The 56,282-nt window shown below is 68.1% G+C and carries 54 protein-coding genes (1 of these 54 running past the window's edge); 33 read left to right on the top strand and 21 right to left on the bottom strand.

The window, feature by feature from the left end; all coding sequences use genetic code 11:
- Window positions 1-25: 25 nt before the first annotated feature.
- A complete protein-coding gene (locus ACHAA4_RS10040; RefSeq protein WP_435774041.1) occupies window positions 26-1,489 on the top strand; it encodes an amidase in 1,464 nt (487 codons plus the stop codon).
- On the opposite strand, the gene ACHAA4_RS10045 is transcribed toward ACHAA4_RS10040, so the two are convergent.
- Window positions 1,422-2,453, bottom strand: a complete 1,032-nt coding sequence (locus tag ACHAA4_RS10045) for a DMT family transporter (protein ID WP_435774042.1) — start codon at window positions 2,451-2,453, stop codon at window positions 1,422-1,424. The genes ACHAA4_RS10040 and ACHAA4_RS10045 overlap by 68 nt on opposite strands.
- Window positions 2,454-2,840: 387 nt before the next feature.
- Between ACHAA4_RS10045 and rpmB the strand changes: the two genes are divergently transcribed.
- From rpmB to ACHAA4_RS10105, 12 genes are all read left to right on the top strand, one after another.
- Window positions 2,841-3,077, top strand: coding sequence for a 50S ribosomal protein L28 (gene rpmB / locus ACHAA4_RS10050; protein WP_036474464.1), 237 nt, complete (start codon window positions 2,841-2,843; stop codon window positions 3,075-3,077).
- Window positions 3,077-3,244 carry a 50S ribosomal protein L33 gene (rpmG, locus tag ACHAA4_RS10055; protein ID WP_022872124.1) on the top strand — a complete coding sequence of 56 codons (168 nt, stop codon included), beginning with the start codon at window positions 3,077-3,079 and terminating at the stop codon, window positions 3,242-3,244. Before rpmB ends, rpmG begins: the two co-directional genes overlap by 1 nt.
- Window positions 3,245-3,246: 2 nt before the next feature.
- Entirely contained in the window at window positions 3,247-3,552 is a 306-nt protein-coding gene (gene rpsN / locus ACHAA4_RS10060; protein WP_036474463.1) for a 30S ribosomal protein S14, read from the top strand.
- A gap of 479 nt (window positions 3,553-4,031) precedes the next feature.
- Window positions 4,032-4,316, top strand: coding sequence for an HU family DNA-binding protein (locus ACHAA4_RS10065; RefSeq protein ID WP_036474622.1), 285 nt, complete (start codon window positions 4,032-4,034; stop codon window positions 4,314-4,316).
- A 289-nt stretch (window positions 4,317-4,605) separates the two neighbouring features.
- Complete coding sequence (locus tag ACHAA4_RS10070) at window positions 4,606-4,851, top strand: hypothetical protein (protein WP_435774043.1); 246 nt, start codon at window positions 4,606-4,608, stop codon at window positions 4,849-4,851.
- Entirely contained in the window at window positions 4,848-6,971 is a 2,124-nt protein-coding gene (locus ACHAA4_RS10075) for a bifunctional copper resistance protein CopD/cytochrome c oxidase assembly protein (RefSeq protein WP_435774044.1), read from the top strand. Before ACHAA4_RS10070 ends, ACHAA4_RS10075 begins: the two co-directional genes overlap by 4 nt.
- Window positions 6,968-7,867 carry a hypothetical protein gene (locus tag ACHAA4_RS10080; RefSeq protein WP_435774045.1) on the top strand — a complete coding sequence of 300 codons (900 nt, stop codon included), beginning with the start codon at window positions 6,968-6,970 and terminating at the stop codon, window positions 7,865-7,867. Before ACHAA4_RS10075 ends, ACHAA4_RS10080 begins: the two co-directional genes overlap by 4 nt.
- A gap of 27 nt (window positions 7,868-7,894) precedes the next feature.
- On the top strand, window positions 7,895-9,943 hold the full coding sequence (locus ACHAA4_RS10085; RefSeq protein ID WP_435774046.1) for an NHL domain-containing thioredoxin family protein: 2,049 nt from the start codon (window positions 7,895-7,897) through the stop codon (window positions 9,941-9,943).
- A gap of 126 nt (window positions 9,944-10,069) precedes the next feature.
- Complete coding sequence (locus tag ACHAA4_RS10090; protein WP_435774047.1) at window positions 10,070-10,546, top strand: flavodoxin domain-containing protein; 477 nt, start codon at window positions 10,070-10,072, stop codon at window positions 10,544-10,546.
- 21 nt (window positions 10,547-10,567) lie between these two features.
- Window positions 10,568-11,371, top strand: a complete 804-nt coding sequence (locus ACHAA4_RS10095; RefSeq protein WP_435774048.1) for a methionine ABC transporter ATP-binding protein — start codon at window positions 10,568-10,570, stop codon at window positions 11,369-11,371.
- Complete coding sequence (locus ACHAA4_RS10100) at window positions 11,368-12,045, top strand: methionine ABC transporter permease (protein ID WP_435774049.1); 678 nt, start codon at window positions 11,368-11,370, stop codon at window positions 12,043-12,045. Before ACHAA4_RS10095 ends, ACHAA4_RS10100 begins: the two co-directional genes overlap by 4 nt.
- A 91-nt stretch (window positions 12,046-12,136) precedes the next feature.
- Window positions 12,137-12,976, top strand: a complete 840-nt coding sequence (locus ACHAA4_RS10105) for a MetQ/NlpA family ABC transporter substrate-binding protein (protein WP_435774050.1) — start codon at window positions 12,137-12,139, stop codon at window positions 12,974-12,976.
- Window positions 12,977-13,048: 72 nt separating this feature from the next.
- On the opposite strand, the gene ACHAA4_RS10110 is transcribed toward ACHAA4_RS10105, so the two are convergent.
- Window positions 13,049-13,513, bottom strand: coding sequence for a pyrimidine dimer DNA glycosylase/endonuclease V (locus ACHAA4_RS10110; RefSeq protein ID WP_435774051.1), 465 nt, complete (start codon window positions 13,511-13,513; stop codon window positions 13,049-13,051).
- 145 nt (window positions 13,514-13,658) lie between these two features.
- Between ACHAA4_RS10110 and ACHAA4_RS10115 the strand changes: the two genes are divergently transcribed.
- From ACHAA4_RS10115 to ACHAA4_RS10135, 5 genes are all read left to right on the top strand, one after another.
- Window positions 13,659-14,486: an amino acid ABC transporter substrate-binding protein gene (locus ACHAA4_RS10115; RefSeq protein WP_435774052.1), complete on the top strand. Its 828-nt coding sequence runs from the start codon at window positions 13,659-13,661 to the stop codon at window positions 14,484-14,486.
- Between the two features lie 82 nt (window positions 14,487-14,568).
- Entirely contained in the window at window positions 14,569-15,243 is a 675-nt protein-coding gene (locus ACHAA4_RS10120; RefSeq protein ID WP_435774053.1) for an amino acid ABC transporter permease, read from the top strand.
- The gene (locus tag ACHAA4_RS10125; RefSeq protein ID WP_435774054.1) at window positions 15,230-16,024 is read left to right on the top strand and encodes an amino acid ABC transporter ATP-binding protein; all 795 of its coding nucleotides are present in this window, start codon (window positions 15,230-15,232) and stop codon (window positions 16,022-16,024) included. The genes ACHAA4_RS10120 and ACHAA4_RS10125 overlap by 14 nt, the downstream gene beginning before the upstream one ends.
- A 63-nt stretch (window positions 16,025-16,087) precedes the next feature.
- Window positions 16,088-16,441, top strand: a complete 354-nt coding sequence (locus ACHAA4_RS10130; RefSeq protein ID WP_435774055.1) for a VOC family protein — start codon at window positions 16,088-16,090, stop codon at window positions 16,439-16,441.
- Between the two features lie 70 nt (window positions 16,442-16,511).
- On the top strand, window positions 16,512-17,465 hold the full coding sequence (locus tag ACHAA4_RS10135; RefSeq protein WP_435774056.1) for an L-lactate dehydrogenase: 954 nt from the start codon (window positions 16,512-16,514) through the stop codon (window positions 17,463-17,465).
- Between the two features lie 118 nt (window positions 17,466-17,583).
- Here ACHAA4_RS10135 and purL read toward each other — a convergent pair whose 3' ends face one another.
- Genes purL through purS form a run of 3 tightly spaced genes read right to left on the bottom strand, consistent with a single transcriptional unit; the run spans window position 17,584 to window position 20,992 of the window.
- Window positions 17,584-19,944, bottom strand: a complete 2,361-nt coding sequence (purL, locus tag ACHAA4_RS10140; RefSeq protein ID WP_435774057.1) for a phosphoribosylformylglycinamidine synthase subunit PurL — start codon at window positions 19,942-19,944, stop codon at window positions 17,584-17,586.
- 11 nt (window positions 19,945-19,955) lie between these two features.
- Window positions 19,956-20,735 (bottom strand): phosphoribosylformylglycinamidine synthase subunit PurQ, encoded by a 780-nt coding sequence (gene purQ, locus ACHAA4_RS10145; protein ID WP_435774058.1) that lies wholly within the window; start codon window positions 20,733-20,735, stop codon window positions 19,956-19,958.
- Complete coding sequence (purS, locus tag ACHAA4_RS10150; RefSeq protein WP_435774059.1) at window positions 20,732-20,992, bottom strand: phosphoribosylformylglycinamidine synthase subunit PurS; 261 nt, start codon at window positions 20,990-20,992, stop codon at window positions 20,732-20,734. The genes purQ and purS overlap by 4 nt, the downstream gene beginning before the upstream one ends.
- 374 nt (window positions 20,993-21,366) lie before the next feature.
- Between purS and ACHAA4_RS10155 the strand changes: the two genes are divergently transcribed.
- Both ACHAA4_RS10155 and ACHAA4_RS10160 read left to right on the top strand, forming a co-directional pair.
- Window positions 21,367-21,864: a YchJ family protein gene (locus tag ACHAA4_RS10155; RefSeq protein WP_435774060.1), complete on the top strand. Its 498-nt coding sequence runs from the start codon at window positions 21,367-21,369 to the stop codon at window positions 21,862-21,864.
- Window positions 21,865-22,028: 164 nt separating this feature from the next.
- Window positions 22,029-22,685, top strand: a complete 657-nt coding sequence (locus ACHAA4_RS10160) for an NADPH-dependent F420 reductase (RefSeq protein WP_435774061.1) — start codon at window positions 22,029-22,031, stop codon at window positions 22,683-22,685.
- Window positions 22,686-22,751: 66 nt separating this feature from the next.
- Here ACHAA4_RS10160 and ACHAA4_RS10165 read toward each other — a convergent pair whose 3' ends face one another.
- The 10 genes from ACHAA4_RS10165 to ACHAA4_RS10210 form a co-directional block, all read right to left on the bottom strand.
- Window positions 22,752-23,621 (bottom strand): 3-methyladenine DNA glycosylase, encoded by an 870-nt coding sequence (locus tag ACHAA4_RS10165; protein ID WP_435774062.1) that lies wholly within the window; start codon window positions 23,619-23,621, stop codon window positions 22,752-22,754.
- Between the two features lie 122 nt (window positions 23,622-23,743).
- A complete protein-coding gene (locus ACHAA4_RS10170) occupies window positions 23,744-24,340 on the bottom strand; it encodes a GNAT family N-acetyltransferase (protein ID WP_435774063.1) in 597 nt (198 codons plus the stop codon).
- A gap of 8 nt (window positions 24,341-24,348) precedes the next feature.
- Window positions 24,349-25,632, bottom strand: coding sequence for an aspartate kinase (locus tag ACHAA4_RS10175; RefSeq protein WP_435774064.1), 1,284 nt, complete (start codon window positions 25,630-25,632; stop codon window positions 24,349-24,351).
- Window positions 25,633-25,691: 59 nt separating this feature from the next.
- A complete protein-coding gene (gene ehuA / locus ACHAA4_RS10180; RefSeq protein ID WP_435774065.1) occupies window positions 25,692-26,486 on the bottom strand; it encodes an ectoine/hydroxyectoine ABC transporter ATP-binding protein EhuA in 795 nt (264 codons plus the stop codon).
- On the bottom strand, window positions 26,470-27,171 hold the full coding sequence (ehuD, locus tag ACHAA4_RS10185) for an ectoine/hydroxyectoine ABC transporter permease subunit EhuD (protein WP_435774066.1): 702 nt from the start codon (window positions 27,169-27,171) through the stop codon (window positions 26,470-26,472). Before ehuD ends, ehuA begins: the two co-directional genes overlap by 17 nt.
- A complete protein-coding gene (locus ACHAA4_RS10190; RefSeq protein ID WP_435774067.1) occupies window positions 27,168-27,962 on the bottom strand; it encodes an amino acid ABC transporter permease in 795 nt (264 codons plus the stop codon). The genes ehuD and ACHAA4_RS10190 overlap by 4 nt, the downstream gene beginning before the upstream one ends.
- Window positions 27,963-28,074: 112 nt before the next feature.
- Window positions 28,075-28,980 carry a transporter substrate-binding domain-containing protein gene (locus ACHAA4_RS10195; RefSeq protein WP_435774068.1) on the bottom strand — a complete coding sequence of 302 codons (906 nt, stop codon included), beginning with the start codon at window positions 28,978-28,980 and terminating at the stop codon, window positions 28,075-28,077.
- A 328-nt stretch (window positions 28,981-29,308) separates the two neighbouring features.
- Entirely contained in the window at window positions 29,309-29,905 is a 597-nt protein-coding gene (gene recR / locus ACHAA4_RS10200; RefSeq protein WP_435774069.1) for a recombination mediator RecR, read from the bottom strand.
- A 48-nt stretch (window positions 29,906-29,953) separates the two neighbouring features.
- The gene (locus ACHAA4_RS10205) at window positions 29,954-32,794 is read right to left on the bottom strand and encodes a DNA polymerase III subunit gamma and tau (RefSeq protein WP_435774070.1); all 2,841 of its coding nucleotides are present in this window, start codon (window positions 32,792-32,794) and stop codon (window positions 29,954-29,956) included.
- A 22-nt stretch (window positions 32,795-32,816) separates the two neighbouring features.
- On the bottom strand, window positions 32,817-33,815 hold the full coding sequence (locus ACHAA4_RS10210) for an acyltransferase family protein (RefSeq protein WP_435774071.1): 999 nt from the start codon (window positions 33,813-33,815) through the stop codon (window positions 32,817-32,819).
- 271 nt (window positions 33,816-34,086) lie between these two features.
- Here ACHAA4_RS10210 and ACHAA4_RS10215 point away from each other — a divergent pair, with 271 nt between their 5' ends.
- From ACHAA4_RS10215 to ACHAA4_RS10230, 4 genes are all read left to right on the top strand, one after another.
- Window positions 34,087-35,451 (top strand): MFS transporter, encoded by a 1,365-nt coding sequence (locus ACHAA4_RS10215; RefSeq protein WP_435774072.1) that lies wholly within the window; start codon window positions 34,087-34,089, stop codon window positions 35,449-35,451.
- Between the two features lie 187 nt (window positions 35,452-35,638).
- Window positions 35,639-36,712: an ABC transporter substrate-binding protein gene (locus tag ACHAA4_RS10220; protein WP_435774073.1), complete on the top strand. Its 1,074-nt coding sequence runs from the start codon at window positions 35,639-35,641 to the stop codon at window positions 36,710-36,712.
- A 200-nt stretch (window positions 36,713-36,912) separates the two neighbouring features.
- Window positions 36,913-37,863, top strand: a complete 951-nt coding sequence (locus tag ACHAA4_RS10225) for an ABC transporter permease (protein ID WP_435774074.1) — start codon at window positions 36,913-36,915, stop codon at window positions 37,861-37,863.
- A gap of 1 nt (window position 37,864) precedes the next feature.
- Complete coding sequence (locus ACHAA4_RS10230) at window positions 37,865-38,656, top strand: ABC transporter ATP-binding protein (RefSeq protein WP_435774075.1); 792 nt, start codon at window positions 37,865-37,867, stop codon at window positions 38,654-38,656.
- Between the two features lie 72 nt (window positions 38,657-38,728).
- Here ACHAA4_RS10230 and ACHAA4_RS10235 read toward each other — a convergent pair whose 3' ends face one another.
- Complete coding sequence (locus ACHAA4_RS10235; RefSeq protein ID WP_435774076.1) at window positions 38,729-39,367, bottom strand: HD domain-containing protein; 639 nt, start codon at window positions 39,365-39,367, stop codon at window positions 38,729-38,731.
- Window positions 39,368-39,478: 111 nt separating this feature from the next.
- On the opposite strand from ACHAA4_RS10235, the gene ACHAA4_RS10240 reads away from it, so the two are divergent.
- From ACHAA4_RS10240 to ACHAA4_RS10250, 3 genes are all read left to right on the top strand, one after another.
- On the top strand, window positions 39,479-40,684 hold the full coding sequence (locus tag ACHAA4_RS10240) for a thiolase family protein (RefSeq protein WP_435774077.1): 1,206 nt from the start codon (window positions 39,479-39,481) through the stop codon (window positions 40,682-40,684).
- A 4-nt stretch (window positions 40,685-40,688) separates the two neighbouring features.
- Window positions 40,689-41,516, top strand: a complete 828-nt coding sequence (locus ACHAA4_RS10245; protein ID WP_435774078.1) for an enoyl-CoA hydratase/isomerase family protein — start codon at window positions 40,689-40,691, stop codon at window positions 41,514-41,516.
- 101 nt (window positions 41,517-41,617) lie between these two features.
- Window positions 41,618-42,433: a 3-hydroxyacyl-CoA dehydrogenase family protein gene (locus ACHAA4_RS10250; protein ID WP_435774214.1), complete on the top strand. Its 816-nt coding sequence runs from the start codon at window positions 41,618-41,620 to the stop codon at window positions 42,431-42,433.
- A 40-nt stretch (window positions 42,434-42,473) separates the two neighbouring features.
- Here ACHAA4_RS10250 and ACHAA4_RS10255 read toward each other — a convergent pair whose 3' ends face one another.
- The gene (locus tag ACHAA4_RS10255; RefSeq protein WP_435774215.1) at window positions 42,474-43,391 is read right to left on the bottom strand and encodes a sugar-binding transcriptional regulator; all 918 of its coding nucleotides are present in this window, start codon (window positions 43,389-43,391) and stop codon (window positions 42,474-42,476) included.
- A 229-nt stretch (window positions 43,392-43,620) separates the two neighbouring features.
- Here ACHAA4_RS10255 and ACHAA4_RS10260 point away from each other — a divergent pair, with 229 nt between their 5' ends.
- From ACHAA4_RS10260 to glpK, 3 genes are all read left to right on the top strand, one after another.
- Window positions 43,621-45,369 carry a glycerol-3-phosphate dehydrogenase/oxidase gene (locus tag ACHAA4_RS10260; RefSeq protein ID WP_435774079.1) on the top strand — a complete coding sequence of 583 codons (1,749 nt, stop codon included), beginning with the start codon at window positions 43,621-43,623 and terminating at the stop codon, window positions 45,367-45,369.
- A 63-nt stretch (window positions 45,370-45,432) separates the two neighbouring features.
- Window positions 45,433-46,176 carry an MIP/aquaporin family protein gene (locus ACHAA4_RS10265; protein WP_435774080.1) on the top strand — a complete coding sequence of 248 codons (744 nt, stop codon included), beginning with the start codon at window positions 45,433-45,435 and terminating at the stop codon, window positions 46,174-46,176.
- Window positions 46,177-46,258: 82 nt separating this feature from the next.
- Complete coding sequence (gene glpK / locus ACHAA4_RS10270) at window positions 46,259-47,773, top strand: glycerol kinase GlpK (protein WP_435774081.1); 1,515 nt, start codon at window positions 46,259-46,261, stop codon at window positions 47,771-47,773.
- A gap of 65 nt (window positions 47,774-47,838) precedes the next feature.
- Here the strand turns inward: glpK and ACHAA4_RS10275 are convergent, their stop codons facing one another.
- The 4 genes from ACHAA4_RS10275 to pdhA form a co-directional block, all read right to left on the bottom strand.
- A complete protein-coding gene (locus ACHAA4_RS10275; RefSeq protein ID WP_435774082.1) occupies window positions 47,839-48,789 on the bottom strand; it encodes an urea carboxylase-associated family protein in 951 nt (316 codons plus the stop codon).
- Between the two features lie 172 nt (window positions 48,790-48,961).
- Window positions 48,962-50,551: a dihydrolipoamide acetyltransferase family protein gene (locus tag ACHAA4_RS10280; protein WP_435774083.1), complete on the bottom strand. Its 1,590-nt coding sequence runs from the start codon at window positions 50,549-50,551 to the stop codon at window positions 48,962-48,964.
- Between the two features lies 1 nt (window position 50,552).
- Window positions 50,553-51,638: an alpha-ketoacid dehydrogenase subunit beta gene (locus ACHAA4_RS10285; protein WP_435774084.1), complete on the bottom strand. Its 1,086-nt coding sequence runs from the start codon at window positions 51,636-51,638 to the stop codon at window positions 50,553-50,555.
- Between the two features lie 3 nt (window positions 51,639-51,641).
- The gene (gene pdhA, locus ACHAA4_RS10290) at window positions 51,642-52,826 is read right to left on the bottom strand and encodes a pyruvate dehydrogenase (acetyl-transferring) E1 component subunit alpha (protein ID WP_435774085.1); all 1,185 of its coding nucleotides are present in this window, start codon (window positions 52,824-52,826) and stop codon (window positions 51,642-51,644) included.
- A 184-nt stretch (window positions 52,827-53,010) separates the two neighbouring features.
- Between pdhA and ACHAA4_RS10295 the strand changes: the two genes are divergently transcribed.
- The 3 genes from ACHAA4_RS10295 to paaZ form a co-directional block, all read left to right on the top strand.
- A complete protein-coding gene (locus tag ACHAA4_RS10295; RefSeq protein WP_106122370.1) occupies window positions 53,011-53,508 on the top strand; it encodes an Lrp/AsnC family transcriptional regulator in 498 nt (165 codons plus the stop codon).
- Window positions 53,505-54,521: an MDR family oxidoreductase gene (locus ACHAA4_RS10300; protein ID WP_435774086.1), complete on the top strand. Its 1,017-nt coding sequence runs from the start codon at window positions 53,505-53,507 to the stop codon at window positions 54,519-54,521. The genes ACHAA4_RS10295 and ACHAA4_RS10300 overlap by 4 nt, the downstream gene beginning before the upstream one ends.
- Before the next feature lie 165 nt (window positions 54,522-54,686).
- Window positions 54,687-56,282, top strand: the 5' portion of a protein-coding gene (gene paaZ / locus ACHAA4_RS10305; protein WP_435774087.1) for a phenylacetic acid degradation bifunctional protein PaaZ. 513 nt of this gene lie beyond the right edge of the window; only the first 1,596 of its 2,109 coding nucleotides appear in the window; it begins with the start codon at window positions 54,687-54,689; its stop codon lies off the right edge, out of view.

Here is a 56,282-nt window from a genome sequence, read left to right on the forward strand (position 1 = left end):
GACTCCAGAGCTTGAGGAGGGGCGCATGTCGCACCTTGCTGAACTGACCGCCGTCGAGCTTCTCGCCGGATACCGCGCAGGCGAGTTCACCCCGGTGGACGCCACGGAGGCCGCCCTGGAACGGATCGAGCAGCACGACGGCGCGCTGAACGCCTTCGTGCTGGTGGACCGAGAGTCCGCCCTGGAATCCGCTCGGGGCTCGGCGCAGCGCTGGGCCTCCGGGGAGACGCTCGGGCCCGGCGACGGGGTGCCGACCTCGATCAAGGACATCTTCCCGACCGTGGGCTGGCCGACCCTGCGCGGCAGCAAGCTGATCGACGCAGCCGGGCCCTGGGACTTCGACGCCCCCTGTGTGGCGCGGTTGCGCGAGACCGGCGCGGTGCTGCTGGGCAAGACCACCACGCCTGAGTTCGCCTGGAAGGGCACCACCGACTCGGGACGCTTCGGTGCCACCACCAACCCCTGGGACCCAGCACTTCACGCCGGCGGCTCCTCCGGCGGAGCGGCCGCAGCGGTCGGGGCCGGGATGGGCCCCTGGGCGGTGGGCACCGACGGCGGCGGCTCGGTCAGGATCCCGGCGGCGTTCACCGGAACGGTGGCCATCAAGGCCACCTACGGCACCGTGCCGATGTATCCGGCGAGCCCCTTCGGGACCCTCGCCCACGCCGGACCGATGGCGCGCACCGTGACCGACACCGCGCTGCTGCTCGATGTGATCGCCGGCTTCGACGCCCGCGACTGGTCCGCGCTGCCCTCACAGGCCCGCCCGTTCTCCGCAGACCTCGCCGAGCTCGAGGTCGACGGCGGCTCGCTGGCCGGGGTGCGGATCGGGTACTCGCCCACGCTGGGCTTCGGGAGCAACGACCCGGAGGTCGAGGCGCGGGTGAACGAGGCGGTCGAGGTGCTGGCCTCGCTCGGCGCCCAGGTGGAGCGGGCGGACCCCGATATCGCAGATCCGGTGGAGGCCTTCCATGTGCTCTGGTTCACCGGTGCTGCCAAGGTGCTGGAGGCCTATGGCCCCGGCGCGCTGGAACAGGTGGATCCGGGGCTGCGCGCGGGGATCGAGCGGTACGCCGACGCCTCGGCGTTGGACTATCTCAGCGCCACCGGCGTCCGGATGGACATGGGCGTCCGGATGGGCGCCTTCCACGAGAAGTACGACCTGCTGGTCACCCCGACCATGCCGATCCCGGCCTTCGATGCGAGCCGGCAGGCGCCGGAGGGCTGGCCCTCGGACCTGTGGACCAGCTGGACCCCGTATACGATTCCGTTCAACATGACCCAGCAGCCCGCGGTCTCGGTGCCCTGCGGGCTCACCGGTGCAGGCCTGCCGGTGGGGCTGCAGATCGTCGCCGCCCGGACCCGTGACCGCTCGGTGCTGCGCGCCGCCCGGGCCTACGAGCTCGCCAGCGGAGAGAAGTTCAGCGCGCCGATCTCGCCCGTGGCGCAGGCCGGGCGGACCGTGCGGGCCGGCGAAGCTGTGCGATAGCAACTCCGGTCAAGGTCACGGCGCCGCCGATGATTCCCAGCAGCGGCGGAATCTCCCCGAGGGTGAGCCAGGACATGACCACGACGACGGCGGGCACCGCCAGCGTGCTGGCGGCCACCTTGCCGGTGGGGAAGTGGTTCATCGCGTAGCCCCAGAACCAGAAGCCCAGCGCGGTGGGCCCGATCCCCATGTAGACGGCGCCGATGATCACCGGCGTGGAGGTGGTCTGCAGCTCCTCCCAGGTGGCGCCGAGGAACGGCAGCAGCGCGATCGTGCCTGCCGCGCAGGCCAGCCAGGTCGCGGTCAGCGGGTCGGTGTGCCTGAGCGCCAGCTTCTGGATCAGCATGCCCCCGGCGTAGAGGAACGCCGCGACCAGCGCGATGCCCAGTCCGGCCAGGGCGAGCTGGCCGGTGGAGCCGGCCACGGTGATCAGTCCGATCCCGCACAGCGAGACCACCATGCCCACGAAGAGCCTTGTCGAGAAGGACTCCTTGAAGAAGACCACTGCGCCGACTCCCACCATCAGCGGCGCGAGGTTGACCACCATCGCGATGGTCCCGGCGTCGATGTAGTGCCCTGCCAGGTTGAAGACCACGGTATAGAGGGCGAACCAGATGACGCCGTAGAGCGCCGTGAGCACGAGCGCGGGCCGGGTGGGCAGCTGCGGCTTCCCACGGCGCACCCAGAGCAGCAGCGCGCTCAGCGTCACTGCTCCGGCCAGGAGCCGCAGCAGGGCCAGCGGTCCGGGGGAGAGCTCACCGGCGGACCATCGGATGAGGACGAATGAGGACGCCCACATCAGCACGGTGGCGATGATCGCAGCCACCGGCAGTGCCGTGCGGGTGCGAGGCGCGTCCTGGGTCACGCCTCTGTCCTGGGTCGGGTGGTCCTGGGTCAGGTGGTCCTGGGTCACGCCTCTGTCCTGGGTCAGGTGGTCCTGGGTCATGCCGTCGTTCTGAGTCACGGCATGACTGTACCGCCGCATCTGCGGAAGTCTTCAGCCCCTGCCCTTCCGGACCCCACGCGCCGGCTTTGCCGAATGGGCGCGCCCGGGCTACCATGGACAGTCGCAAGCCGTGCTGCGCTGTGCACATGCGTGTCCTCTTGGAGCGGGGGCATTCCTGGGTATCAGCGCCGGAAAGCAGCGCGGTCCATTGTGAAGCCTGGATTCCAGAGCACCACATCAAGCACCACCGTCCGTCCGGCCTCTGGCTGGACGAATGAGAAGACACTTCGGTTGGATCTCACCCAGCCTGGTCCGTCCTCGCAAGTAACGGTGTCATAGCTGGTGGCGGGACCCAGAATCGGGACCGCCCGTATACATTCACGTACTTACGCAAGAGGAGTGATCATGGCAGCACGTTGCCAGGTGACCGGAGTGGGGCCGCAGTTCGGCAACTCAATCTCCCACTCGCATCGGCGCACCAAGCGCCGGTTCGACCCGAACATCCAGAAGAAGCGCTACTGGGTTCCTTCATTGGGACGCAATGTCACGCTGACCTTGTCCGTCAAGGGCATCAAGACCATCGACGTCCGCGGCATCGACGTTGTCGTTGCCGAGCTGATCGAGAAGGGTGAGAAGCTCTAATGGCCAAGGACAAGGACGTACGTCCCATCATCAAGCTGAAGTCGACGGCAGGCACCGGGTTCACCTACGTGACCCGTAAGAACCGCCGCAACAACCCCGACCGCATCGTGCTCAAGAAGTACGATCCGGTCGTTCGCAAGCATGTCGACTTCCGAGAGGAGCGCTGATCATGGCTAAGAAATCCAAGATCGCAAAGAACGAACAGCGCAAGGTCATCGTTGAGCGCTACGCCGAGAAGCGTCTGCAGCTCAAGAAGACCCTCGTTGATCCCAACGCCTCGGACGAGGACCGCGAGGCAGCTCGCGTTGGTCTGCAGAAGCTTCCCCGCGATGCTTCCCCGATCCGCGTGCGCAACCGCGACTCCATCGATGGTCGCCCCCGCGGCACCTTCCAGAAGTTCGGCATCTCGCGCATCCGCTTCCGCGACATGGCTCACAAGGGTGAGCTCCCCGGCATCACCAAGTCTTCCTGGTGATCAGCCGCCGCTGACGCAAGACCATCTCTGAAGGGGTGGGTCGCCTCCGGGTGGCCCACCCCTTCAGTGGTTGTGCCCAGAATGGTTGTCGGATGCACATTCTGCTGTAGATTGGACGCAGGACCCGTTCTCACGACGAACGAGCTCCTCAAAGACCGCCACCCGCGCGGAGGCCGCTGTTCCTCACCCCCTGGAGGAACAGCATCAGCCCTCCCGCGGGTGGTTTTTTTGTGTGCAATTTTTTGTTCATATCACCTTCCGTGGGCCTGTTCTGGAGTGTTCGCGGAGCGGGAAATGCTTCGTTCTGGCCCAGGATCACGCGGTTCCATGCTGGTTCGTCCGGGCCTGCGTGGTAAGTTGCCGTTCTGAAAGCCCCACGCGGCATGACCCGCCCGCCAACGCGGAAAACCGCGTCAGCGGCCCGCATTGCGCAGGTCGTGTCGGGGACTGCCACCGAATACGTCCAGGAGGACAAACACATGGCACTGAACCGCAGCGAGCTCGTCGCAGCAGTCGCAGAGAAGTCCGGAAACTCCCAGGCCGCCGTCAACGGCGTTCTGGACTCAGTCTTCGAGGTCTTCACCGAGCAGGTTTCCAAGGGCGAGAAGGTCACCATTCCCGGTTGGCTGGCAGTGGAGCGCACCAAGCGCGCCGCTCGCACCGGACGCAACCCGCAGACCGGTGAGACCATCCAGATCCCGGAGGGCTACTCCGTGAAGCTCTCCGCAGGTTCCAAGCTGAAGGCCGCTGCCACCGGCAAATGAGCCTCATGAGCCGCGGCGCCCCAGAGACGGGGTCACCGCGGCACAGCTGATGACGTCGGCCCCTCGCCCTGAGAACGGGTGAGGGGCCGACGTCGTCTGCGCAGAAGCCCCGGGGCCGCGGCACCGAATTCTCCACCCGTGACTTCTCCGCCCCGTGACCCCTGCATTCCGGGGCTTCTCCACACCGCGACTTCTCAACTCCGGGGACTTCTACGCGGCGTAGAATCGTATGACGCTCAACCCCTGCCGACCGACGCAGGACGACTCCGCAGGAAGGTGCAGCACCGCCATGACAGCTCCCCTCGCCATCACCGCCGCAGCGCCTGCCGCGCCTCAGATGCCCGAATGGGCTCCGCTGGTCTTCGGATTCGCCAGCCTGCTCGTGCTGGTCCTGGTGATCGTGCTCGCCCGGCGCAAGATGAACGAGTCTGCGCAATGGCGGCAGCGCTCCCAGGAGGGCGTCGACGGCGATGATTCCCCGCAGGGTCCCCGGAACGGTCCGCAGGAGAACCCACCGAGGAACGACGACGCGTGAGTGCCCCCGTGACCCCGGCGAGCCGCGAGGCTCCCACCCGGCTCTGGACCGCGCCGCTTCCGCTGACCGCCGCGGCGCTGTGCGCTGGGCTGGTGGCGCTGATCATCACCGGTCTGCTCAGCGGCATCGATGACCCCAGCGAGCTCTCGGATCCGGGCGCGCTGACCCGGTGGGGGCTGCCGGTCGCCCGCTTCGTCCATCACCTCGCCATGGCCACCGCGATCGCCGCGGTGATCCTGGCAGCCGTGGCCGTGCCTCCCCAGGCCGGCCCGCGTCAGCGCAAGAAGCTCCGCAGCGGCGGCCCCGCCGCCGAGCACCCGCTCTTCACCCGGACCATGCAGATCGCCGGCCTCGCCGGGGTGGTCTGGACCGTGGCTGCGGTGGCCGTGCTGGTGCTGACCTTCTCCTCGCTCTCCGGGCTGGAGCTCTCTGCCTCAGACTCCTTCGCCTCCGGATTCTTCGGCTACGTCCAGTCGATCCCCACCGGCCAGGCCTGGGCCGCCGTCGTGCTGATCGCTGCGGTCTTCGCCACCCTGGTCACCGCCGTCCGCGCCCCAGCCGCACTGTTCTTCATCGCCGTGCTGGGCCTCACCGCGATCGTCCCGATGGCGCTGGTCGGCCACTCCGCCTCAGGCGATGACCACTACGCCGCGGTGAACTCGCTGGGACTGCACCTGCTCGGCGTCGTGATCTGGGTCGGCGGACTGGTGGTCCTGGCGCTGCTGGGCCCCGCGCTGAGCCGCGATGCCGCCGAGACCCGCAAGCGCCCCGAGACGAGCTCCGTCACGGCGTCGGCGCCCGGGATGACCGAGACGCTGCTGCGGCGCTACTCGACCCTGGCCGGGCTGGCGCTGCTCACCGTGGCGGCCTCCGGAATCATCAATGCCAGCCTGCGCATCGAGACGCTCGGGCAGCTCACCACCACCAGCTACGGCCTGATGCTCTCGGCGAAGCTGCTCGCCACCCTGGCCCTGGCCGTCATCGGCGCGATGCACCGGTCCTGGATCATCCCGCGGCTGGGCACCGGTGCCCGCCCGGCCGGCCTGCTCTTCCAGCTGATCCTCGTCGAGGTCGCGATCATGGCCGCGGTGATCGGGGTCAGCACGATCCTGGGGCGGACCGCCCCTCCGGTGCCCGAGGACCTGCCGCCGGACGCCACCCCGGCCCGGACGCTCACCGGCTACGACCTGCCCCCCGAGCCCAGCGGAAGCCTCTGGCTGACCCTGTGGCGCCCGGACTGGCTGTGGGTCGCGATCGTCGTCTTCCTCGCCGCCTGGTACGTCCTGGCGATGGTGCGAATGCGTCGGCGCGGGGACTCCTGGCCGCTGCTGCGCGCCGCCAGCTGGCTCTTCGGCCTGCTGGTGCTGCTCTGGGTCACCTCCGGCGGCCCCGCGGTCTACGGGATGGTGCTGTTCTCCGGACACATGATCCAGCACATGACGCTGACCATGGTCGCCCCGATCTTCATGGTCATGGGCTCCCCGGTGACCCTCGCGCTGCGCGCGCTGCCGGTGCGCAGCGACGGCACCCGCGGCCCGCGCGAATGGATCCTCTGGCTGGTCCACTCGCGCTTCTCCAGGGTCGTCACCCACCCGATCGTCGCCGCGGTGAACTTCGCCGGCTCCTTGCTGATCTTCTACTACACCCCGATCTTCGGGCTGGTGCTGGAATACCACGTGGGGCACGAGCTGATGATCTTCCACTTCCTGGCCACCGGCTACATCTTCGCGCTGGTGCTGATCGGACAGGACCCGCTCCCCAAGCGCCCCGCTCACCCGATGCGGCTGATCATCCTCTTGGCCACCATGGTCTTCCACGCCTTCCTGGCCGTGGCGATGACCAGCTCGGATCAGCTCATCCAGGCGGCCTGGTTCGGCAACATGGGCTCCGACTGGGGCTTCACCGCGCTGGAGGATCAGCGCAGGGGAGGCGAGCTCATGTGGGCGCTGGGGGAGATCCCGGCGATCCTGATGTCCTTCGTGGCCGGGATCATCTGGTCCCGCGACGACAAGCGGGAGACCAAGCGGCTCGACCGGGAGGCCGACCGCACCGGGGACGCCGAGCTCAACGACTACAACGACATGTTCGCGGAGATGGCCGAACGGGACGGACAACGATGAAGCCGAGATCGATTCCGGCATCCGCCGCCACGCTAGCCGGACTGCTGCTGCTCAGCGCCTGCGGGACGGACCAGGACGGGGCGGCCCCCGATGACGCCGACCACGCCGGGGTGGATCAGGGCGACGCCGCGACCGGGGGAGATGCTGTGACTGGGGGAGAGGACGACACTCCGGGTGCGGAGGATCAGACCCCTGGTGACGGCGTGAGCGACGACGGCGGCGCGGAGGCCGCGGGACTGAGCGCCCCCGAGCGGCTGATCATCGCCGCCCAGGAGGGAGCAGGCCGTGCGGCCAGCTTCGGCTTCGACGAGATGGGATTCGTCTCCGACGAGGTCGCCGCCTCCTACCGCGAGCTGCTCGAGGAGAACTCCCTCGCCGGGGAGGATCCCCAGGCGCAGGTGAGCCCTGAGGCGTGCGCGCAGCCGCTGGCCGCCGTCGACTTCTCTCCGCTGCTGCTCGGCGAGGAGGCTGTGCGGGCCGATTACTTCGCCGAGAGCTTCTCCGGTGCCGGGTCCATCGAGCTGGCCACCGTGGACAGCGAGGCGGACCAGCAGCGGGTCAGCGAGCACCTGGAGAACGTCGCGGAGCTGCTGGACTCCTGCCAGGACACCGAGTTCACACTTGACGGGATCGACTACGAGCTGCGCATCGAGGAGCCCACGCTGCAGGACCAGGACGAGGTCTCGACCGAACAGGCCGAGAACACCGCGGCCTATTCCTGGGAGCGCGCCGGCGCGGATGGAACAACTTACGCCCAGATCCTGTTCACGCAGGTGGATGATGACATCATCATGGTCTCCTTCACCGGTGGTGAGGCGGCAGGCTCGGCGGAGTTCACCTCCATCGCCGAGGCCATCGCCGCCGAAGCGACCGCCGCGCTGGAGACCGCAGACTGAGCAGGCACGATCTAAGGGAGACCCAGCATGACTGAGACGATTCGCCGCGCCGAGCGGGTGCGCGCATCCGAGCTTCTCGGACGAGGGTGGCTGAACACCGGCGGCAAGGACGTCTCCCTGCAGGACCTGCGCGGGAAGATCGTCATCCTGGACTTCTGGACCTTCTGCTGCATCAACTGCCTGCACGTGCTCGACGAGCTTCGCCCGCTGGAGCAGCGCTTCAGCGACGTCCTGGTCACCGTGGGCGTGCACTCCCCGAAGTTCGAGCACGAGGCCGACCCGGACGCGCTCGCCGCCGCCGTCGAACGCTACGAGATCGCCCACCCGGTCCTGGATGACCCGAACCTGATCACCTGGCAGGCCTACGCGGCCCGCGCCTGGCCGACCCTGGTGGTCGTCGATCCGGAGGGCTACATCGCCGCGAACCTCGCCGGCGAAGGCCATGTGGCCGGACTGACCTCGCTGGTCGAGGAGCTGGTCACCGAGCACGAGGCCAAGGGCACGCTGCACCGCGGAGACGGACCCTACGTCCCGCCCGAGCCGGTCTCGCGCACCCTGCGCTTCCCCGGCAAGGCCGTTCCCGTCACCCGTGCGCTCGGTGGATCCGACGCCTCGCACGGACATTTCCTGGTCTCTGACACCGGCCACCACCGGATCGTGGAGCTCGACTCCGATCTGCAGACGGTGGTCCGTTCCTGGGGCGGTGGAGAGGACCAGCAGAAGGGCCATCACGACGGCGACCCCGACTCCGCTCGGTTCAACGAGCCCCAGGGCCTGACCGTGCTTCCCGTAGAGCTGGCGCAGCGGGTCGGCTACGACGTCGTCGTCGCCGATACGGTCAACCATCGGCTTCGCGGGATCAACGCCGAGACCGGTGTGGTCACCACCCTGGCCGGCAACGGCGTGCAGCGCCTGCTCGACGCCGAGCGCGCCCGCACCGGCGCGGTGGAGTCCGGCAGCCTGGGCTCCGATCCGCTCAACGTCTCGCTGTCCTCCCCCTGGGATGTGCTCTGGTCCCAGACCTTGGGCCTGGTGGTCGTCGCGATGGCCGGCACCCACCAGATCTTCACCTTCGACCCCGTCACCGGCGAGCTCTCGATCTTCGCGGGCACCGGACTGGAGGGGCTGCTCGACGGCTCCGCCGAGACGGCCTGGTTCGCGCAGACCTCCGGACTCACCGAGGACGCCGCAGGAGCCATCTGGATCGCCGACTCCGAGACCTCCTCGCTGCGCGTGATCCGCACCGGGACTGCCGGAGCCGGATCCCAGGGTGCCGAAACGCAGGGCGCCGAAACGCAGGGCGCTCAGACCGACGGCGCCGAGACCGACGACGCCGCAGCGGCCCCCGCCGTGGAGACCCTGATCGGTGAGGGACTCTTCGACTTCGGCTTCCGCGACGGCGCCCCCGAGCAGGCCCGGCTGCAGCACCCGCTGGGTGTGACCGCGCTCCCCGACGGCTCCGTGCTCATGGCCGACACCTACAACGGCGCCATCCGCCGCTACCGCGGTGAGCACCTCGCCGCCGACGGCACCACCGTGGCGGCCAGCGTCTCCACCGTGGCGCGCGGACTCAAGGAGCCCTCCGACGTGCTCCTCGACGCCGACGGCACGAACCTGCTGGTGGTGGAGACCAACGCCCATGAGCTGGTGCGCATCGCGGTGCCCAAGGAGTACCTCACCGTGGACGAGGGCGCCACGCAGAGCCAGCGCCCGGCCACCGCCGTGGCTCCGGGAGAGTTCTCACTGGCCATCGGCTTCGCCGCACCCACGGGACAGAAGCTCGATGACCGCTGGGGCGATCCGACCCAGCTGAAGGTCTCCTCCTCCCCGGAGAACCTGCTGATCGAAGGCGCCGGAAACTCGGAGGGGCTTACTCGGACGCTGCAGCTGAACCCGGAGGTCACCGAGGGGCTCCTGCACATCACCGCCCGTGCCGCGGCCTGCGACGGCGCGCCCGGGGAAGAGATCCCGATGCATGCGGCCTGCCACCTCTACCAGCAGGACTGGGGAATCCCGATCACCCTCGAGGCCGGGGCGCAGAGCGAACTCACCCTGGACCTGCGCGGAGTCCGGTGATCCGACAGTCTTGTGCTCACCAAGTGCGCTGATCCCGCAGTCCGGTGACAGGGGCGCTCCCGCGGCGCGACCTGCGTTGATAGGCTCAGGGAAGAATCACAGTTTCTGCGAGAGGGCGGATGAACCATGACCACGATGGTCGTTGTTGCGAGCAAGCACGGGTCCACCGCGGAGATCGGTGAGCATATCGCCGCCACGCTGAAGAGCCGCGGCGTCTCCGCACATGTCAAAGAGGTCTCCGAGGCCAGCAAATGGCTCTACGAGACCGACAACGTGGTGCTCGGCATCCCGGTCTACCGACAGAAGCTGTGGGGGCCGGCGATGATGTTCCTCGACGCCAACCGCACCGAGCTCGGCGGCAAGCCGCTGTTCCTCTTCGCCTCCGGCGGGGGACCCAGCCTCGCCCCTGAGCTGGCAGAGACGCTGCGCAGCTACCCGCACCGCGAGGCCACCTACTTCCGCGGCGCCATCGACGCCGAGAAGCTCAGCTTCTTCGAGAAGCTCCAGCTCAAGGTGGCCAAGGCGCCGGAGAACGCCGACTACCGGGACTGGCCCGGCATCGAGGACTGGTCGCAGTCGCTCATCGCCTACGGCCTGAGCTGAGCCATTGTTCCAGCGTCACCGATGATCGAATTCGATCGGGTCACCAAGAGCTATCCCCAGCGCGGCGCCGCTCGCACCCAATCAGTGGACGCCCTGCAGGAGGTCAGCCTCAGCATCGGGGAGTCTGAGGTCTTCGGTGTGGTGGGGGAGTCCGGCTCGGGCAAGTCCACCCTGCTGCGCATGGTCAACGCCCTGGAGATGCCCAGCTCCGGCGCCGTCACCGTCAGCGGAGTCAACCTGGCCTCGCTGCGCCCGGCCGCGCGGCGGGCCCAGCGACGCCGCATCGGGATGGTCTTCCAGCAGTTCAACCTGCTCGCGAACAAGACAGTCGTGGCGAACGTCGGACTTCCGCTGAGCCTGCACCAGCGCCGGGGCGGCTTCCGCACGCGAGCCGAGGGTTCAGCGGCGCCGGCCTCGGGCACCGAGGACCGGGCCCGCGAGATGCTCGACTTCGTGAACATGGGCGGCCACGCCTCCAAGCACCCCGCCCAGCTCAGCGGCGGAGAGAAGCAGCGGGTGGCGATCGCCCGGGCCCTGGTCAACGAGCCCGACATCCTGCTCTGCGACGAGCCCACCTCCTCGCTGGACAGCCAGCACACCGACGAGGTGATCGCCACCCTGCTGCGCGTGCGCGAAGAGATGGGGACCTCCATCCTGCTGGTCAGCCACGAGCTCGAGGTCATCCGCGGCGCCTGCGACCGCGCCGCGATCCTGGAGTCCGGCCGACTCACCGGGATCGCGGAGATCGCTCAGCTCGAGGCGCGGGAGAAGTTCAACAGCTACTCCGAGCGCGCCCGCAAGTACCTCGAGGGGGATCAGGAGTGAACGAGCTGGTCCAGCGCCTGGGGGAGTACCGCGGGGAGATCATCACCTCGATCGTGGAGACCGGAGCGATGCTCGGCTGGTCCCTGCTCGCAGCATTGCTGATCGGGCTGCCCATGGGCACCGGGATGTATCTGGCCCGCCGCGGCGGCCCCAAGGAGCGCGGCTGGGTCTACGCCGGGCTCAACGGCTTCGTCAACGTGGTCCGCTCGGTGCCGTTCCTGCTCTTCGTGGTGGCACTGATCCCGTTCACCCGCTGGGCGGTGGGCACCTCCTTCGGGACCACCGCGGCGGCGGTGCCGCTGTCCTTCGTCGCCGTCGCGCTCTACGCCCGCTGGGTGGAGCAGACCCTGGTCGACATCCCCCGGGACACCGTGGAGCTCGCCGACTCCCTGGGCGCCAACACGCTCCAGCTGGTCACCCGGTTCCTGTATCCCGAGGCCCGCTCCGGGCTCGTGCTGTCCATGACCACGGTGACGATCTCGATGATCTCCTACTCCACCATCATGGGGGTCGTGGGCGGCGGTGGAGTCGGTGACTTCGCCATCCGCTACGGCTACCAGCGCTATGAGTACGACATCATGTACGTGACAATCGCGGTGATCGTGGTGCTGGTGATGCTGATCCAGACCTTCGGCACCCGTCTCTCGATGGCGATCGACCACCGATCACGCTGACGGGTCACGCTCAGCCGGCATAACCTGCGCGCCGACGTCGTTGATATATACGGGCCCCAGCCGGGTCCGTCCACCCCGAACGAGGAGCATCTTGACTGCCGAACTGCAGAAACGTCCCGTCCGCGCGATCAGCGGGGCCGCCGTCGTCCTCGCCCTCTTCGCCACCGCCGCCTGCTCCTCGGAGCAGGGCGGAGCCGAAGGTGACGACACGCTGATCCAGGTCGCTTCGCACACCACGCCGATGACCGATGTGGTCGAAGCCGCCGCCGAGGTCGCCGAGGAGGATGGCTACACCATCGAGCTCGTCGAGGTCAGCGACAACGTCCAGTACAACCGCCTGCTCGCCGACGAGGAGGTGGACGCGAACTTCGCCCAGCACGAGCCCTATATGCAGGCCTACAACGCTGAGAACGACGCCGAGCTCGCCGTCGTCCACCCGATCTACAACGCCCGCGTCGGCTTCTACTCCCGGGACTACGACTCGATGGAGGAGATCCCCGACGGCGCTCAGATCGCGCTGCCCAACGACGAGTCCAATGAGGGCCGCGCCCTGGCGATCCTGGCTGATCAGGGTCTGATCACCCTCACCGAGGGGGTCGGCTTCGAAGGCACCCTCGATGATGTCGAGGAGAACCCCAAGGACCTGGAATGGGTCCAGGTCGATCTGCTGAACCTGACCTCGGCCTACGACGAGGACGGCATCGCGGCGGTCTTCAACTACCCCACCTACATCTCCAGCCTGGGGCTCACCCCCGAGGACGCGATCGCGGTGGAGGAGAACATCGATGAGCGCTTCGCGATCTCGCTGGTGGCTCGCGAGGGCGACCTCGACTCCGAGAAGATCGAGGCCCTCGAGCGCGCGATGACCAGCGACGAGGTCCGCGAGTTCCTCGTCGAGGAGCACGACGAGACGCTGATGCCGGCTTTCTGAGCGCGAATCCCTGGATCGCAGGGCCGCTGAACCTGTGAACCTGTGAACCGCTGAACCGGTCCAGCTCCGGGCTCAGGCTCTGGGCTGGACCGGTCCCGCGCGCTCCCAGGGTTCGATCTCGCCCGGCACCACCCGCATCATCGGGTGTGCTGCGGGGATCGCGCCGGGCTCCCGCAGGGCCTGCTGGTTCCGCTGCGCCTTCTCCGGGGAGCGAAGGACCAGCTTGGCGGCCAGGTGCTCCCATTCCATGAGCAGCTGACCTGTCGTCACCGGCATCAGCTCCAGCTCTCCGGTGCGGGAGATCTTGCTCGCATCGAAGCGGTAGCCGCGCGCGGTCGCCTCGGTCAGCACGCCCTGCAGATACGTGCCGATGGCGACCACCGGGTCCTCCTGGGCGCGGAAGCGCACCAGCTGCGGATGGTTGGTGTATCCCTTGGTCCGTCCCAGGAGCACCGCCTGGGCCAGAAGGGTCTCGCGCCAACAGGCGACGAGCCCTTGCCGGTCCAGATAGACAGGGTTCACGCTCCAGATACGCATCTCTCCAGGCTAACCGGGCTTCGCGACGTCTGGCGTAACAGAGCACCCTGACCCGGGCAGGGCGAATGATACCGTTCTGTGCCTGTCCATGACTTGACCATTACGCGCCGGCACATCCCGGCGCTCCACCCTAGGGGCATCACCTATGACCGCTCGCCTACTCTCCACCCTCGCCATCTCCACCGTCGCGGCCCTGACGCTGGCCTCCTGCGGCGGAGGCGACGAGACACAGGAGGACGGCGCCCCCGCCGAGGAGTCAGCCTCGGGTCTGACTCTGGAAGAGGTCCAGGAGGCCGGGGTGCTCACCATCGGTACCGAAGGCACCTACCGTCCGTTCAGCTTCCACGAGGGCGGCGCCGGCGAGCTGACCGGCTACGACGTGGAGATCGTCACCGCGGTGGCCGAGGAGCTCGGGGTGGAGGCGGAGTTCGAGGAGACCCAGTGGGACGCGATGTTCGCCGGCCTTGACTCGGCGCGCTTCGACGTGATCGCCAACCAGGTCTCCATCACCGATGAGCGCGAGGAGAGCTACCTCTTCTCCGCGCCCTACACGGTGTCCAACGGCGTGATCGTGACGCTGACGGAGAACGAGGAGATCACAAGCTTCGAGGACCTCGACGGCGCCACGACCGCACAGTCGCTGACCTCGAACTGGAACGAGCTGGCCCAGGAGTCCGGTGCCGACGTCGAAGCCGTCGAGGGCTGGGCGCAGTCAGTCACCCTGCTCGAGCAGGGTCGAGTGGACGCGACCATCAACGACAAGCTCACCTACCTGGACTACCAGGAGACCGAGGGCAACGAGAACATTACGATCGCTGCCGAGACCGAGGACCAGTCGCAGTCGGCGCTGACCTTCCGTCAGGGCAGTGAGTCCCTGGTCGAGGCGGTCGACGAGGCGCTGGCCACCCTCGCCGAGGACGGCACGCTCACCGAGATCTCCGAGAAGTACTTCGGCACCGACGTCACCGAATGATCAGCGACGCCACGACGCCTGACGTGATGACGCCTGACCTGAGGATGTCTGACCCGGTGAGTGCGGGAGCGGGGCGGTTCTGATGGAGATGCCGGACATCGACTGGCAGCTCGCCATCGACTCGTTCTGGCCGCTGCTCCGCGGCGGACTGACCGGCACCATCCCGCTGACCCTGGCGAGCTTCACGCTCGGTCTCGCGCTCGCCCTGGTGCTGGCCCTGATGCGGATCGGCGGCAGCCGGGTGCTCTCCGGCATCGCGCGGGCGTACATCTCGGTGATCCGCGGCACTCCGCTGCTGGTGCAGCTGTTCGTGATCTTCTACGGCCTCCCCTCGGTCGGACTCACCATCGACCCCTGGCCCAGCGCGGCGATCGCGTTCTCGATGAACGTCGGCGGCTATGCCGCGGAGGTCATCCGGGCGGCGATCCTCTCGGTGCCCAAGGGTCAGTGGGAGGCCGGCTACACGATCGGGATGTCCCGCAACCAGGCTCTGCGCCGGCTGATCCTGCCGCAGGCGGCCCGAGTCTCGGTGCCCCCGCTGTCGAACACCTTCATCTCCCTGGTCAAGGACACCTCGCTGGCCTCGCTGATCCTGGTCACCGAGATGTTCCGGGTCGCGCAGGAGATCGCCGCCTTCAGCCAGGAGTTCATGCTGATCTACGTGGAGGCCGCCATGATCTACTGGGTCTTCTGCCTCGTGCTCTCCACCGTGCAGGACCGTCTGGAACGCAGATTGGATCGCTATGTCGCCCACTGACTCTGCACGCACCGACCCCGCCCGGAGGGACCCGCTGCTGCGCGTCTCGGGACTGAACAAGTCCTTCGGAGACAACGAAGTGCTGCGCTCCATCGACCTGGCCGTGCAGCCCGGTCAGGTGCTCGCGCTCGTGGGACCCTCCGGCTCCGGCAAGACCACCGTGCTGCGGTGCCTCAACGGACTGGAACAGCCCGACGCCGGCACCGTGGAGTTCTCCTCGGGCCCCGCCGTGACGTTCTCCGAGAAGACCACGCGCCGGGAGAAGGAGTCGCTGCGCACCCGCTCGGCGATGGTCTTCCAGGGCTACAACCTCTTCCCGCACAAGACCGTGCTGCAGAACGTCACCGAGGGCCCGATCCAGGTCCAGAAGCGCCCGAAGGCCGAGGCCGTCGCCGAGGCCGAACGGCTGCTCGAGCGGGTCGGTCTCGCCGAGAAGCGCGACGACTACCCGCACCAGCTCTCCGGAGGCCAGCAGCAGCGGGTGGGCATCGTCCGTGCGCTGGCGCAGCAGCCCTCGCTGCTGCTCTTCGACGAGCCCACCTCCGCGCTGGATCCCGAGCTGGTCGGCGATGTGCTCGCCGTGATCAAGGAGCTCGCCGAGGAAGGATGGACCATGGTCCTGGTGACCCACGAGCTCGCCTTCGCCCGGGAAGTGGCCGACACGGTCGCCTTCATGGACGGGGGAGTGGTCGTGGAGCAGGGTCCCGCGCAGGAGGTGCTGCGCGCGCCGAGGCAGGCGCGCACCCGGGAGTTCGTCCACCGGCTGCTCAACCCGTTCTGATCGGCCCGGACCGGCCATGAAACGCCCTTGACCAGGCACCTGGCCCGGCGCAGACTTGGGCGCATGAAGATCACCGCGCAGACCGTCGTCTTCGACGCCGCAGACATCGAGGCTGAGAGCAGCTTCTGGGCCAAGATGCTGGGCGGGAGGGTGAGCGCCCGGGAGGACTGGCACACCGTCGTCGTCGACGGCGCCGCCCCGATCGCGGTGCAGCTGGCCCCCGGGCATCAGCCCCCGCAGTGGCCCGAGGGCCGGCCGCAGCAGATCCACCTCGACATTGACGTCGAGGACATCGCGGCCGCGCACACCGAGGTTGTGGAGCTGGGCGCCGAGGTGCTGCAGATGGCCACCGGGGAGCAGCGGTTCAACGTCTACGCCGACCCCGCAGGACACCCGTTCTGCCTGTGCTGGGAGTGACCCGCGGGACTCGCCGCGGTTCTTCGACATACCCCTGTTCGAGCGCCGGGAGCTGTGACAGGCTGAACCCATGAGCGTCATCGAGAACTCCACCCTGGCCATCGTCGGAGCCGGCAGCGTCGGCACAGCCACCGCCTATGCGGCCATGATCCGGGGCTCCGCCCGGCATGTCCGGCTCTACGACATCGACGCCGCCCGGGTGGAGGCCGAGGTCCTCGACCTCGCCCACGGCAGCCAGTTCACCGGGGCCTCTGACATCGACGGCGGTGCGGACCTGAAACACGTGGAGGGCGCCGACGTCGTCGTCATCACTGCCGGCGCGAAGCAGCACCCCGGGCAGACCCGGCTCGATCTGGCCGGCACCAACGTGGACATCCTGCGCAGCATGCTTCCGAAGCTGCTCGAGCGCGCCCCGGATGCGGTCTTTCTGCTGGTGACCAATCCCTGCGACGTACTGACCGTGGCCGCCCAGCAGATCACCGGGCTGCCCAGCAGCCGGGTGTTCTCCTCCGGCACGGTGCTCGACACCGCGCGGCTGCGCTGGAAGCTGGCACAGCGCGCCGGGGTGGCACAGTCCAGCGTGCACGCCCACATCGTCGGCGAGCATGGCGACACCGAGTTCCCGCTCTGGTCCGCCGCCAGCATCGGGGTGACTCCGCTGCTGGAATGGGAGCGCGAGGGCCTGCGCGTCTTCGACGCCGAGGAGCTCGAGACCCTCTCCGATGAGGTGCGCAATGCGGCGTACAAGGTCATCGCCGGCAAGGGTGCGACGAACTACGCGATCGGGCTCTCCGCGGCACGGATCGTGGAGGCGGTGCTGAGCGATGAGCACGCAATCCTCCCGGTGAGCAGCGTGCTCGACGGGTTCCTCGACATCAGCGGGGTGGCGCTGTCCATCCCGACGGTCGTCTCCGCCAGCGGCGTGCAGCCGGTGACGACCACTCCGTTCGCCGAGAACGAGGCCCAGGCGCTGCGCGAATCGGCGCGGGCGCTGGCGAAGGTGCAGTCCTCGCTGGGGATCTGAGCCGGCGCAAGGCGGGACGCCGCAGAGACGCCGCAGAGACGAACAGACCACCCCCGGTACATGCCCGGGGGTGGTCTGTTCGTGTCAGTCGTGACGGCGCTGCCGCCGTGACTCGGAGCTACTTCTCCTGCCGGACCGCTTCGGTGGCCTCGCCGAGGGGCGCGAAGCGCGAGGGGATGACCGCGCTCCAGGCCTCGCGCAGCTCATCCAGGCCCAGGGTGAAGCTGCCACCCTCGTAGGGGCCGGCGACCTCGAGATCGCCGGAGCTGGCATCGACGACACCGATGCGCAGCGCCGCGAAGCCCCGTGCCGAGGTCATATCGGTGAAGCGCAGCTCCTCCGACCGCGGCAGTGCGACCAGGGCGCGGGCCTGGGACTCGCTGAAGAGCGCCGTGAAGGGGTCCACGCCGTCACGCTCGCAGATCGCGCCCACGGCGACCCGGGCGCCCACGCCGAAGCGCAGTCCCATCTCGGCCAGACCGGCGGCGAGCCCGCCCTCGGAGAGGTCGTGCGCGGCGTCGATCATGCCGTCGCGGGAGGCGTTGATCAGGATCTCGCCGAGCATCTTCTCAGCAGTCAGATCCACCTTCGGCGGCAGTCCGCCCAGGTGGTCGCGGCCGCGGGCGAACTCGGAGCCGTCGAGCTCATCGGCGGTGGTGCCCAGCAGGTAGATCGCCTGGCCGTCGGCCCAGCGCTCGAAGCCCGAGGGGGTGCGGCGTCCGACGTCGTCGAACTTGCCGAGCACGCCGACCACCGGGGTGGGGTGGATGGCCCGGCCCGCGGTCTGGTTGTACAGCGAGACGTTGCCGCCGGTGACCGGGACGCCGAGCTCCTGGCAGCCGTCGGCGAGACCGCGGACGGCCTCGGCGAACTGCCACATGACCTCCGGGTCCTCCGGGGAGCCGAAGTTCAGGCAGTCCGAGACCGCCATCGGGATCGCGCCGGAGGTGGCAACGTTGCGGTAGGACTCGGCCAGCGCCAGCTGCGCCCCGGTGTAGGGGTCCAGGTAGGCGTAGCGGGCGTTGGCGTCGGTGGAGAGCGCGACGCCGAGCCCGGTCTCCTCATCGACGCGGATCACGCCGGCGTCGTCGGGCTGGGACAGCGCGGTGTTGCCGCCGACGAAGCGGTCGAACTGGTCGGTGATCCAGGAGACGTCGGCCATGTTCGGGCTGGTCATCAGGTCCACCACGGCGCCGCCGAGCTCTTCGGCGGTCTGCGGCAGGTTCTGCCCCGCGCTCGAGGAGCGGAAGGTGTCGGCCTGCAGCGCGTCCTGCCAGTCCGGGCGGTGGTAGGGGCGTTCGTAGACCGGGCCGTCGTGGGCGACGGTGCGCGGGTCGACGTCGACGATGGTCTCGCCGTCCCATTCGATGATCAGCCGACCGGTGTCGGTGACCTCGCCGAGCCAGGAGTATTCGACCTCCCACTTGGCCATGACGCGCTCGAACTCCGCGGCGTTGGCGGGGGTGACCACGGCCATCATGCGTTCCTGGGACTCCGACATCAGGATCTCGCCCGGGGTCAGTGAAGGATCACGCAGCAGCACGTTGGTGAGCTCCACGTGCATCCCGCCCTCGCCGTTCGAGGCCAGCTCGGAGGTGGCACAGGAGATGCCGGCGGCACCGAGGTCCTGGATGCCCTCGACCAGCTCGGCGTGGAAGAGCTCGAGGCAGCATTCGATGAGGACCTTCTCGGCGAAGGGGTCACCGACCTGCACAGCGGGGCGCTTGGAGGGCTTGGAGTCGTCGAAGGACTCCGAGGCCAGCACCGAGGCGCCGCCGATCCCGTCGCCGCCGGTGCGCGCACCGAAGAGGACCACCTTGTTGCCCACGCCCGAGGCGTTGGCCAGCCGGATGTCCTCGTGGCGCATCACGCCGACTGCCAGGGCGTTGACCAGTGGGTTGTCCTGGTAGACGGAGTCGAACACGACCTCGCCGCCGATGTTCGGCAGGCCCAGGGAGTTGCCATAGCCGCCGATCCCGGAGACCACTCCGGGCAGCACGCGCTTAGTGTCAGGATGGTCGATGTCGCCGAAGCGCAGCGGGTCCATCACGGCGACCGGGCGGGCGCCCATGGAGATGATGTCGCGCACGATCCCGCCGACGCCGGTGGCCGCGCCCTGGTAGGGCTCCACGAAGCTGGGATGGTTGTGCGACTCGATCTTGAAGGTGACGGCCCAGCCGTCGCCGAGGTTGGTGACGCCGGCGTTCTCGCCGATGCCGACCATCAGGTCCTTCTTCATCTCCTCGGTGACCTTCTCGCCGAACTGGCGCAGGTGGACCTTGGAGGACTTGTACGAGCAGTGCTCGGACCACATCACGGAGTACATGGCCAGCTCGGCCGCGGTGGGCCGCCTACCCAGGATCGTGACGATCCGGTCATACTCATCGGACTTCAGGCCGAGCGCCGCCCAGGGGAGGTCGGTGTCCGGGGTGGTGGAGGCGTGCTCCACGGTGTCGATGTTGAATTCTTTGTCAGTCACAGTCTGCTCGCTCACTGGGCACCTCCGGCAAGAGATGCGATCACGGAGGTGAAGATGGTCAGTCCGTCGGTGCCGCTGCGCATCCCGGTGGCGTCATCGGGACCGTAGCCGGCTTCCACGGCGTGCTCGGGGTGCGGCATCAGACCCACCACGTTGCCCGTCTCGTTGGTCACGCCGGCGATGCCGTTGCGTGAGCCGTTCGGATTCTCGCCCACGTAGCGGAACACCACGCGGCCCTCGGTCTCCAGCGCCTCGAGGGTGGCGGGGTCAGCCAGGTACTGGCCGTCCTGGTTCTTCAGCGGGACGGCGATGAGCTCGTCGTCGGTGAACTGGGAGGTCCATGCGGTGGAGGTGTTCTCCACGCGCAGCACCTGGTCACGGCAGAGGAACTTCAGGTGATCGTTCTTCACCATCGAACCGGGCAGCAGCTGGGATTCGGTGAGCATCTGGAACCCGTTGCAGATGCCCAGCACCGGTAGCCGGGTGCCTGAGCTGGCGGTGGCGGCGTCGATGATCTTGTTCATCATCGGTGCGAAGCGGGCGATCGCTCCGGCGCGCAGGTAGTCCCCGTAGGAGAAGCCGCCGGGAAGCACGATGGCATCGACGTTCTGCAGCGACTCGTCGGCGTGCCAGAGCGGCACGGCGGTGCCGCCGCCGAGGCGGACGGCGCGGGCGGCGTCGCGATCATCGAGGGTGCCGGGGAAGGTGACGACGCCGATGCGGGCGCCGCCGAGCGGGTTCGCGGCGGGAGCGGCGCGGAAGTCCCCGATCAGGGGAGTCTCAGTGCTCATGCAGTGCCCTCGTTCTCGACGCGCACGCTGATCACGTCTTCGATCACCGGGTTGGAGAGCATCTCTGCCGCCGCGGTGCGGGCGCTGACCAGGACCTGCTCGGTGACCTCACCGTCGACGGTGAGCTCGAAGCGCTTGCCCTGGCGGACTGCGGAGAAGTCGGTGAAGCCCAGGTGGGGCAGCGCGGAGGCGATGGCCTTGCCCTGGGGGTCGAGAATCTCTGGCTTGGGCATGACCTCGACGATGATGCGCGGCATAGGGTCTCCTGTGCGATGGTGCGGGTGGATGAGCCCGCGGGACCGCTACGAGGTGCCGTCTCACGCACCGCGCGGGTCCAGATCAGCACGGCTGAGAACGACGGCGGCACGCTCCGCGAGCTTGCCGGACCAGTCTACCGGGTGCCCGCGGGCACGGTGCGCGCGGGGTGATGTGCTCGGGGCGATCCGCTCGTACGCCCGCATCATCAGCGGGGCCGGCCCCATCGATGGGCGCTTGGTGGCGGAATGACCGGTCCCAATGGGCGCCATAGCGACGCAAAGCGCCCAATCGATGTGAGTCGGGTCGAGGTGAGCTGCCTCGAGGCGAGCTGCGGAGCCGTGGATGGCGGTGAGCCTGATGAGATGCTGGTGCGATGACGCAGAACCCACGATCCCAGCCCGACGCCGCGCAGCCCGCCCCCGAACAGCGCTGCCCCTGCGGATCAGGTGACACCTACGCCGCCTGCTGTGCCCGCTTCCACCTCGGCGCGTCCGCCCCCACCGCGGAGGCGCTGATGCGATCCCGTTACAGCGCGAACGCCCTGCTCAGTCGGGATCCGGGGTTCTTCGCGGGCTACCTCCACCGCACCTGGGCCGCCGAGACCCGTCCCGCGCTGAGCGATCTCGCCGCACCGGGCCCGCATTGGAAGCGCCTGAACATCCTGGGCACGACGGCGGGCGGCCCGTTCCACGACACCGGGACCGTCGAGTTCGTGGCCGCCTATCAGGACGCGCCGACCGGCAGGCCGGAGGCCACTCCCGAGGGTTACGCTCAGGAGGACCGACCCAGCACAAGGGGCAGGCTGCATGAGCTCAGTCGTTTCCGCCGGGAGTCCGGCCAGTGGCTCTACGTCGACGGAGATATCAGCTGAACTCCTGGCGATCGCGCGCTGGACGGCGCCGTCGTCGTCGGCTCCCCTGTGATGGAGCAGGCACCTGGGAGGTGGAACAAATTCCTGTGCCCTCACGTTATGCCAGGCGAAATCTTTCAGTTTTTGAGGAATCGGCCGATCGCTGGCTGAGGGACGGGATCACTATGACGCAGACGCCACTGACCATCGGAGTGCTCGGTGCTGGCCGGGTCGGCACCGCCGTCGCCCGTCAGGCTGTGCGGGCCGGTCATACCGTGAAGATCGCGACCGCCAAGCCGGCCGCGGACATCGCCCTGCTCACCGAGGTGATCGTCCCCGGCGCCACCGCGGTGGACCGCGAGCAGCTGCGCGGCGCCGACCTCATCGTGCTGGCCGTGCCGCTGCACAAGTACCGCAGCGTCGACACCGAGGTGCTGCGCGATCAGGTCGTCGTGGACACCATGAACTACTGGGCGCCGGTGGACGGACTCATGGACGAGTTCGAGGCCGGGACCAGCACCAGCGAGGTCATCGCGGAGTTCCTCGGTGCCGCCCGCGTCGTGAAGACCCTGAACCACATCGGCTACGGGGATCTGGAGATCGATTCCTACCCCGCCGGAGATCCGCAGCGCCGGGCGCTCGCGGTCGCCGGAGATGATGCCGCCGCGAAGACCTTGGTCCAGGACTTCGTGGACTCCCTCGGCTACGACGCCGTGGACGCCGGACCGCTCGCGGCCGGACGTGCGTTCGAGAACGGCACCGAGATCTTCAACGGCCGGCACGACGCCACACGCATGCAGGAGCTGCTCAGCGAATGCACCCGGGTGCTCGCCAAGGTCTGAGATGCCCCGTGCGCCGTCCTGATCAGGTGCGATTGCATCCACCTGATCAGAGGGCGGTGGTCACGGTCAGGCCGGGGACTCGAGCCGGTCGAGCACCGCGAGCAGCTTCCCCCGAAGCACCTGGGACTCCTCGGCGAAGCCCTTCTGCGCCCGGGCGTAGGCGGCCCGGCCTGAAGGGGTCTCGATCGGCACCGGTTCGTAGCCCCAGGCGCTCAAGTCATACGGGGAGGCGCGCATATCGAGCCGGCGGATCCGTGAGGCGAGGTCGAAACACTCGAGCAGCAGGTCGCTGCTGACCGCGGGGATGAGCTTATAGGCCCACTTATAGAGGTCCATATTGGCGTGCAGGCAGCCCGGCTGCTCCATCTGGGTCTGCGCCTCGCGGGTCGGCTCCAGCGCATTGAGCGGCCGGGCCGAGGGCGTGTAGAAGCGGTAGGCGTCGAAATGGGTACAGCGGATGTTCGCCGCCTCCACCACCTCATCGGTGCCCGCGGCGCCCAGGCGCAGCGGCACCTGGTCGTGGCGCTGACCGTGCTCCACCGACTTGTACACCATGGCCCACTCGTGCAGGCCGAAGCAGCCCAGCTGGGCCGGAGCCGCCGCCGTCGTGCCCAAGAGTCGCCGGGCGAATCCGATCATGGAGGCCCGGTCCTCGCGGAAGCCCTCGACGTCGAGGGTCACCCCCGAGCCCGTGCTGCGGTAGTGCTTCCACTCGGCTCGATCGGTGTCCTGTGCTCCCTCCATCAGGAAGCCCGCCCCGGGGTGCCAGCGCGAGAGCTTGCCGGGGGAGTGGGAGTAGTAGGTGAAGAGGAAGTCCTCCACCGGGTGTTTTGCGCCGGCATGGCGGCGCGCCAGGAAGTCCTGGGTGAGGAGATCCACTGCTGACTGATGCGCGGCGGCCCGCTCGCGGTGCTCCTGTTCAGGAATCAGCGTCAAGCCGTGTGTTGCCTCAAGAGGAGCTGGTGTCTGGGTTACCATCGGGTATATCACTCGTACCAAGTGCGCAGGCGGTAGGGAACCCGTAAAGGGTACACCTGCCGCCTGTGTGCTTGAGCGGTCTATTCCGCGCGAGCGCCCGGCTCCTGAGGCTCTTTCAGCTCCCGGCGCATGATCCAGCGCGGCCGGTGTCCGCTGTGCGCGGTGGTGGGCCCGGCGACCTCGAACCCGTGGGCCGCGAAGAGCTCTGTGGTGCCGACGTAGCCGCTGATCACGTCGACCCGATGACCCTCTTCGAGCTCCATCGGATATCCCTCGAGGACCGACGCGCCGTGCGCCGCCGCGTGCGCCACGGCACCTTCGAGCAGATCATGCATGAGCCCGCGCCGTCGGAATCCTGCACGGACCACGAAGCAGACCACCGACCAGGGGTCTTGGTCGTCGAGGAACGGGATCGTCCGGGAGTTCATCAGCCGCCGGTAGGTGCTGCGTGGGGCCACCGAGCACCATCCGGCCGGGGTGTCATCGACGAAGGCGAGCACACCCGGGCCAGGCTCGGTGAGGCAGAGCTCCTCCATGAAGGCCGGCCTATCCGGACCCGCGACCCGGGAATCGCGATAGGACATGCACCAGCACCCCAGGCCGCCGGGCTTCTTCACCCCGACGACCTCGTAGAAGTCATCGAAGCGCCCGACGGCGGGGCGGATGGCGGTGCCCATGGTGGGTTCTAGCGGCCGGTGCCGGCGTAGACCGTGGCCTCTTCGTCGGAGTCCAGGCCGAAGGCGGTGTGGATCGCGGCGACCGCGCGGTCCAGCAGTTCGACGTCGGTGATCACCGAGACGCGGATCTCGGAGGTGGAGATCAGACCGATGTTGATGCCGGCGTCGCGCAGGGCGGTGAAGAACCGGGCCGAGACGCCGGGGTGGTTGCGCATCCCGCCGCCGATGAGTGAGACCTTGCCGACCTGAGGCACGAAGTCCAAGGATTCGAAGCCGATGGTGTCCCTGTGTGCGTTGAGCATCTCCTGGGCGCGTTCACCGTCCTCGCCGGGAAGCGTGAAGGAGATGTTGGTGGTCTTGGTCGCCATCGAGACGTCCTGGACGATCATGTCGATGTTGATCGCGCCCTCGGCGATGAGGTTGAAGATCTCCGCCGCCTTGCCGGGGACGTCCGGGACGCCGGTGATGGTGAGTTTTCCTTCGGATGCGTCGTGGGAGACGCCGGAGATGATCGGCTGTTCCAAGGGTTCGCCTTCCTGAATCTTGACGGTGTCTTTGGGGTCGGGGATGACCCAGGTGCCTTCGAGCTGGCTGAACGAGGAGCGGACGTGGAGCTTCACGCCGAATCGGCGGGCGTACTCCACCGAGCGCAGGTGCAGCACCTTGGTGCCGGCGGCCGCCATCTCGAGCATCTCGTCGCTGGAGATCTCGTCGATCTTGCGGGCGGTCTTGACCACGCGCGGGTCGGCGGTGAAGACGCCGTCGACGTCGGTGTAGATCTCACAGGCGTCGGCGTGCAGCGCGGCGGCCAGGGCGACGGCGGTGGTGTCGGAGCCGCCGCGGCCCATGGTGGTGATGTCGCGGGATTCCCGGCTCATGCCCTGGAACCCTGCGACGATGCCGACGTGGCCGGCGTCGAGGGATTCCTGCACGCGCAGCGGGGAGACCTCGATGATGCGGGCCTTGCCGTGGATGGCGTCGGTGATCATGCCGGCCTGGGAGCCGGTGAAGGACTGGGCGGACTCGCCCAGCTCATGGATCGCCATCGCCAGCAGCGCCATGGACATGCGCTCCCCGGAGGAGAGCAGGATGTCCATCTCGCGGGACGGTGGTGCGGAGGTGATCTGGCCTGCGAGGTCGAGCAGGTCATCGGTGGTGTCACCCATTGCGGATACGACCACCACGACCTGGTGACCGGCATGCTTGGTCTCGACGATCCGCTTCGCCACTCGTTTGATGCTCTCGGCGTCTGCAACGGATGATCCGCCGTACTTCTGAACGATCAGGCTCATGACAGGTTGTCTCACTCCTGGGGTTTGGATCGGGGAACTCAGGTCAAGTCTAAAGCGGGTCAGGCGTCGCGCAGCACGGCGCTGAGGAACTGCTTGGTGCGGGCGTGGCTGGGGTCCGAGAAGATCTTCTCCGGGGCGCCCTCCTCGACCACGCGGCCGCCGTCGAACATCATCACCTTGTGTGAGACGTCGCGGGCGAAGCTCATCTCATGGGTGACGATCAGCATGGTCACGTTGGTGGTGTCTGCGACCTTGCGCAGGATGTTGAGCACGTCCCCGACGACCTCGGGGTCCAGCGCCGAGGTGACCTCGTCGAGCAGCAGGATCTCCGGGTCCATGGCCAGCGCGCGGGCGATCGCCACGCGTTGCTGCTGACCTCCGGAGAGGCTCAGCGGGTGCTGGTCGGCCTTGTCCGGCAGACCCACCTGTTCCAGCAGCGAATGCGCATTCGCGGTGGCCTCAGCCTTGGACTGGCCGAGCACGTGGATTGGCGCCTCGATGATGTTCTCCAGCACGGTCATGTTCGGAAAGAGATTGAACTGTTGGAAGACCATGCCGATCCGGGTGCGCAGACTCTTCTGCTCCTTGGAGGAGACCGGGACGCGCTTGCCGTCCTTCTCGCGGTGGGTCAGCGGTTCGCCGTCGACGAAGATGTACCCGCCGGTGAGCTCCTCCAGCGTCATCACCAGGCGCAGGATGGTGGTCTTGCCGGAGCCGGAGGGACCGATCAGGGTCACCCGCTCCCCACGGCGCACCGAGAAGTTCAGGTCCTTGAGGACGATGTTGTCCCCGAAGCGCTTCTCGACATCGACGAACTCGATGACCGGAGTCCCGGGATCAGTTGGCGTAGGCAAGGCGCTTCTCCAGACGGTTGATCAACAGTGCGGTGGGGTAGCTGGCGGCCAGGAAGATCAGGCCGGCGATGGTGATCGCTTCGGTGTAGCGGAAGGTCAGACCCCCAAGGTCCTGGGCCACACTGACCATCTCCGCCACCGAGATGACGAAGAGGAACGGGGTGTCCTTGAACATCGAGATCGCGTAGTTGCCCAGCGAGGGGATCGTGGAGCGCAGGGCCTGGGGGATGATCACACGGCGCCAGGTGCGGCCGGCACTCATGGAGAGTGCCTTGGTGGCCTCCCACTGACCCTTGGGCACGGAGTCGATCCCGGCGCGGTAGACCTCGGACATGTACGTGGCGTAGTGGACGCCGAAGACGATGAACCCGATCAGCAGCGGATCCATCCAGGTGAAGCCGTAGTAGAGGACCAGCAGCTGGACGACTATGGGGGTCATCCGGACGAAGTTGGCCGCCCATCGGACGATGAAGGCCAATGGGGCCGGCAGCACGCGGATCAGAATGGCGATGACAAGGCCCAGGACCGCCGCGATGGCCGTGCCGACCACGGTCACCAGCAGGGTGACCTGGATGAAGGCGGTCAGGATCTCCGGGAAGATCTCGACGGCGAAGTCCCAGTCCCAGATGTTGCCGGTGCTCTCACCTGGAGGTGGTGCGGTGGCGAGTGGGGTCAATGCGTTCATCCCTGCCCCCCTGGAGTTTTTCCGCTCGACAGACTCGGAGCAGAGCCCGGATGTGCTGAGGCGATGGGCATCTTCGGTGCTGGTGACAGCACCTCCCGCAAGGTGGGCCCCTGGCCGAGCCGATGCTTGGCGCGTATCTCGAGAAGCCGCATCCCCAGGGTGAGGATCAGTGCGAACAGGAAATAGGCGATGAGGCCGATGAAGGCGTAGGAGAACCAGGCGTCGGTGACTCGGCGCAGCTGGTCAAGCTCCCACTGGAAGTCATTGAGCCCGACGATGTAGACGATGGCCGATCCCTTCATCAGGTGCACCAGCAGGTTCGCCAGGGAGGGGATCATCAGCGCCCAGGCCTGCGGGAAGATCACCCGGCGGATCTTATGCGGCCAGGACATGGACAGCGCCACGGTGGCCTCCCATTGTCCGCTCGCTACGGAGGTCAGCGAGGCACGGACGGCCTCTGCGCCGTAGGCGCCGTAGTTCACGCCCAGCGCGATCACACCGACGGTGAAGGCGCTCTCCAGGGTCAGCCCGAAGAGCGGAAGCACGTAGTACACCCAGAACAGCTGCACCAGCAGCGAGGTGCCGCGGAAGAACTCGATGATGACTCGGGCCGGGCCTCTGAGCCAGAGGTTCGGGCTGCCCGCCATCAGGCCCAGGATCACGGCGATGACGAACGCGAGTGCGGCGCCGACCAGAGTGAGCTGCACGGTGAGCAGGAACCCGTCCCAGAGTCGGGGTCCAAAGTTCTGCAGCGTCTCGAAGTACTGCTGCTGTTGATCTAACCAGTCCACGGTAGGAGGTCTTTCCTCTCTGCTGGACGTCGTGTCACCGACGTGGTGTCACCGAAGCGGTGGCCGGCCCCTTGTCGGGACCGACCACCGTGAGTCTCCTGAGATTCTCAGGTCAGTCTTCGATGTCCTGGAGTGATTCCAGGTCACCCTCGCAGAGTGCCTCTGCGGTCAGATCAGCAGGCGGGATCTCGGCCTCGGTGAAGCCGTACTCACCGATGATCTCCAACAGTTCGCCGCTCTCCTTGAGCTCTGCGAGGTGCTCGTTGTACTCATCGAGCAGCTCGGTGTCACCCTGCGGGAAGACGGTGGAGCCGGCGCCGTACTGCAGGGTGCCGTCCATGTCGTGGACGAAGCCCTCGGTGACCTCCACGCCTTCGGCGTCTTCGGCCATGGCGCTGAGTGAGATGGCAGTCAGCGCGAACACGTCGGCGCGGCCGCCGGTGACCATGTCCATGCCATCGTCTGCGGAGCCCACGCCCTCGGCGTCGATGCCCAGTTCCTCCACGTAGGTGGCTTCGATGCCCGAGGAGAGTGTGGCCAGGGTGAGGTCCTCGCCGGACTCCATCGCCTCGGCGACATCGTTGAGGTTCTCCACGCCGTAGGGGTTGCCCTCTTCGACCAGCAGCGCGGTGGTGTACATGATCTCGGGCTCCGCGAAGGACGCCTCGGCGCAACGTTCAGGCGTGATGGACATGCCAGCTGACACTGCGTCATAGCGCTCGGCCCCGAGACCCGGGATGAGGCTGTCCCAGTCGGGGACCAGCTCGGCCTCCACCTCGTACCCCATCTCGCCGAAGATCTCCTCGGCGAGTGCGATGGTGGCACCCTCCTGCTCGCCCTCCTCTGTGATGTAGGAGTACGGCTCCTCGCCGTTGATGGCGACGGTGATCGTCTCCTCGCCGGAATCGGCTGCCGCGTCATCGCTCTCGGCGTCGTCGCCGCCGCAGGCGGTCAGGGCCAACAGTGCGGCGGCGCTCACGGCGCCTGCGCGGACTGCCATGGAAGTCTTCTTCATCATCAGTGCTTACCTCATCCTCTGGTGTGCGTCTGGTGCGAGTCAGCAGGGCTGCGCGGAAACGGCACAGGACTGCTTGATCGACAACGCTAGACCGATGAAAAGGATTTGGAAACTGGTTTCTCGTCGAAGGACAAGGTTCGGCGACATCCGAGAGATCCCGGAATGGGAGAAAGAATTCGCGCCGTGAACTGCTGTCCGCCCGCGCTTCCCAGGCGTGACTAGTGCAACAGGGCCGACGAAAACGAACGGAAATACAACGGCGGAGAAACCTGAGTATTACCTGATCACACTTGCATAACTATCTGGGAGCGGCGTGCCGCGGGCCAGGTCAGGACATCACGGTGCGGCCTTCGAAGGCCCGCCCGAGGGTGACGTCATCGGCGTACTCGAGGTCTCCGCCCACGGGAAGTCCGGAGGCCAGTCGGGTGAGCTTGATGCCGATGGAGCCGAGCATCCGGTAGAGGTAGGTGGCCGTTGCCTCACCCTCGAGGTTCGGGTCCGTCGCCACGATGACCTCGGTGATCGTGTCATCGGAGAGTCGGCTGAGCAGCTCTCGGATGTGCAGCTGGTCTGGGCCGATCCCCGCGATCGGATTGATCGAGCCGCCGAGCACGTGGTACCTCCCGCGGAAGGAGCGGGTGCGTTCGATCGCCATGACGTCCTTGGACTCTTCGACCACGCAGAGCAGGCTGGGATCGCGCCGGCTGTCCTGGCAGATCCTGCAGGTGTTCTCCTCGGAGACGTTGAAGCAGATCGCGCAGAACTTGACCTTCTCCTTGACCGTGGTGATCGCGTCGGCCAGGCGCTTCATGTCCTCACCGTCGGCTTCGAGGATGTGGAAGGCCACGCGCTGTGCCGACTTGGGACCGATGCCCGGGAGTCGCCCGAGCTCATCGATCAGGTCTTGGACTGCGCCTTCATACACGGTGTGGACGAGCCTTCCTTCAGGGGTGGAGATTCAGTCTAACCGGGCTCACTCGTTGAGCCGACGTTCCTCCAGCAGGGTGGCTCCGAGGTGCTTCTCGAAGGCCTTGCGGCCGAACACGCCGGAATGCTCCAGCGGGACATCATCCTCGCTGGCCACATCCTCGGGCTCACTCTGGGCCCATGCCGGCGGCGCGCTCTGGTCGTAGTCGCTCGGCGGTCCGGAGTCCCAGGCCGGGTCCGGCGGGGGCGCCGGATGCGAGGGGTGGTCTGCGGGTGGCTCCGCGGGGGGAGCCGCGGAGGATCCGGATCCGTTGCGCTGGGCAAGACGACGGCGAATCTCTGCCGCGCGACTCGGGGCTCCGCCTCCGGGAGGGCCTGCCGGGGCGCCGCTGCCCCCGGCGGTGGTCTCTGGTCCGCCCCCGTTCGACGCGCCGCCCTGCGCTGCGGCGGGGAATTCCCCACCGGGTGCCTGGGCATCGCTGGGGCTGCTCCACCGTGGGGCGGTGCCGGCGCGACGGGCGAAGGCCGGCACCGGGGACTTCTCGGCCAGCGGCTTGTACGCGTCTTGGGTGTCAGCGCCACCACCGGTGTGAGTGCCGGTGCCACTGCCAGTGCTGGTGTTCGTGTCGGGGTTCAGTGCCGGTGCGTCGGGGCGCAGGTGCGCGGCCGCCTCGGGAGAGACCGCGGAGGGTGCCGCGGCTCGGTCGTCCGCCGCGGCAGACTCCTCCGGGTCGGTGGAATCGGGGTCGGCAGGATCGAGATCGGTCGCATCCGGGTCGCTGGAGTCTGCCGTGGTGTCCAGGTCCGCCGTCGGGCTGGTCTCAGCGGGATGCTCGGAGGGCTGATCCGCGGGGTGCTCCGGCGGTGCCTCGGTGAATCCTGGATCGTAGGGCTCGGGCGGCTCTTGAAGGACCCAGGCAGGGGTGTCATCCCCGGACTGAGCCTCTGCTGGAGCTGCCGCCGGGCTCAGCCGGCGGTCAGCTTTTGGGCCGCCACCACCGCCTGCCGAGGATGAGCCTCCGGTGACGAGCGTGAAGCGGACCTTCATGCCCAGGACATCCTCGATCGCGGCGTTCATCGCCTGCTCACCGTTGCGGTTCGCGAACGTGGTCCGCGCTCCCTCATTGGTGAAGTCGAGGCTCAGCGCCTGCCCGTCGAAGCTGTCCACGCTCACATTGCCCTTGACCAGCATCCAGAGCATCCGCGACTGAGACTTCAGTGAATCCACGATGTCGGGCCAGGCCCGGCGCATCATCTCGTCCGTAGACCCCCCGCCAGCGGAAGCTGCCGGTGTCGCGGTAGCGGACGCAGGCTGAGTTGGTGCGGCCGGTGCTGCTGGGGTCTCAGCGTTCTGCGTCCCGGGGGAGGCATTGCTGGCCGCAGCGGCAGGCTGGCGCTCCTGGGGCGGAGCGGACTGCGGTCGGCGTGGGTCCGACGTCGGGGTGTCGCGCCCGGAGGCGTCGGACGAGGGTGGGCCGGCCTGCGACTCCTGTGCTGCGGCCGGCCTGGCCGCAGGGGCGGCCCACTTCGGGTCCGCAGCGGTCTGCGTCTCTGAACTCTGCGTCTCTGAAACCTGTGTCTGTGAGGCCTGAGTCCCGGATGTCTGCTGCTCGGCGCGCTCCTCGGGAGCCGATCCGGCGTCGGGTGCGGCGCTGGCCGCCGTCGAGCCTGCGGTCTGTGTGGCGGAGTCGCTCTCAGCGCTGGGCGTGACGCCGGCGCCGGCGGAGAAGTCCAGACGGCGTTCCACCCGCTCGAGCCGGGCCGCCACGGAGGCGTGTCCCTGCTCGGCATGGGGCAGCAGCAGCCGGGCCATCAGCAGCTCCAGATGCAGCCGCGGTGAGGTGGCGCCGACCATGTCGGTGAGCGCCTGGGCGGAGATGTCGGCGGCGCGGGAGAGCTCTGCGGATCCGAGCTGACCGGCCTGGGTCTGCATCGACCGGATCTGGTCCTCGGGGACCCCGCGCAGAATCGCCCCGGGGTTCTCCGGCACCGATTTCACCACGATCAGGTCGCGCAGCCGCTCCAGCAGATCCTCGACGAACCGGCGGGGATCCTGCCCGGACTGGACCACCCGGTCCACCACGGAGAAGGCGGTGGCGCCGTCGAGCGCGGCCACGGAGGCCACGACCTCGTCGAGCATGGTGGCGTGGGTGAAGCCGAGCAGCGCCGTCGCCCGGTCGTAGTCCAGGGTGCTGTCGGAGGATCCGGCGATCAGCTGGTCGAGCACCGAGAGGGTGTCGCGCACCGAGCCGCCGCCGGCGCGGATCACCAGGGGCAGCACGCCCGGGGCCACGGTCACGCCTTCCTGCTCACAGAGCCGGTGCAGGTAGTCCATCAGCGGCTCGGGCGGGACCAGCCGGAACGGGTAGTGGTGGGTGCGCGAGCGGATGGTCCCGATGACCTTGTCCGGCTCGGTGGTCGCGAAGATGAACTTGATGTGCTCCGGCGGCTCTTCCACGATCTTCAGCAGCGCGTTGAAGCCTGCGGCGGTGACCATATGAGCCTCATCGATGATGAAGATCTTGTAGCGGTCGCGCACCGGGGCGAAGGTCGCGCGCTCCCGCAGGTCGCGGGCATCGTCGACGCCGCCGTGGCTGGCGGCGTCGATCTCGATCACGTCGAGGGAGCCGGACCCGCCGGTCGCCAGGTCCACGCAGGAGTCACAGACCCCGCAGGGGGTGCCGGTCGGACCCTGGGCACAGTTGAGGCAGCGGGCCAGGATCCGGGCGGAGGTGGTCTTGCCGCAGCCGCGCGGACCGGAGAAGAGGTAGGCGTGGGAGACCGCGTCCTTGCCCAGGGCCGTCATCAAGGGCGCGGTGACGTGCTCCTGCCCGATCACGTCGGCGAAAGAGTCGGGTCGATAGCGGCGGTACAGGGCGGTGCTCACAGTCTGAAACCTTATCTGCTTGCTAGGACATGCGCATGCGGTCGGAGCCCGGAGTGGAGACCGCACCGTCGCGGGCGGCGAGACGGGCCGCGACGCGACGATTGCCGGGCACGACGTAGAGCCAGCGGGTCCACGGTCGCAGCCACACCACGAGCAGGCTGAGCAGCAGTCCGCCGAGGGTGCAGGTGGCGACATGCAGCACCGGGTCGACGCCGAGCTGGCTCAGCCCGCGGTGGATCAGGATGATGATCGGGAAGTGGCTGACGTAGACCACGATGGAGTTGCGTCCGGCCCACTGCAGGAAGCTGTTGACCCGACCTGCCCGGATCCGCGGTGCCACCCAGAGGATCAGGGCGATGCCGGCCACGGCGGTGGGGGCGGCGTAGATGGTCCCGGCGCGGAACTCGCGGCTCTCCAGGCCGTGATGCGCCAGCCATGCGACGACCACACCGAGTGCCGCGATCAGCAGCCAGGGCGCCGTCGCCCAGCGCTGCAGGATCCTTGCGCACGCGGCGCCGAGGAAGAAGAAGGCTCCGTAGTAGAGGGTGCGGGTGACGAGCGAGTTCTCGACCTCGGTGTAGTGCCGGGCGATGATCATGACCACGAAGACGACGACGGCGAGCCCGCTCAGCAGCTGCGGCCGGGAGACCAGCGGCTTGAGCAGCATTCCGGCGAGGTAGCAGAGCGTCAACGCCATCAGGAACCAGAGGTAGTCCCCGGTCAGCCAGTACTGCAGCCGGCCCGGTCCGCCGTGATAGATCAGCACTCCGAACCCGACGAGCCAGATCATCAGCGGCCAGACGATGCTGGCGAACTTGCCCCACAGGTAGGCTCCGGCGGATTTCGCGAGCGAGCGGGGCAGCAGTGTTCCGGAGAGGAACATCAGCAGCGGCATCCGGAAGGGCTCGAGATAGAGGTTCAGCTCGGTCCACCGGTCCACACCGAGTCCGTTGGCGCGCGGAATGTCGGAGCCGTGCAGCACCACCACCAGCAGCACCGCGACGCCGCGGAGCAGGTCCATCCACCGCATGCGGGGGGAGGAGTCAGTCGGTGGCGGGGGCATGGTCCTGGCAGCGGTTCTCTCATGGGTGGTGGGGCGCAGAACTCCGCGCAGCGGCGCGAAGGGACGGTGAATTCACTGTAACCGACGGCGTTCCCACTGGTCACCGGACTGACCAACCGTTCGGTCATTAATTCTGGTACATTGGCGCTCATGTTCGTGACCTGGGTCACAAGCATTACCCAAGAATCACTCGTACGTCACCGTGACGTGTCCAGCCTTTGGAGCAGATATGAGCCAGACCACCTACCTCAGCAGCGAGGGGCATGACCTGACTCGCGAGGAGAAGAAGGTCCTCGCGGGAACACTCGTCGGCACCACCATCGAGTGGTACGACTTCTTCATCTACGCTCAGGCCGCAGGCTTCGTGCTGGCGGTGCTGTATTTCGAGCCGCTCGGTGAGGACAACGCCGCCCTGGCGCAGATCGTCGCCTGGGCCTCGGTCGGCATCTCCTTCCTCTTCCGCCCGCTCGGCGCGATCCTCGCCGGCATGATCGGGGACCGCTACGGCCGCAAGGTGGTCCTGGTGATCACGCTGATGGGCATGGGTGGAGCCACGGTGCTCATCGGCCTGCTTCCCACCTACGCGGCCTGGGGAGTCATGGCGCCGACCCTGCTCATCGTGCTCCGCGTGCTGCAGGGCCTCTCGGCCGGCGGCGAATGGGGCGGGGCGGCCCTGCTCGCCGTCGAACATGCTCCCCGCCACAAGCGCGGACTCTTCGGGGCCTACCCGCAGATCGGTGTCCCTCTGGGCATGCTCCTTGCCACCGGATTCATGTTCGCGCTCAATGCCATGACCACCGAGGAGCAGTTCATCTCCTGGGGCTGGCGCGTGCCGTTCCTGTTCTCCTTCGTGCTGATCCTCGTGGGCTTCTTCATCCGGCTCAAGGTCGACGAGTCCCCGGTCTTCCTGGAGATGAAGGAGCGCAAGAAGGAGTCCTCGGCCCCGCTCAAGGAGCTGGTGACCACGCACAAGAAGTACACCTTCCTGGCAGCGCTGATCTTCGCCGCGAACAACGCCGCAGGCTATCTGGTGATCGCCTTCTTCGCCGCCTACGGCGTCAACACGCTTGGCATGGATCGCAATGACACCCTCATCGCCTCGCTGATCGGCGGCGTCGGCTGGTTCATCTTCACGCTCTTCGGCGGATACATCTCCGACCGGATCGGACGTGTCAAGACCTTCCAGATCGGCTACGGCATCATCATCGTCTGGGCGATCCCGATGTGGTTCCTGCTCGACACCGCCTCGCTGCCGCTGTTCGCGCTGGCGATCTTCATCCTCACCATCGGTCTGGGCCCGTCCTACGGCCCGCAGTCGGCGCTCTACGCCGAGATGTTCCCGGTCAACATCCGCTTCTCGGGCGTCTCGATCGGCTACGCGCTGGGCTCGATCATCGGCGGCGCCTTCGCGGCCACCATCGCCCAGACCATCCTGAACACCACCGGACAGTCCTGGCTGATCGGCGTCTACATCGCGATCCTGGCGATCATCTCCTTCATCGCCGTCTCGATGGTGCCGAAGAAGCTTCAGGGCATCAACCTCAATGACGACAGCGAGCGCGAAGAACTCTCGGAGACCCCGGGCACGCGCTGACCTGCTGCCCCTCAGACCTGGAGCAGGATAATCTCTTTTCCACATCGCGGAAACGCAGGGATTATTCGCAGCACCAGAAACACCGCAGGATCACCCGCACCACCTGAATCACGCACCACATGAATCACGCACAGCATCACGCCGGTGAGACCCACCGACGGATGATGCACCTAGATGAGGAGCACCTATGCGATCACGCAGCACAACTATGAGGCTCTCGGCGGCGCTTGCCGCCAGTGCCCTGATGCTCACCGCCTGCGGCGGCGACACCGAAGGCGAAGGCACCGAGGGTGAGGCCGGCGAAGAAGGCGGCAGCTACTCGATCGGCATCACTCAGATCGTCTCCCACCCGTCACTCGACGAAGCCCGCGACGGCTTCAAGGCAGCGTTCGAGGACGCCGGCGTCGAGGTGGAATGGGATGAGCAGAACGCCCAGGGCGAGCAGGCCACGGCGAGCAACATCGCCGGGACCTTCGCCAGCTCAGACATGGACCTGGTCCATGCCATCGCCACCCCCACCGCCCAGGCCGCGGCCCAGGCGATCACTGACAAGCCGATCGTGTTCTCCGCGGTCACCGACCCGGAGGAAGCCGGCCTGGTGGACTCCTGGGAGGAGCCCGGTGCCAACATCACCGGTGCCTCCGACCTGAACCCGGTGATGGAGCAGTTCGAGCTGCTCCAGGAGATCGCCCCCGACGCCGAGACGGTGGGCATCGTCTACTCCTCGGGCGAGTCCAACTCGGCGGTACAGGTGGAGCTCGCCCAGGAGGCGGCCGACGAGCTCGGCCTGGAGATCCAGGAGGCGACCATCTCGAACTCCTCCGAGGTCCAGCAGGGCGTGGAGTCCCTCGACGTCGATGCGATCTGGGTCCCGACCGACAACGCTGTCGTCTCGGCCCTGGAGTCCGTGCTGCAGTACGGACAGCAGAACTCCATCCCGGTGATCGCCTCCGAGGGTGACTCGGTCATCCGCGGCTCTGTGGCCACCTACGGCATCAACTACGCCGACCTCGGCCGCCAGGCCGGGGAGATGGCGCTGCGGATCCTCGAGGACGGCGAGGATCCGGCGTCCATGGCGGTGGAGACTCAGGAGACCCTGCAGCTGATCGTCAACCCTGAGGCCGCCGAGGCCATGGGTGTCGAGCTGGACCAGGAGCTTCTGGATCGCGCGGACACGGTCGTCGGCGAGGATGTCGACGCCGAGGACCCCGCCGAGGCTGACGAGGCCGCCGGTGAAGAGGATGCAGAAGACGAGGAGTGACCCCGCGCGGGTGACTCGACTCGCCCCCTCCGGCCGCTGCGCGCGGCTGTGACACGGCCGCTGCACGCGGCTATGACTGACAGATGACCACCAGGCAGGGCGCCGGGACAGCCGCACCAGGCTGCACCGGCGCCCGCCGGCTGAGTGGACGTGGACCCGCCGACGGCCGATGATCCGGCCGCGACGACAAATGAGGACACATGATCACAGCATTCGAGCTCGGGCTGATCTACGCGATCATGGCCCTGGGCGTGTACCTGACCTTCAGGATTCTGAACTTCCCCGACCTGACCGTAGACGGATCCTTCACCTCCGGTGCGGCGACGGCGGCCATCCTGATCACCAACGAGGTGGACCCCTTCCTGGCCACCGCCGCGGCCTTCGTGGTCGGCAGCCTCGCCGGAATGATCACCGGCCTGCTGCACACCAAGGGCAACATCAACGGGCTGCTGGCGGGGATCCTGACGATGATCGGGCTCTATTCCATCAACCTGCGCATCATGGACGGGGCCAACGTGCCCCTGCTCGGCCAGGACACCGTCATCTCGATGATGCGCGGCTTCACCGGTGTGGGCTGGACGTCGGTGGCCGTTCTGGCCGCCGTCGCGCTGATCTTCAAGCTGATCATGGACTGGTACCTGCAGACGGACAACGGGCTGGCGCTGCGTGCCACCGGCGACAACGAGCAGATGATCAGTTCCTTCGCGGTCAGCACCGACCGGCAGAAGATCATCGGCCTGATGCTCTCGAACGGACTCGTCGGCATCGCCGGCGCCGTCGTCGCCCAGCACCAGGGCTTCGCCGACATCGGCATGGGCATCGGTCTGATCCTGGTCGGACTCGCCTCGGTGATCGTGGGCCAGGCCATCTTCGGCAGCCGCAGCGTCATCCAGGCCACGCTCGCCGTGATCCTCGGCGCAGTGGTCTACCGCCTGGCGATCCAGCTCGCGCTCAACGTCGGGCTCAACCCCAACGACATGAAGCTGATGTCGGCGATCCTGGTCGTCGCGGCCCTGCTGCTGCCCCAGTGGAAGGGCTTCTCGAAGCTGAGCCTGAGACGTAAGAGCCCCTCGCCGCTGGCGGACGCCGCCGCACCCGCGACCACATCAGACGCCCACCTGCCCAAGACCTCGGCCGAGAAGGGAGCCTGACATGTTGAACATCGCCTCAGTCTCCAAGACGTTCTTCCCGCACACCGTCAACGAGCGCCGCGCGCTGGTGGACGTGAACCTGGAGCTCAAGGAGGGTGACTTCGTCACCGTCATCGGCTCCAACGGCGCGGGCAAGTCCACCCTGCTCAACACCGTCGCGGGACGCATCCACCAGGACACCGGTGTGGTCTCCCTCGACGGCACCGATGTCAGCCGGCTCAAGGAGCACCAGCGGGCGGCGCAGATCGGCCGGGTCTTCCAGGACCCGATGGCAGGCACCGCTCCGAATCTCAGCATCGAGGAGAACCTTTCCCTGGCCGACCGCCGGGGGCGTCCGCGCGGGCTCTCTCGCGGGGTGACCAAGTCCAAGCGGGACCGCTTCGCCGAGGCGCTCAAGCAGCTGGAGCTGGGCCTGGAGGGACGCCTGAAGACCAAGGTTGGGCTGCTCTCCGGCGGCCAGCGCCAGGCGCTGAGCCTGCTCATGGCCACGTACTCGGACCCGCGCGTGCTGCTGCTCGACGAGCACACCGCGGCACTGGATCCGCAGCGCGCGGAGCTGGTCACCCGGCTCACCCGCAGCGTGGTGGAGGACAAGGGTCTGACCACGCTGATGGTCACGCACAACATGGTCCAGGCTCTGGAGGTCGGCAATCGGCTGATCATGATGCACGAGGGTCGCATCATCCTCGACGTCAGCGCCGAGCAGAAGGCGCAGATGACCCCGCAGGACCTGCTCGCCGAGTTCGGCAAGCTCAAGGGCGCCGTGGTCGACGACAAGACGCTGCTGCAGTAACCCGCCGCACCGCTGCGCCGCTGTTCCGCCACGTCGCCGTCCCTGGCCCGGCGCAGCCGGCTCAGCCGGTTCCTACTCGGGCCAGGGCGAGGTGCGGATGACCTCGACGAAGTCCCCGCGCTCGAAGCCGGGCAGGAAGTGCGCGAGCACATCGGCCTTCACGTTGCCGAAGGTGGTCTCCGGCCGGTCCTTGAGTCCCTCGGTGAACGCCGCGAGGATCTCGTTCTTGAAGTCCGGCCGGGGGTGAGCCTCGACGACGGCGGCGCGCTGCTCCTCGGTGATCGCGTCGTAGCCCAGGCCCAGTACGTCGAGCTCGACGCCACGGGTCACCAGTGCGACCTCCGGGTCCATGTGCAGCGGGATCTCCGGGGTGGTGTGCAGCGCGATGCCGTTCCACACCTTCTGCGCGTCCGCCTCGGGGATCCCGTGGGTGAGCAGGAAGCGGCGGGCCTCGTCAGCGGCGTCGATCTCGAAGCGCTGGTCGGTGCGTCGGTAGGTCTCGGTGAGCCCGAGATCGTGGAACATCGCCCCGATATAGAGCAGCTCCGGATCCGCGCTGGTGCCCAGCGCCTCGCCGCGCAGCGAGCCGAAGAGGTAGACCCGTCGGGAGTGGTGGAAGACCAGCGGTGCGGCCACGTCGCGGAGAAGCTCCGTCGCCTCGCGCGCCATCGGGGAGTCGGGAATGGTGATGCCAGCAATGATTTCGCTCATGCTCTCCATTGTGGGCCACCGACAGCCACATGCTGTGATTGACCCCACAGTGCACTCGTGGAAGAGTACAGGTGAACGATCGGTCAGTTATTCCTGTGAAAGGCGCATGACGTGGCGATCAGCCCTGTATATCTTGTCTCCGGCACCCGCACCCCCGTCGGCCGCTACGGCGGTGCGCTGTCGATGGTCCGTCCCGATGATCTCGCGGCCCTGGTGGTGCGCCAGGTGGTCCAGGAGTCCGGCATCGACCCTGCCGACGTCGACGAGGTGATCCTCGGCAACGCCAACGGCGCCGGGGAGGAGAACCGCAACGTCGCCCGGATGGCCTGGCTGCTCGCCGGATTCCCGGACACCGTCCCGGGCATCACCGTGAACCGACTGTGCGCCTCGGGCATGAGCGCGATCTCCCAGGCCCAGCACATGATCGCCGCCGGCGCGGCGGACATCGTCGTCGCCGGGGGAGTGGAGTCCATGTCCCGCGCCCCCTGGGTGATGGCCAAGCCCACCACCGCCTTCGGCAAGCCCGGAGAGGTGGTCGACACCTCCATCGGCTGGCGGTTCACCAACCCTGAGTTCAAGGCCATCGAGAAGCGCACCTTCTCCATGCCCGAGACCGCCGAGGAGGTCGCCCGCGTCGAAGGCGTCACCCGGGAAGACGCCGACGCCTTCGCCGTCGAGTCCCAGCGCCGCGCGCTCGCCGCCATCGACGCCGATCGTCTGGCCCGAGAGATCACCCCGGTCGAGGTCCATGGTCGCAAGGGCGCGGTCACCGTGGTGGACACCGACGAGGGCCCCCGACGCGGGGTCACCGTCGAGTCCTTGGCCGGGCTGCGCCCCGTCGTCGCCGGAGGCTCCGTGGTCACCGCCGGCAACGCCTCCTCGCTCAACGACGGCGCCTCCGCGGTGATCGTCGCCTCCGAGGCGGCGGTGAAGAAGTATGGGCTGACCCCGCGGGCACGCATCGCCGGCGGAGCCAGCGCCGGGCTGGCCCCGGAGATCATGGGCATGGGCCCGGTCCCCGCGACGGCCAAGGCGCTCGACCGTGCGGGCTGGAGCATCGAGGACCTCGGAGCGGTGGAGCTCAACGAGGCCTTCGCGACCCAGTCGCTGGCCAGCATGCGCCGGCTCGGGTTGGACCCTGCCATCGTCAACGCCGACGGCGGCGCGATCGCTCTGGGCCACCCGCTGGGCTCCTCCGGCTGCCGGATCGTGCTCACTCTGGCGCGGCGGATGGAGGACGAAGGCGTGGCCCGCGGGCTCGCCACCATGTGCGTGGGCGTCGGCCAGGGCTCCGCCCTGCTGCTGGAGAAGGTCTGAGGTTATGAGCGCACCAGAACCCACGCTGCTCGACGCCGAGCACTATACGACACTGCGAATCACCGAGTCCGCTGACCGGCTGCACGCCCAGCTGGACCGCCCCGAGGTCCGCAACGCCATCGACGCCACCATGATCACCGAGCTGCACGGGGTCTGCGCGCACCTGGAGCAGCACCCGAAGGTGCTGATCCTCTCCGGCACCGAATCCGGGGGCAGAGGCATCTTCGCCTCGGGCGCCGACATCGAGCAGCTCAAGGAGCGACGACGTGCCGACGCCCTGCGCGGGGTCAACTCCACCGCCTTCGAACGCCTGGCCAAGCTGCCCATGCCGGTGATCGCCGCGCTGGACGGCTACGCCCTGGGCGGCGGCGCCGAACTGGCCTGGGCCGCGGACTTCCGGCTCGGCACCCCCGAGGTCAAGATCGGCCAGCCTGAGACCGGCCTGGGCATCATCCCCGCCGCAGGAGCCCTCTGGCGGCTGCGCGAACTCGCCGGGGAGGGCATCGCCAAAGAGATCCTGCTGACCGGTCGGATCCTCGACGCCCAGGAGTCCCTGCACCACGGACTGCTGAACGCGGTGCACCCCGCGCACGCGCTGCTCGACGCTGCCCACGCCCTCGCGGACCGGATCGCCAAGCAGGACCCGCTCGCCGTGCGGATCAGCAAGCAGGTCTTCTCCATGCCGCGCGAGGCCCACCCGCAGATCGACAACCTCGCCCAGGCGATCCTGTTCGAATCCGAAGCCAAGTTCGACCGGATGCAGGCGTTCCTGGACCGTCGAGAGGCCAAGGCCGCCGCCACGCCAGAACCGACCCCAGGAGACGACCGATGAGCGCCCCGAGCCCAGCAACAGGCCCCGATGCCCAGAGCCCAGCTGCACGCCCCGCGACCCAGCTCTTCCCCGCGGCCGTCGGAGTGCTGGGCGGCGGGCGGATGGGCGCAGGGATCGCCCACGCCTTTCTCGTCGCCGGGGCCGAGGAGGTCGTCGTCGTCGACATCACCGAGGAGGCGGCGCAGACGGCAGCCGCCCGGATCACCAAGGACCTCGAGGCCTCGCTGACCCGCGGCAAGATCGCGGGCGAGCTGGCCAGCTGGGCGGACCGGCTCACCGCCACCGCTGATGTCACGGCGTTCGCGCGCTGCGGCCTGGTCGTGGAGGCGGTGCCCGAGGACATGACGCTCAAGGTGGACTCGCTGCGCCGGGCCGAGGCCCAGCTGGCGCCGGAGGCCTGGCTGGCCACCAACACCTCATCACTGTCCATCACCGCGCTCGCCGAACGCCTCGAGCGGCCCGAGCGGTTCTGCGGACTGCACTTCTTCAATCCGGTGCCGGCCTCGAAGCTGGTGGAGGTGGTGCTCGCCGAGCGCACCGGGGAGGAGCTCGCCGCGCTGAGCCCGCGCTGGGTCGAGGCCCTGGGCAAGACCCCGGTGGTGGTCAAAGACGCGCCGGGCTTCGCCTCCTCCCGGCTCGGTGTGGCGATCGGGCTCGAAGCCATCCGGATGGTCGAGGAAGGCGTGGCCGCCCCGGCAGACATCGACAACGCGATGGTGCTCGGCTACAAGTTCCCGATCGGGCCGCTCGCGCTGACCGACATCGTCGGCCTGGACGTGCGGCTGGGCATCGCGGAGTACCTTGAGTCCCAGCTGGGGGAGCGCTTCGCGCCGCCGCAGCTGATGCGTGACATGGTCGCCCGCGGCGAGCTCGGGAAGAAGTCCGGCAAGGGCTTCTACGACTACCCGGCGGAGTGATCATTGGGGCCCGCGCGATCCGGCATCGAGCCCGCCCCGGTCAGAGACCCTCGCTCTGGACCAACCAGCGGGCCGAGGCCTCATCGAGGATGAGGTCGGTGGGGAGCCCGGCGGCCAGGGCCCCGCACAGCCCGCTGATCTTCGACTCGCCCGAGACGACGCAGATCCGCCGCGGCACCTGTCTCAGCAGATCAAGATCGGGGCCCGTGCTGCGCTGATTGATCCGCAGATCGCGATGACTTCCATCGGCGCGGAAGAACATCGTCGCCACGTCCCCGACCACCCGTTCTGCACTCAGCGCGCGCAGGTCCGCGTCGTCGAGATACCCGCCCGAATAGACATGACTGGGGATCCCGGAATGGGTGGACCCGACGCCGAAGATCGCCATCGTCATGCGCTGCTGCAGCTCGAGGATCCGGATCACGCTGCGTTCGGCCCACATCGCGGTCTTGGTCTCGGCGTGGTCGAAGAAGGCCGGCACCGGAAACTGCTCCACCCTGGCGCCGTAGGCCTGACCGAACCGACGCAGGATCTCACTGGCATAGGCGATCCCCGTGGTCTGGGTGTTGCCGGCGCCGTTGAGCTGCACGATGGTGCTGTCGTGGGTGCTCTTCTTCGTCAGGTGCTGGCTGACCGCACTCAGCGTGGAGCCCCAGGCGACGCCGACGATGGCGTTGGAGTCCACCAGCGGCCCGATGGTGCGGGCGGCCTGGATCGCCACCCGGTCCAGCACCTCTGAATCGGTGACCATCTCGGAGACCGGCACCACATGGGCCTCCACGCCGAACCGGCGCCGGATCTCATTCTCCAACGACGGTGCACGGTGCCGGGGATTGTTGACCTGGATCTCCACCAGACCCGTGTCGCGCGCCATCGAGAGCAGCCGCGAGACCGTGGAGCGAGACGTGCGAAGCTCACGCGCGATGGCGTTCATGGTCAGGTCCTGCAGGTAGTACATCTGGGCGGCCCGCAGGGCATCTGCGCTCCGGGATCGCTGTCCGCCCTCGGTGGAATAACGTGCACCGGAGTCCTCTCGCTCGCCCTCAGATGACAGGTTCACCGGTAACTCACTCCCTTGTTTGTGCACGTCTGTGCATCAGCATTGACTAATCTTTGCATTCTTTCAAGAGTGGTCTCATGCGCACCGCAGACGCCGATGCACCCCCTGACACCTCGAGGAGAATGTGATGGCCGACACAATTGGGATCGATGGAAACACCCGCACCGCTGGTGAAAGACGAGAGGTGCGGCAGCTTCGCGAGAATCCCCGGTCCTCGGTGTTGATCATCGGCGGCGGCATCAACGGCGTCGGGACCTTCCGGGACCTGGCGCTCCAAGGAGTGGATGTGGCGCTCGTGGAGCGCGGTGACTACTGCGAGGGTGCATCCGGGGCCTCCTCGCACATGATCCACGGCGGAATCCGCTACCTGGAGAACGGCGAGTTCCGACTGGTCCGCGAATCCGTGGTCGAGCGCAACGGCCTGTTGAAGACTGCACCGCATTACGTCAAGCCGCTGCAGACCACCATCCCGATCTTCAGCACCTTCTCCGGGATCCTCGCCGCCCCTCTGCGGTTCATCACACACCGCCAGCAGGGTCAGCCGCGGGAACGCGGCGCGTTCCTGATCAAAGCCGGACTGACCATGTACGACTGGTTCTCCCGTGACGGCGGCGCCGTTCCGCGCCACCGCTTCGCCGGACGACGCGCCTCCCTCGCGCAGCTGCCCGACCTGCGTCCCGACGTCCGCTACACCGCCACCTACTTCGACGCCTCGGTGCACAACCCGGAGCGGATGACCCTGGATGTGCTGCGCGACGGGCTCAACGCCAACCCTGAGGTCCGCGCCACGAACTACGTCAGCGCGGTGGGCCGCAGCGGTGAGACCGTGACGCTGCGCGATGAGCTGACCGGAGAGGAGTTCCCGTTCACCGCCGACGTGGTGGTCAACGCCACCGGAGCCTGGGTCGATGGGACCAACGAGTCCCTCGGCGAGCCCAGCGCCTTCATGGGCGGAACCAAGGGCTCCCACATCGTGCTCGATCACCCCGAGCTGCTGGCGGCCTGCGCGGGCCGCGAGATGTTCTTCGAGAACACCGACGGTCGAATCGTGCTGATCTACCCCATCGAGGACCGGGTCTTGGTCGGCACCACAGACATCGACGTCGACGTGAACGAGCCCGCCGTCTGCACCCCCGAAGAGGTCGACTACTTCATCGATCTCATCGGGCAGGTCTTCCCGAAGATCACGGTGGAGCACGGACACGTCGTCTACAGCTTCTCCGGCGTCCGGCCGCTGCCCCGTCACGACGAGACCCAGCCCGGGTTCGTCTCACGGGACTACCGCATCGAGAAGCGCGAGGACCGCGTCGGAGACCGTTCGGTGACCACGCTCAGCCTGGTCGGCGGCAAGTGGACCACCTTCCGCGCGCTCTCGGAGCACATGACCGACGACGTGCTCGAGGTGCTCGGCAAGCGCCGCACGGTCAGCACCGCCGGCCTCGCCATCGGCGGCGGCGAAGGCTTCCCCAAGACGGCCTCCGCCGAGAAGGCCTGGGTCATGGCCCACGCCGGGGACGGTCTCTCCGCCGAGCGGGTGGAAGGGCTCTTGATCAGGTACGGGACCCGCGCCGCCGACGTCATCGACCACCTGCGCGCAGGAACTGACACCAACTTGGACTCCACCTCGGAGCTGAGCCAGCGCGAGCTCGCCTACATGGTGAAGCACGAACAGATCGGTCACCTGATCGACGTGCTGATCCGTCGCACCTCCCTGGCCTTCCGAGGACTTGTCACTGCAGAGCTGCTGCGCGAGCTGGCCGAAAGCCTGGCTCCGCTGCTCGGCTGGGACGCACAGACACAAGCCGATGAGATCGAACACGCCCGACGAGTGCTGCGTGAGTGGCACACCGTCGAGCTCAAGGATCTGGTGGCCTGACCCCGCCGGGCAGAAGCCCGACGGGTACATCCTGGAAGAAATGAATAACGAAAGGAGCCAACGATGTCTCTAGAAGCATTCGTCGCCGAGACATTCGGCACCATGCTGCTGCTGCTGCTCGGCGGCGGCGTCGTCGCCAACGTCGCACTGCGGGGCACCAAGGGCAACAACGGCGGATTTCTGATGGTCAACTTCGGCTGGGGGCTCGGCGTCTTCGCCGGCGTCTACGTCGCGGCGCTCTCCGGCGCGCACCTGAACCCCGCCGTGACGGTGGGACTGCTGGTCAACGCAGATACGGCCACTCTGGGCCCCGACATCGACAAGACGCTGCTCAACGTGGTGCTCTACTTCGCGGCGCAGATGCTCGGCGCCATGATCGGTGCCGTGCTGTGCTACCTGGCATATAAGCAGCATTTCGACGCCGAGCCGGACCCCGCCACGAAGCTCGGTGTCTTCTCCACCGGCCCGGCCATCAGGTCTGCCCCGTGGAACCTGGCGACTGAGATCGTGGGCACCTTCGTGCTGGTCTTCGTGATCATCGCGCAGGGGAGCACGCCCTCAGGTCTGGGACCGCTCGCGGTGGCGCTGCTGGTCGTCGGCATCGGCGCCTCCCTCGGCGGGCCCACCGGCTACGCCATCAACCCCGCACGTGACCTTGGACCCAGGATCGTCCACGCACTGCTGCCCATCAAGGGCAAGGGTGGCAGCGACTGGTCCTACGCCTGGGTGCCGGTGCTCGGCCCCCTGATCGGCGGCGCCCTCGGCGGCCTGCTGGCTATGGTGGTCAGCTTCCCCGCCGTCGCCTGAGCGCGGAGAGCAGTGAACGGCGGTCCAGCGGCTGCCAGCACCATCATCATCGACAAAAACATCACTCAAAGAGGAGAAGAACATGTCGAAGTACGTTATTGCGATCGACCAGGGAACGACCTCGAGCCGGGCCATCATCTTCGATCACACCGGGAACATCGTGTCCTCAGGGCAGAAGGAGCACGAGCAGATCTTCCCCAAGGCCGGATGGGTCGAGCATGATCCGATGGAGATCTGGAACAACACCAGAGAGGTCATCGGCAACGCACTGTCCAAGGTGAACCTCACCCGGCACGACATCGCCGCTGTGGGCATCACCAACCAGCGCGAGACCACCGTGGTCTGGGACAAGAACACCGGGGATCCGGTGTACAACGCGATCGTCTGGCAGGATACTCGCACTCAGTCGATCGTCGATGAGCTCGCCGCCGACGGCGGGGTGGAGCGCTTCAAGGCCAAGGTCGGTCTGCCCCTGGCCACCTACTTCTCGGGCACCAAGGTGAAGTGGATCCTCGACAACGTCGAGGGCGTCCGCGAGCGGGCCGAGGCGGGCGACCTGCTCTTCGGCAACACCGACTCCTGGATCACCTGGCACCTCACCGGCGGCACCGAAGGCGGTGTGCACATCACCGATGTCACCAACGCCTCGCGGACCATGTTCATGGACCTGGAGACCCTCTCATGGGATGACGAGCTCCTGGAGGCCTTCGGAGTGCCCCGGTCGATGCTGCCCGAGATCAAGTCCTCCTCGGAGGTCTACGGCAAGGTCCACGGCGCACAGCTGCTGCGTGAGACGCCGGTGGCCGGCATCCTCGGTGACCAGCAGGCCGCGACCTTCGGGCAGGCGGCGTTCGAGAAGGGCGGGGCCAAGAACACCTACGGCACCGGCAACTTCCTGATCGTGAACACCGGCGAGGAGATCGTCCGTTCCGAAAACGGTCTGCTCACCACCGTCTGCTACAAGCTGGGAGATGCCAAGCCGGTGTACGCCCTTGAAGGTTCGATCGCGGTGACAGGTTCACTGATCCAGTGGCTGCGCGACAACCTGGGCTTCATCAAGACCGCCCCTGAGGTGGAAACCCTGGCCGAGTCCGTTGAGGACAACGGCGGGGTCTACGTGGTGCCGGCCTTCTCGGGCCTGTTCGCTCCCTACTGGCGGGGCGAGGCGCGCGGCGTCATCGTCGGCCTCACCCGCTTCGTGAACAAGGGTCACATCGCCCGGGCGGCGCTGGAGGCCACGGCCTTCCAGACCCGCGAGGTGCTCGACGCCGCGAACGCCGACGCGGGGGTCGACATGGAGGACCTGCGGGTCGACGGCGGCATGGTCGCCAACGATGCACTGATGCAGTTCCAGGCCGACATCCTCGGGATCCCCGTGGTGCGTCCCAAGGTCGTGGAGACCACCGCGCTGGGCGCGGCCTACGCGGCAGGCCTGGCGGTCGGCTTCTGGAACGACACCGACGAGCTGGCGGCCAACTGGTCCGAGGACAAGCGCTGGATGCCGTCCATGGACGAGGCTGAGCGTGACCGCCAGCTTCGGCTGTGGAAGAAGGCCGTGACCCGGACCTTCGACTGGGTGGACGAGGACGTCAAGTAGCAGGTCCTCCCGTGCCGACGGGCCCGCACCGGTCTTCAGAGACCAGGTGCGGGCCCGTCGTCGTGTCAGGGGCGAGGGGCCACCCGTCCGCCGTGCGGGGGCGCGATCAGTCCATGGCGACCACGTCGACCGCGGTACTGCGCGATCTCCGGAGGCTGCCAGGCGCTCAGCGCCTCGTCCGGGAGGGAGAACACCTGCACGCCCAGCGGGTGGCAGTGCTCGAGCTGCTCCTCGGTGCTTGCCGCTTCGGGGCCCCACATGTGCACCGAGAGGTCCCCGCCGGGGCATGTGGAGAGGGCGCAGAGCAGATCGGTCTCGGCGAAGAACTCGAAGTAGTCGCCCGGCTGGGTGGGGCAGGTGTCCATGAAGTACTCGCGGTCCTCGTTCAGACCGGCGAACTGGAAGACGTTGAGCACGTCGTGGACGTCAGACTCGGTGAGCCCGTGGTCCAGGACCGCCCGGGTGAGGTTGGAATGGCAGTGATAGTCGAAGTCCTCGCCGGCCAGCATCCGATTCACGTACGGGTCGCAGCGCGTGCCCAGCAGGTCGTGGATGACCTCGGCGTCGGGATGATCGGCCAGGGAGTCCCCGATCACGGTGGCCATGGGCCGCAGGTAGGGCAGCGTGGACCAGAACCGGTCATAGGTGGTCATCGAGGCGCGCTGCAGCTGCCGGGTGCGGGAGGCCCAGAACCGCTCCCGTGGGTTGTGCAGGTTCCACAGGTTCAGGTCACCGACCTGCGGGCCCTCTACGGCGTTGATCCTCACGATCGAGCCGGCCTTGACCTCCCAGGCGTGCCCGGAGCGGACCGGGATCTCGAACTCCCGGGCCAGCGTCCGTTCGGCAGCGGCCACGGCGTCGTAGAAGCTGCGATCCGGATCCAGCGGACCTCCGGGCATCGACTGATAGGCCGCGGGCTGGTCGTAGGAGCGCGGGCCCGAGGATGATGTGCGCGCAGGGATCGAGGCGTCGAGCTCTTCGCCGGCGGGGTCTGCGGCCTGGGGATCTCCGGTCATGTAAGTCTCCTTCGCACGGGAAAGGGCCCAGTCTAGGCAAGAAGCCGGGGCCGACAGATCCTGTCGGCCCCGGCTCGTCCTGCTCATCCCTCAATGGTGCAGCGTGTAGAAGGGCAGGCGCCCTGTCTCAGGCGTTCCGTCCTCAGGGGTCCTGCCCTCAGGGGTCCTGGCTTCAGAGGTCCGCCAGCGCGGAGGACGGGTCCTCCAAGCAGGTGGCCACGAAGTTCAGGAACCCGCCGGCGGTCCCGCCGTCGCATACCCGATGGTCGAAGGCGATGGTCAGCGTGGCGACCTTGCGCACCGCCAGCTCCCCGTCCACCGCCCAGGCCCGGTCGAGGATCCGGCCGATGCCGAGGATCCCGACCTCCGGGTGGTTGATGATCGGGGTGGCGCCGTCGGAGCCGAAGACCCCGTAGTTGTTCACCGTGAAGGTGCCGCCGGTGAGCTCCTTGCCCGAGATCTTGCCCTCGCGGGCCTCGCCGACGAGTCGAGAGATCTCACCGTGCAGGGCTCGGGCGGAGAGCCGCTCGGCGTGCCTGATCACTGGAACCACCAGACCTGCCGGCGTCTGGGCCGCAAAGCCGAGATTCACGCCGTCGTAGTGGACGATCTCCTGAGCACCGGCGGCCGTGTCCTCGAGCCTCGTGGCCAGGTCGGGATAGCGGGAGAGCCCTGCCAGCACGAACCGGCTGAGCAGCGCCAGCAGCGACGGCGCGGTGGTCCCGTCCTTCTCGGCCTGGACCTTCAGCCGGGCGCGCAGCGCGAGGACCTCGGTCATGTCCACGTCCTGCCAGACGGTGGCCTCCGGGATCTCCCGGCGCGACCGGGTCAGCGTGGTGGCCACCGCCTTGCGCATCCCGGACATCGGGACGCGCTCGCGGACCTCAAGCCCACCGGGGGCAGGGGGATTCGCACCGGTGCTGGTCGAGCCTGCGGTCGGCCGGGATGAGCCTGCAGAGGAATGAGCAGCGTCCGACGCCGCAGCATCCGCGCCGGGCGCAGCGCCTTCCGCCGGGGCCGAGGCTTCCTGTGCGCCGGTCGTCTGGGTGGAGGAGTCGATCGCGGCGAGCACATCGGCGCGCAGGATCATCCCGTCCGGACCGGAGCCGGTGAGCGCGTTCAAGCTGAGCGAATGCTCGCGAGCCAGCCGCCGCACCAGCGGGGAGGACACCCGAGGGGCCTTCTGCGCTGAACCGGCGGTGGAGGGAGCCGAGTCGGGCGCCGGAGCCGGTGCCGAGGAAGAACCCGCCGCAGCAGCTGCACCGCCGGTGGCGACCTGGCGGGAGGCGCCGCTGCGACGGCGTCGTCGTCCGCTGCTCTTCGCAGTGGAGGTGCCGTAGCCGATCAGGACGTTGCCCGAGCCCTCTTCCTCAGCGGCGGCGGCGTCAGGGGCGGCGGGGTCGGTGACCGATCCGGTGGCGGGCACCGTGCCGGCGCGCTCCTCCTCCCGGTAGCTCAGCGCCCCGGCGTCGGTGGTGCCGTTGGAGGCTGCGCCGGAGCCAGCGGAGCTTTTCGAGTCGGCGTCGCCCTCGGCAGCCACGGTGATCAGCGGCTCGTCCACGATCAGGGTCTCGCCCACGGCGCCGTGGAGCTTGGTGACCACCCCGGCGTAGGGGGTGGGCACCTCGATGGCGGACTTGGCGGTCTCGACCTCGGCGATGGGCTGATCCACCACGATCACGTCGCCCTCGGCCACGAGCCAGCTCAGCAGGGTGGCCTCGGTGAGGCCCTCGCCCAGGTCGGGCAGGTTGAAGGTGGTCATCTCAGTCCTCCCACTGCAGCTCGTCGAGCGCGTCCAGGATGCGGTCCACGCTGGGCAGGTGGTGCTCCTCGAGCTTCGGCGACGGATAGGGGATGTCGAACCCGGTGACTCGCTTGACCGGTGAGGACAGCGAGTGGAAGCTGCGCTCCTGGATCCGCGTCACGATCTCCGCGGCCACCGAGACGAAGCCCTGCGCCTCGGCGATCACCACCGCACGGCCGGTCTTGGTCACGGTGGCCTCCAGGGCGGCGTCGTCGAAGGGCACGATGCTGCGCAGGTCCAGGACCTCCGCGGAGATCCCGTCCTCGGCGGCGGCCTCGGCGGCCTTGAGCGCGGTGGACACGCTCGGGCCGTAGCTGATCAGCGAGACGTCTGTGCCCTCACGGACGACGACGGCGCGGCCTTGCGCCCCGACTCCCGCCGAGGGCGCGGACTCATCCTGCGCCGCGTCCTCGTACTGGGTGCGCAGCGCGCTGAGATCCACAACCTCCTTGGTCCAGTAGAGCTTCTTCGGCTCGAAGAAGATCACCGGGTCCGGGGAGTCGATGGCCTCGCGCAGCATCAGATAGGCGTCGCTGACCGTGGCCGGGGTATAGATCTTCAGCCCTGGGGTGTGCGCGTAGTAGGCCTCGGAGGAGTCGCAGTGATGCTCGACCCCGCCGACTCCGCCGCCGTAGGGGATTCGGATGACCAGCGGCAGGCGGACCCGTCCGCGGGAGCGGTTGGCGGTCTTGGCGATGTGGCTGAAGATCTGTTCCAGCGCAGGGTAGGCGAAGGCGTCGAACTGCATCTCGACCACCGGGCGCATGCCGTTGATCGCCATGCCGGTGGCCATGCCGGCGATGCCTGACTCGGCCAGCGGGGTGTCGAAGCAGCGGTCGGCGCCGAAGCGCTGGGTCAGCCCGTCGGTGATCCGGAAGACGCCGCCGAGGGTGCCCACATCCTCGCCGAAGACGCAGACCGTGCGGTCACCCTCCATGGCGTCGGACATCGCAGTGTTCAGCGCCGCCGCGAAGGTGGTGGGCTTGGCGGCGCTGGCGGTCGCGGTGGTGGTGGCGCCGGTGGGCGCGGTGGTGGTGTTGGCCATGGGTCAGCCCTCCTGGCTTCGCTCGAGCTCATCGGCCAGCTTGGCGCGCTGTTCGCGCAGCTGGGCTGTGGGGGCGGCATAGACGTGGTCGAAGATCTCCAGCGGGTCCATCTCCGGCTCGGTGGTCATCGCCAGACGCAGCGCGGCCGCGACCTCCTCGGCCTTGCCGCTGATCCGGGTCTCGGCCTCGGCGTCCAGAACGCCGCGCTCGGTGAGGAAGGTCCGCATGCGCAGCAGCGGGTCACGCTGCTTCCACTGCTCGACCTCGGCGGACTCGCGGTAGCGGGAGTCGTCGTCGGCGTTGGTGTGGGCCTGCATCCGGTAGGTGATGGCCTCGAGCAGCAGCGGCATGGAGTTCTTCCGAGCCAGGTCGACGGCGCGGCGCAGCGTGGCCAGCACGGCCACCATGTCGTTGCCGTCCACCTGCTCCCCGGCCATGCCGTAGCCGATGGCCTTGTGTGCCAGCGACGGCGCAGCGGTCTGCGCCGAGAGCGGCACCGAGATGGCGTAGCCGTTGTTCTGCACGAAGAAGACCACCGGAACCTCAAAGACGGCGGCGAAGTTCAGCGCCTCGTGGAAGTCGCCCTCACTCGTCGCGCCGTCGCCGCACATCGCCAGCACCACCGTGTCCTCGCCGCGCAGCTTCGCCGCGTGGGCGACGCCCACCGCGTGGAGCAGCTGGGTGGTCAGCGGGGTCGAGAGCGGGGCGATCTTGTACTGCAGCGGGTCATAGCCGCAGTGCCAGTCCCCGCGGAAGGAGACCATGACCTCCAGCGGGTCCACCCCGCGGGTGATCGTGGCGACAGTGTCGCGGTAGGTGGGGAACATCCAGTCTCCGGTGCCCAGTGCAAGGGCGGCACCGACCTGGCAGGCCTCCTGGCCGTGGGAGGAGGGGTAGACCGCGAGCCGGCCCTGGCGGACCAGCGCATAGTTCTGGTCGTTGACCCGACGGCCGACCACCAGCGCCTCGTAGGCGGCCAGCAGCGCGTCATCCTCCGGGATCGGATACTCATGCCCCGGGCTGGTGCCCTGGGCCTCCTCCGGGATCAGCTGCCCCTCGGGGTCGAGCATCCTGATCTGCTGGGCTGCCGGGAGCATGTACTGCTCGGGGGTGATCCCGAAGCTGCTGCTCGTCTCCTTGATGTGGGAGCCCTGAATTGGGGTCCCGTCCCGCGTCTCGCTGGTCATCGCGAGTCCTCCTTGAAAGTCTCTGCTGCAGGTGTCGTGCATCACACTCTTGTTATGAGTGTGGCCCAGGCCGCCGTCGAGAGACCACTGCGCCGGCACATCCGAGACGGGGTCCGCCGGGGGTCGCCGCAGGCTGGACGAACTGCTCGTGTGAGGTGCGCCACGGCTGGTATCGTCCAGAACTATGGGTGATGAGCGAGACGAGGCGGCGCGAGGTGAGATCTCGCTGGACTCCGTGGACCATCGGATACTGCATGCGCTGAGCCAGGACGCCCGCCAGTCGGTGAGCGCCCTGGCCTCCGGGCTGCACCTGTCCCGCGCCAACGCCTACGAGCGGATATCCCGGCTGCGCGCGGCCGGGGTGCTCCAGGGCTACACCGCGGTGATCGACCCCCGGGCCGCCGGAATGTCCACCGCCGCCTACGTCTTCCTCACGCTTAAGCAGGATGACTGGGAGGTGCTGCGCGGGGCGCTCGCCGATGAGCCCGCGGTGCGACACCTGGCACTGGTCGGCGGACAGTACGACGCGGTGCTGCTGGTGCGGACCCGCACCGTGGAAGAGCTGCGCCGCGTGGTCTTCGAACGGATCCAGTCGCTGTCCTGCGTGCAGTCCTCACAGACCGCCCTGATCTTCGACGACCACACCCAATACGAGCACCCGATGCCAAGGAGACCTTCATGACGTTCCGAGCAGCCCTGATCGAACAGACCCTCGAGCGCGGACGCGTCCAGGCCCATGAGGCGACGCTGAGGGACCTGTCCGAGGACTTCCTCGACGGCGCCGGGGGAGACGCCCCGGTGGACATCGCCGTGCACTACTCCGGGATCAACTACAAGGACGGGCTCGCCCTGGCCGGGAAGCCCGGCGTGGCGCGGACCTCGCCGCTGATCCCCGGCATCGACCTGGTCGGCGAGGTCACCGCCTCGGCCGATCCGAGCTTCAGCTCGGGCGACGTCGTGGTGCTCACCGGCGGCGGAATCGGCGAGGCCGCCCACGGCGGACTGGCCGAGCGTGCCCGGGTCTCCGCGAAATACCTGGTCAAGCTCCCCGAGGGGCTGAGCCCCCGGCGGGCCGCAGCGATCGGCACCGCCGGGTTCACCGCGATGCTCGCGGTGCTCGCGCTGGAACACGGCGGGGTGCGGCCCGAGGCGGGCGCCGTCGTCGTCAGCGGTGCAGCCGGCGGCGTCGGCTCGGTGGCGATCGCGGTGCTGAACCAGCTCGGATACCAGGTCACCGCGGTGACCGGCCGGGCTCAGGAGGAGGGCGAATACCTGCGCCACCTCGGCGCGGCTGAGCTGCTGGACCGGAAGGACTTCGCCGAGGCCGGTCCGGCGCTGCAGAAGCGGCGCTGGGCCGGTGGGATCGACTCCGCCGGATCGGCGACCCTGGCGAACATCCTCTCCCAGACCGACGACGGCGGCACCGTCGCCAGCTGCGGGCTGGCCCAGGGCCACGACCTGCCCACCACGGTGATGCCCTTCATCCTGCGCGGGGTCACCCTCGCCGGGATCAACTCGGTGACCGCGACACCTGCGCTGCGCGCACAGGCCTGGGGCCGGCTGGCCAGTGACCTGCCCGTGGAGCTGCTCGATGAGATGACCCAGGAGATCGCCCTGGACGGGGTGTTCGACCAGGCCGAGCAGATCCTCGCCGGCCAGGTCCGCGGCCGGACGGTCGTGAACCTGAAGCGGTGACGCGCCACGGGTGAGGCGCGCGGGCTGAGCTGGAGTCTCTGACTGGCCGAGGCCGCGAGGCCGTGGCCCGATTTCTGTGCTGGGTGTCACATTGGCGGTTCCCGGGCTAGGATGGAGATAATTACCGACCGTTCGGTCAGTTCTATCTGTCGTTGAGAGGACCCCATGGCTGCCACTGACACATCTGCGGCTCCCCGTCTCCTGCCCAGCTACATCCAGGACTCCTGGTGGACCCCGGAGTCCCCGGGCAAGGTCAGCGAGATCCTTGACGCCTCCACCTCTGAGCCGGTCTGCCTGGTCTCCACCGAGGGACTGGACACCGGTGCCGCCGTGGCGCACGCCCGCTCGGTCGGCCAGCAGAGCCTGGGGCAGCTGACCATCCACCAGCGCGCGCTGCGGCTCAAGCACCTCGCCGCCTACCTCCATGAGCACCGCGAAGAGCTCTACGAGCTCTCCGACCGCACCGGCTCCACCCGCCGCGACCACCTGATCGACGTGGACGGCGGCATCGGCACCATCCGGACTTTCTCCTCCAAGGGGCGCAAGGAGCTGCCCAACGCCAACGTCATCGTCGACGGAGCGGTGGAGCAGCTCTCCCGCGACGGATCCTTCCTCGGCGAGCACATCTACACCCGGCTCACCGGTGTCGCGGTGCAGATCAACGCCTTCAACTTCCCGGTCTGGGGAATGCTGGAGAAGTTCGCGCCCAGCTTCATCGCCGGCGTGCCGACCATCGTGAAGCCCGCCTCGCAGACCGCCTACGTCACCCAAGCCTGTGTGCGGCTGATGATCGACTCCGGACTGATCCCCGCCGGTGCGCTGCAGCTGATCTCCGGCTCCGCCCGGGACCTGCTGGACCACCTGGATCACCGCGACCACGTCGCCTTCACCGGCTCGGCCAACACCGCGCAGCTGCTGCGCTCCCATGACAATGTCGCGAACCAGGGTGTGCGCTTCACCGCGGAGACCGACTCGCTCAACGCCGCGATCCTGGGCCCCGACGCCGGCCCGGACACGGTGGAGTTCGACGCCTTCATCAAGTCGGTGACCCTGGAGATGACGGCGAAGACCGGACAGAAGTGCACCGCGATCCGCCGCGTCATCGTGCCCTCGGCCCAGGTGGACCCGGTGGTGGAGGCGCTGCGCACCCGGCTGGACTCCCGCGTGGTGCTCGGCGATCCGCGCGATGCTGAGACCACCATGGGCCCGCTGGCCTCGAACGACCAGCGCGACGAGGTCGCCCGCGCGGTGGACACCCTGGTCAGCGCCGGCGGCACCGTCCGGGTGGGCGGACCTGAGTCCGGCACCGGCTCCGCCGATCCGGCGCTCGGGGCCTTCTTCCCGGCCACCGTGCTCTCCTTCGCCGAAGCCCGCACTCCTGCGGTGCACTCGGTGGAGGCCTTCGGGCCGGTCACCTCGGTGCTCGGCTACGCGGACATCGACGACGCCGTAGACCTCGCCGCCCTCGGCGGCGGCTCCCTGGTCGCCACGGTCTGCACCCACGACCCGGAGATCGCCGCCGAGTTCGCCCGCGGCATCGCCTCCCACCACGGTCGGGTGCTCTTCCTCGACCGGGACGACGCCAAGACCTCCACCGGTCACGGCTCTCCGCTGCCGCACCTGGTCCACGGCGGACCCGGACGGGCCGGCGGCGGCGAGGAGCTCGGCGGCATCCGCGCGGTCAAGCACTACATGCAGCGCACCGCCGTCCAGGGCTCCCCGGACCTGCTCACCGGGGTCACCGGGGTCTGGCACCGTGGC

It is taken from the genome of Nesterenkonia maliinae, from assembly GCF_051262655.1.
GTDB lineage: Bacteria > Actinomycetota > Actinomycetes > Actinomycetales > Micrococcaceae > Nesterenkonia.

Coding starts and splice junctions, on each gene's coding strand:
- ACHAA4_RS10040 (WP_435774041.1), top strand. CDS start 26: ATGTCGCACCTTGCTGAACTGACCGCCGTCGAGCTTCTCGCCGGATAC.
- rpmB (WP_036474464.1), top strand. CDS start 2,841: ATGGCAGCACGTTGCCAGGTGACCGGAGTGGGGCCGCAGTTCGGCAAC.
- rpmG (WP_022872124.1), top strand. CDS start 3,077: ATGGCCAAGGACAAGGACGTACGTCCCATCATCAAGCTGAAGTCGACG.
- rpsN (WP_036474463.1), top strand. CDS start 3,247: ATGGCTAAGAAATCCAAGATCGCAAAGAACGAACAGCGCAAGGTCATC.
- ACHAA4_RS10065 (WP_036474622.1), top strand. CDS start 4,032: ATGGCACTGAACCGCAGCGAGCTCGTCGCAGCAGTCGCAGAGAAGTCC.
- ACHAA4_RS10070 (WP_435774043.1), top strand. CDS start 4,606: ATGACAGCTCCCCTCGCCATCACCGCCGCAGCGCCTGCCGCGCCTCAG.
- ACHAA4_RS10080 (WP_435774045.1), top strand. CDS start 6,968: ATGAAGCCGAGATCGATTCCGGCATCCGCCGCCACGCTAGCCGGACTG.
- ACHAA4_RS10085 (WP_435774046.1), top strand. CDS start 7,895: ATGACTGAGACGATTCGCCGCGCCGAGCGGGTGCGCGCATCCGAGCTT.
- ACHAA4_RS10090 (WP_435774047.1), top strand. CDS start 10,070: ATGACCACGATGGTCGTTGTTGCGAGCAAGCACGGGTCCACCGCGGAG.
- ACHAA4_RS10095 (WP_435774048.1), top strand. CDS start 10,568: ATGATCGAATTCGATCGGGTCACCAAGAGCTATCCCCAGCGCGGCGCC.
- ACHAA4_RS10110 (WP_435774051.1), bottom strand. CDS start 13,513: ATGCGTATCTGGAGCGTGAACCCTGTCTATCTGGACCGGCAAGGGCTC.
- ACHAA4_RS10115 (WP_435774052.1), top strand. CDS start 13,659: ATGACCGCTCGCCTACTCTCCACCCTCGCCATCTCCACCGTCGCGGCC.
- ACHAA4_RS10120 (WP_435774053.1), top strand. CDS start 14,569: ATGGAGATGCCGGACATCGACTGGCAGCTCGCCATCGACTCGTTCTGG.
- ACHAA4_RS10125 (WP_435774054.1), top strand. CDS start 15,230: ATGTCGCCCACTGACTCTGCACGCACCGACCCCGCCCGGAGGGACCCG.
- ACHAA4_RS10130 (WP_435774055.1), top strand. CDS start 16,088: ATGAAGATCACCGCGCAGACCGTCGTCTTCGACGCCGCAGACATCGAG.
- ACHAA4_RS10135 (WP_435774056.1), top strand. CDS start 16,512: ATGAGCGTCATCGAGAACTCCACCCTGGCCATCGTCGGAGCCGGCAGC.
- purQ (WP_435774058.1), bottom strand. CDS start 20,735: ATGAGCACTGAGACTCCCCTGATCGGGGACTTCCGCGCCGCTCCCGCC.
- purS (WP_435774059.1), bottom strand. CDS start 20,992: ATGCCGCGCATCATCGTCGAGGTCATGCCCAAGCCAGAGATTCTCGAC.
- ACHAA4_RS10155 (WP_435774060.1), top strand. CDS start 21,367: ATGACGCAGAACCCACGATCCCAGCCCGACGCCGCGCAGCCCGCCCCC.
- ACHAA4_RS10160 (WP_435774061.1), top strand. CDS start 22,029: ATGACGCAGACGCCACTGACCATCGGAGTGCTCGGTGCTGGCCGGGTC.
- ACHAA4_RS10170 (WP_435774063.1), bottom strand. CDS start 24,340: ATGGGCACCGCCATCCGCCCCGCCGTCGGGCGCTTCGATGACTTCTAC.
- ACHAA4_RS10175 (WP_435774064.1), bottom strand. CDS start 25,632: ATGAGCCTGATCGTTCAGAAGTACGGCGGATCATCCGTTGCAGACGCC.
- ehuD (WP_435774066.1), bottom strand. CDS start 27,171: ATGAACGCATTGACCCCACTCGCCACCGCACCACCTCCAGGTGAGAGC.
- ACHAA4_RS10195 (WP_435774068.1), bottom strand. CDS start 28,980: ATGATGAAGAAGACTTCCATGGCAGTCCGCGCAGGCGCCGTGAGCGCC.
- ACHAA4_RS10210 (WP_435774071.1), bottom strand. CDS start 33,815: ATGGACCTGCTCCGCGGCGTCGCGGTGCTGCTGGTGGTGGTGCTGCAC.
- ACHAA4_RS10215 (WP_435774072.1), top strand. CDS start 34,087: ATGAGCCAGACCACCTACCTCAGCAGCGAGGGGCATGACCTGACTCGC.
- ACHAA4_RS10220 (WP_435774073.1), top strand. CDS start 35,639: ATGCGATCACGCAGCACAACTATGAGGCTCTCGGCGGCGCTTGCCGCC.
- ACHAA4_RS10225 (WP_435774074.1), top strand. CDS start 36,913: ATGATCACAGCATTCGAGCTCGGGCTGATCTACGCGATCATGGCCCTG.
- ACHAA4_RS10230 (WP_435774075.1), top strand. CDS start 37,865: ATGTTGAACATCGCCTCAGTCTCCAAGACGTTCTTCCCGCACACCGTC.
- ACHAA4_RS10235 (WP_435774076.1), bottom strand. CDS start 39,367: ATGAGCGAAATCATTGCTGGCATCACCATTCCCGACTCCCCGATGGCG.
- ACHAA4_RS10245 (WP_435774078.1), top strand. CDS start 40,689: ATGAGCGCACCAGAACCCACGCTGCTCGACGCCGAGCACTATACGACA.
- ACHAA4_RS10250 (WP_435774214.1), top strand. CDS start 41,618: ATGGGCGCAGGGATCGCCCACGCCTTTCTCGTCGCCGGGGCCGAGGAG.
- ACHAA4_RS10255 (WP_435774215.1), bottom strand. CDS start 43,391: ATGTACTACCTGCAGGACCTGACCATGAACGCCATCGCGCGTGAGCTT.
- ACHAA4_RS10260 (WP_435774079.1), top strand. CDS start 43,621: ATGGCCGACACAATTGGGATCGATGGAAACACCCGCACCGCTGGTGAA.
- ACHAA4_RS10265 (WP_435774080.1), top strand. CDS start 45,433: ATGTCTCTAGAAGCATTCGTCGCCGAGACATTCGGCACCATGCTGCTG.
- glpK (WP_435774081.1), top strand. CDS start 46,259: ATGTCGAAGTACGTTATTGCGATCGACCAGGGAACGACCTCGAGCCGG.
- ACHAA4_RS10275 (WP_435774082.1), bottom strand. CDS start 48,789: ATGACCGGAGATCCCCAGGCCGCAGACCCCGCCGGCGAAGAGCTCGAC.
- ACHAA4_RS10280 (WP_435774083.1), bottom strand. CDS start 50,551: ATGACCACCTTCAACCTGCCCGACCTGGGCGAGGGCCTCACCGAGGCC.
- ACHAA4_RS10285 (WP_435774084.1), bottom strand. CDS start 51,638: ATGGCCAACACCACCACCGCGCCCACCGGCGCCACCACCACCGCGACC.
- pdhA (WP_435774085.1), bottom strand. CDS start 52,826: ATGACCAGCGAGACGCGGGACGGGACCCCAATTCAGGGCTCCCACATC.
- ACHAA4_RS10295 (WP_106122370.1), top strand. CDS start 53,011: ATGGGTGATGAGCGAGACGAGGCGGCGCGAGGTGAGATCTCGCTGGAC.
- ACHAA4_RS10300 (WP_435774086.1), top strand. CDS start 53,505: ATGACGTTCCGAGCAGCCCTGATCGAACAGACCCTCGAGCGCGGACGC.